The organism is Methylobacterium sp. AC433 (genome assembly GCF_979253015.1).
Map to the genome: position 1 here is coordinate 111,892 of NZ_CEEDBN010000003.1, position 54,773 is coordinate 166,664.

Here is a 54,773-nt window from a genome sequence, read left to right on the forward strand (position 1 = left end):
CGGTACCGCGCCGAGGAGGATCGCGCCGTAATTGAACAGCCGATAGGCCCAGGAGAACTTGAAGAAGGCGTAGACGAAGACGACCGCCAGGCCCGCGACCTTGATCTCCCAGGTCACCCGCGTTGCGACGGCGCCGAAGGGGAGCGCGCCGAACAGGGTCAGGACGTCATCGCCGGAGCGCGACAGGGTCAGTACGCCGCCCAGCGCGATCAGTGAGGTCGAGGCGAAGAACGCGGTCCCGTTCTGCAGGGAGGCGTTGATGGTCGTGTCGACCACCCGGTTGTCCCGCCCGATCAGCTGGAGCGTCCACTCCGCGCGCTGCGCGTTCATGATCTGGCTGAGGCTGGTCCGCCGACCGCGCATTCGCGCCACCGCGATGCCATAGCCGGCCCAGGCCGCCACGAAGTAGCAGAGGGCGGCGAGGTCGAGATAGGAGAAGTCGGCAGTCAGCATCGCGTCCGGTCTCTGGACGGCCGATCTGCGGGCGTCCCGTCCGGGCGCTAGCGCGGATGCCGACGCCCTGTCCAGCCGAAGCGGGGCCGGAACGTGTCACGGGGAGCGGGGCGTCAGCGGATCGCGAAGCCGGGTTGCGGAGGCGCCGCCTCGCTCTCGGTCACTGCGATCTCCGTGACGCGGGCTCCAGGAGGCCCGTGGCGGCAAGCCTCCAGCATCCGCGCCACGGCGTCGGGCGACCCCGACAAAATGGCCTCGACGGCTCCGTCCGACCGATTGCGGACGTGGCCTGCGAGGCCCCGGCGATCCGCCTCTTCGCGCACCCACATCCGGTAGCCGACGCCCTGGACCCGGCCGTGGATGACGACTGCGACGGTTCGGATCTCGGGGGTCACGGTGGCGTCCTTCCCAGGTTCGGCGGGCCGGCGGGGCTGTGCTGCGCCGAACGTTAGGGCACCCAGCCGGCGCGATGAAGTGCCCGACGCCGGCGAGCATGACAGGGGACTGGTTCCGGACCGGCACGGCTCGAAGACGGTCGGAGCCGAGCATTCCGCCGGCCGCGATCATGGGCCGGTTCACCACCGGATGGTTCAAGATCGCGCGTCAGCCGGCGCGTCCGCGCTGCCAGGTCTGCAGTTCCGTCCGATAGGCCGCCGGTAATTGCGCGGCGCCGGCTGCGGCCAGCACGGATTCGAGGTAGCCCGGTCGTGGAGCGCCCGTGGCGCTGGATCCGCCGAGGTAGATCAGCGCCCGCTTCGATCCGCCCGGCACCGAGACCGGCTGCACCGCCTTGGTATAGAGGCCCGAGGCGACGCCCTCGTAGCGGTCGAGGGCCGGCACGTCTCCCAGGGACAGATCCCACAGTGTACCGAACACGGTCGCGCGTGGGTCACGCACGACCGAGGCGTAGCCTTCGCGCATGATGATGAAACGGTGCCGGTTCAGACGGGCCTGCCCGATCAGGGTCGAGCGCGGGCAGCGCGCGGCCATGGCGCCGGCATCCATGTTCGCGCCATAGGCGAAGTAGAGGGGCATCGACCGGTCCTGGGCTTCCGGCCCGGAGCGCGTCCCGCAGGGGAGGCGCTCCGGAGCCGGGAGATCGTCAAGCGAATTCGAGGATGACCGCGTCGACCGCGAGACTGTCGCCTTCCTTGGCGGCGATCTTGGCGACGGTGGCGTCGCGCTCGGCGCGGAGCACGTTCTCCATCTTCATCGCCTCGACGATGGCCAGCGCCTCGCCGTTCTTCACCTCCTGGCCTTCCTTCACCAGGATCGCCTTGACGAGGCCGGGCATCGGGCAGAGCACCTGCTTGCCGGAGCCGGCATCTTCCTTCACCGGCATCAGGGCGGCCAGGGCCGCCTCGCGCTGGGTGTAGACGCGGGCCTCGGCGGCGGCGCCGGCGTGCTGGAGGGCGACGCCGTTGAGGAGGCCGCGGACCTGCATCGCCACGCGGGTGCCGTCGATCTCGCCCTGCCAGACCGGCTCGCCCGGGCGCCAGTCGGAGGAGACCGGCCAGGTGGCGCCGTCGGCGCCGGTGACGATGAGGGTACCGCCGACGGCGTCGACGGTGACGGGATAGGATTCGCCCGCCAGGACCACGACGCGGTCGCGCTCGAAATCCAGCAGCGCCGGATCGCGCATCTGGCCGGAGATGCCGCGCTTGCGCTGGTTCATCTTGTGGTCGATGGCCGCCGCCGCGGCTGCCATGCGCCGGGCGATCTCGCCCTGAGGCTCCGGGGCGACGAATCCGTCCGGGAACTCCTCCGCGATGAAGCCGGTGGAGAGGTTGCCCGAACGCCAGCGCGGATGCGCCATCAGGGCCGCCAGGAACGGGATGTTGTGGCGGATGCCCTCGATGGCGAAGGCGTCCAGCGCCTCGCCCTGCGATTCGATGGCCTCGGCCCGGGTCGGCGCCCAGGTGACGAGCTTGGCGATCATCGGATCGTAGTGGATCGCGATCTCGCCGCCCTCTTCCACGCCGGTGTCGTTGCGGACGATGGCGCCGCCGAATCGGCCCTCGGCCGGCGGCCGGTAGGTGGTGAGGCGCCCGATCGAGGGCAGGAAGTTGCGGGTCGGGTCCTCGGCGTAGACGCGGCTCTCGACCGCCCAGCCGTCGAGCTTCACGTCTCCCTGGCCCAGCGGCAGCGCCTCGCCGGCCGCGACCCGGATCATCAGCTCGACGAGGTCGAGGCCGGTGATCATCTCGGTGACCGGGTGCTCCACCTGAAGGCGGGTGTTCATCTCGAGGAAGTAGAAGGACTTGTCCTGGCCGGCCACGAACTCGACGGTGCCGGCCGAGTCGTAGTTCACGGCTTTCGCCAGGGCCACGGCCTGCTCGCCCATCTTGCGGCGGGTGGCCTCGTCGAGGAGCGGCGACGGCGCCTCCTCGATGACCTTCTGGTTGCGGCGCTGGATCGAGCACTCGCGCTCGCCGAGGTAGATCACGTTGCCGTGCTTGTCGCCGATCACCTGGATCTCGATGTGGCGCGGGTCGGTGATGAACTTCTCCACGAAGACGCGGTCGTCGCCGAAGGACGAGGCGGCCTCGGACTTGGCGCGGGCGAAGCCCTCCGCCACTTCGCCGGACGAGTGGGCGATGCGCATGCCCTTGCCGCCGCCGCCGGCGGAGGCCTTGATCATCACCGGGTAACCGATCTCGTCCGCGATGGTGACCGCGTGCTCGGGGCTCTCGATGACGCCGAGGAAGCCCGGCACGGTGGAGACCTTCGCCGCCGAGGCGGCCTTCTTGGATTCGATCTTGTCGCCCATCGCGGCGATCGCGCCGGGGTTCGGGCCGATGAAGACGATGCCGGCCGCCTCCAGGGCGCGGGGAAACGACTCGCGCTCGGACAGGAAGCCGTAGCCCGGATGCACGGCCTGGGCGCCGGTCCGCTTGCAGGCCTCGATGATCTTGTCGATCAGCAGGTAGGACTGCGCGGCCGGGGCCGGTCCGATATGCACGGCCTCGTCGGCCATGGCGACGTGCACCGCATCGCGGTCGGCATCCGAGTAGACCGCCACGGTCTTGATGCCCATGCGACGGGCGGTCTTGATGATGCGACAGGCGATCTCGCCACGGTTCGCAATCAGGATCTTGTCGAACATCTTTCCGCGCACTCTGGTCAGTCAGGGAACAGGCGGCGTCTCCAAACGCCCAAGCTCGTTCCCGTTAAAGCAGTTATGCGGCTTCGGGAAGCTGACTGATCCGGGGCGGCAGCCCGAATATGTAGGTGCGCTGCCGACATTCCGACGGTGCGATGCACCATCACATTTTGAATGCGAAATATCGGGGCTGCCGGCCCTCAGGCAGCCAGCAGTTCGCGGGTCCGATCGTGATCGGCGGTGGCGCGATTGGCCGCCAGCGCGAAGGCGATCAGGGCCTCGTCGCTGGCCTGGGCCTCGCGGATCACCTCGCGGGCGAGGCGGGCGGCGAGCCGGGTCGGGCCGCAGCCGGCGCGCAGGGAGCCGACGAGCCAGGTCGCGACCCCGGAGTCGATGTAGCCGGTGGGACGCTCGCCCCAGACCGCGAAATCCACCACGGCAGCGACGAGGTAGTCCCCGAAGGCCGGATCGGCGGTGGTGACGATGCGCTCCAGGGCGATCAGCATGTCGGCCTCGTCGCGGCAGACGAAGCCCTCGGGGAGAACCTCCCGGGCCAGGACCTGGACATCCTCGGCCGTGATGCGGTCGGCGGCGACGATACGGTTACAGAAAACCTGAAGCGAAAGGTTGATCATGTCTTGATGCCTCCCCGGCTTTGTCTTGGCCGGTCTGTGTCCCTGTCGATGGTTCGACTATGCAGGACGGCATCGTTCAAGCGGTTAACGGGCAAATCTGAATCAATGTTCAGGTTAAAGCCTGCTCACGAATGAGCCTTTCGAAATCATGACGGTCGCGGCACCGGGTCGTCCGCTCAGCCGGCGGTCCCGGGACCGAGGATCCGCATGTCGAGGCGTCCCGCCTCGTCGCGGAAGACGTCGTAGGTCACGCGGTCGCTGACCGTATTGCCCTCGCCGAAGATGAGCACCCGCGGCTTCTGCGCGATCACGTCGTCGATGGAGCCGTAGGTCGCGGAGGCGATGATGACCTCGTCGCCCACCTGGCAGGTGCGGGCGGCGGCGCCGTTGAGGATGCAGCAGCGCGATCCGGCTTCGCCGTAGAGGACGTAGGTGCTGATCCGGGCGCCCGACATCTTGTTCCAGATCTCGACGAATTCGAGGGGATCGAGGCCGACCTCCCGGCAGAACTCAGCGTCGAGCGTGATCGAGCCGTGATAGTTCAGGTCGGCACCGGTCACCCTGAGGCCGTGCAACTTGGCGCGGACGAAACTCTGCATCGATCTGGCCTTCCTTGGTGCGGCCGCGTTGTTAGTCGCCGCCCGCAGCCGACGCCAGTCCCAACCGTCGCAGCCGGATACCCCGGGTCGCGGATGCGGGAGAACGGAGCGGAGACCGGCCGCCTCGGACCGGACCGCCGGGCTCGGGAGAGCGATGGCGGGTCTCACCACTTTCGCTTGAGCACATCCTGCAGCATCGAGCGATCCAGCGTCAGGTCTGCGACCAACCGCTTGAGCTTGCCGTTCTCGTCCTCCAGCTGCTTCAGCCGCCGGATCTCAGGCACGCCCATGCCGACGAACTGCTTCTTCCAACGGTAAAACGTCGGCTCGGATACACCCATCTCGCCGCACAGACCTCGTCCACCGTCGCACCGTTCTCCGCCTGCCGCAGGGCAAAGGCGATCTGTTCGTTCGTGAAACGCTTGCGAGGCATGGCATCCTCCCTCCTTAAGGGTTCAGGATGCCCGAAAACTTGCGTTCAGCGCGGACCAGTTCGCTGGGTCAGGGTCAGGTGGCCTTTAACCGGGGGCGGTTCATGCTCACGAGGCTCAGGCGCCGGGAGCATCCTCGACGGCATACTTGAGCCAGACGGTGCCGCCTTCCAAAGTCTCGGTGTGGCGATGCCGAAGCGCCTTGCCGGCCGCCGGCCGCTCGTCGGGCTCGCCGTGGTACTCGAAGATGGTTGATACGCCCGCAAGGCCATCAAGGGCGGGCGAGACAAGCAGGCTGACCTCGTCGATCAGCCCGGCTTTCAGGAAAGCGCCATTGATGATGCCGCCGCCCTCCAGCAACAGGGTCCTTACGCCGAAAGTGTCGCCCAGGGTCGCCATCGCACCTACGAGGTCCCGGCCGTCCGGACCGGCGAAGATGTAGGAGACCCCGTCCTCGCGGAGCTCAGCCAGATAGTCATCCGTGACGCCCTCGCTGAGGACCGCCACGATATGGTCCCCGCCTGCGTCGTCCCGGCCATAATGCACCTTCCCGTGAGGGTCGATTGCGACGGCCAAGTCGCGGCCGTTTCGCTTGCCGACATGAGTCTGGCGGAGGTCACCAGGAACGGTCTCGGGTTTGCGCGGATGCCCCTTGGCGATCTCGGCCATTGTCGTGCGACCCACGATCCAGCCCTCCGCATCGAGGCGTGCCGCGGTCTCGTCATAGTACCGGTGAACCAAGCCCTGCTCGACGCCGGCGGCGGGAGGTGTCCAGCGACCGGGGTGCAGCCGGCCGTCGATGGAACTGCTCATGTGGCAGATGATCCTGGGGCGCATGATGAAGGTTCCGGTGGTTCGGGTCAGGCCACGTCGGGCATACGGTCGATGAGCTTGTCGAGCGTGATCGGGTAGTCACGCACCCGCACGCCGGTCGCGTTGTAGACCGCGTTCGCAATCGCCGGAGCGACGCCGACCAGCCCGAGCTCGCCGACGCCCTTGGCCTTGACCGGCGACATGGTCGGATCGACCTCGTCGATGAAGATCGCGTCGAGGTGTGGAATGTCGGCGTGGACCGGCACCTCGTAGCCGGCAAGGTCGTGGTTGACGAAGAAGCCGCGCTTCGTGTCGACCGCCATCTCCTCCATCAGCGCTGCCCCGACGCCCATCACCATGCCGCCGATGACTTGGCTGCGCGCCGTCTTCGGGTTGAGGATGCGGCCCGCCGCGCACACCGCCAGCATCCGGCGGATACGGATCTCGCCGGTGTAGGCATCGACGCCGACCTCGGCGAAGTGCGCCCCGAAGGTCTGCTGGGCGAACTTCTTGGAGAGGTCGCCGAACTCCATGGTGTCCTCGACGACAATGTCGCCATCCTTCGCGGCGTTGCCGAGCGGCACCACGCGATTGCCGGAGCGGACCTCGCCATCGGCGAAGGTGGCATCGGCGGAGTTAAACCCGAGCTTTTGGGCCACGGCCTCGCGCAACTTCACGCAGGCGGCATAGACGCCGGCGGTGACGGAGGGCGCGCCCTGCTGTCCGCCCGACCCTGGGGTCTCAGGAAAATCGGAATCCCCCAGTTTCGCGACGACGCAGTCGATGCCGACGCCCATCATCTCGGCGGCGGTCTGGGCTACGATGGTGTAGCTGCCGGTGCCAATGTCGGTCATGTCGGTCTCGACCGTGACGACACCGCGCCCGTCGAGCCGCACGCGGGCACCCGACTTGGCGATCTTGGCGGCGCGGATCGCACCCGCCATGCCGATACCGACAAGCCAGCGGCCCTCGCGTACGCCGGCGGGGGCGGCTTTGCGCCGATCCCATCCGAACCGCTCGGCGCCCATTCGCAAGCACTCCACGAACGGTCGGGTCGAGAACGGCATCTCGGGATGCTCCGGGTCGACCTGGGTGTCGTTGAGGGCCCGGAACGCGACCGGGTCCATCCCGAGTTTCTCCGCCATCTCGTCCATGGCGATCTCAAGCGCCATCAAGCCTGGCGCCTCGCCCGGAGCCCGCATAGCGTTACCCTCGGCGAGGTCGAGCACCGCCAACCTCTGGCGGGTCATCCGGTTGGCGCCGGCGTAGAATGACCGCGTCGCGGCCGTCGATGGCTCGGTCCGGCCACCCGCGAGGTTGCCGTTGAGGTTGTCGTGCCCGATGGCAGTGATCCGTCCGTCCTTGGTCGCCCCGATCCAGATGCGCTGGACCGTCGCCGGGCGGTGGATGGTGGTGTTGAACATCATCGGGCGCTGAAGCGCGAGCTTGACCGGCCGACCCGCCACCCGCGCGGCCACCGCGGCCAGGGCAAGGTCGGTCTGCACGGTTCCTTTTCCGCCGAAGCCGCCGCCGATGTAGGGCGAGACCAGACGGATCTTGTCCTTTGGAATGCCGAGGGTCTTGGCGAGATCGCGCACGCCCCAGTTCATCTGCTGGATCGCGGTGTGGCAGGTCAGGCGGTCACCGTCCCAGGAGGCGATGGTGGCGTGCGGCTCCATCATCGCATGCGCCTGGTCGGGGGTTGTGTAGGTCTCGTCCAGCTTGACCGGCGCGGCCGCGAACGCGGCCTCGAAGTCACCAACCTTGGTCTCGGGCTTACCCCCGAACTGGCCGGCCTCGGCGACCCGCGCCGTCGCCACCACCGCACCAAGATCGAACGAGCCTTGCTCCCGGGCATACTCGACCCCGACCAGGGCGGCAGCGGCGCGCGCCTGCTCGAAGGTCTCCGCGACGACGACGGCGACGGCCTGGTGGTAGTGGTCGATCTCGGGCGCGGCGAGGAAACGCTGGACGTAGAACTCGCCCTTGCCGAGCGTTCCCGCGTTCTCATGGGTGACGATGGCGACGACTCCCGGGGCGGCCTTGGCCGCGGCAAGGTCGATGGAGACGACATGTCCCTTGGCGATGCCGGAGCCGACGATGAAGCCGTAGGCCAGGTTCGCCTGCGGGTCGCGCCAGTCGGAGGCATATGGGGCGGTGCCGGTCACCTTGAGCGGACCGTCGACCCGGTCGAGGGGCTGCCCGACGACCTTGAGCCGGTCGATGGGATTGATGCCGGCGGGGGTATCGAACTTCATGATCTCACTCCTCGACCTTCGGTATCGGTGACACGCCTCTCGTCCGATGCGCTCATGCCGCGTCCGGCATGCGGTTCAGGAGCTTGTCGAGGGTGATCGGGTAGTCCCGCACCCGTAGGCCGGTGGCGTTGTAGACTGCGTTCGCCACCGCGGCGCCGACCCCGCAGATTCCGAGTTCGCCCACGCCTTTGGCCTTCATCGGCGAGGACATCGGATCCACCTCGTCGAGGAAGACGACCTCCTGATGCGGGATGTCGGCATGGACCGGCACCTCGTAGCCGGCGAGGTCGTGATTGACGAAGTACCCGCGCTTGGTGTCGACCGCGAGCTCCTCCATCAGGGCCGCGCCGACACCCATGGTCATCCCGCCGATGACCTGGCTGCGCGCCGTCTTCGGGTTGAGAATGCGGCCGCTGGCACAGACCGCAAGCATGCGGCGGACCCGGATCTCGGCCGTGGCCACGTCGACGCCGACCTCGACGAAGTGCGAGCCGAAGGTCGATTGCTGGTGGGTCTTGTCGAGGTCGCCGAACTCAATGGCGTCCTCGGCCACGGTGTCCCCGCCGGCCGCTGCCTGTGCCAGCGGTACGACGCGGTTGCCCGAGCGGACCTGACCGTCCTCGAAAACCGCGTCGGCCGAGTTGAACCCGAGCTTGCCGGCCACGGCCTCGCGCAGCTTCACGCAGGCGGCGTAGACGCCCGAGGTCGAGGAGTTGGCGCCGAACTGCCCGCCCGACCCGGAGGAGACCGGGAAATCGGAGTCCCCGAGGCGCACGATGACCTTGTCGAGGGTGACGCCCATCATCTCGGCCGCCGTCTGCCCGATGATCGTGTAGCTGCCGTTGCCGATGTCGGTCATGTCGGTCTCGACGATCACCATGCCCTTGCCGTCGAGGCGGATGCGGGCTGCCGACTTCAGCACCATGTTGTTTCGGAAGGCCGAGGCCATCCCCATCCCGACGAGCCAGCGCCCGTCACGGACCTGGCCGGGCCTACCGCGCTTGTCCCAGCCAAAGCGCTCCGCGCCCTGGCGCAGGCATTCGACGAGGCTGCGCTGCGAGAAGGCACGCTCGGGCTTCTCCGGGTCGACCTGGGTATCGTTGATCTCGCGGAACCGCACGGGGTCGAGCCCGAGCTTCTCCGCCATTTCGTCCATGGCGACCTCAAGTGCCATCAGGCCCGGCGCCTCGCCCGGCGCACGCATGGCGTTGCCCTCGGGAAGGTCGAGCACGGCGAGCCGCAACGCGGTCATGCGGTTGGGGGCGGCGTAAAGCAGGCGCGTCTGCAGGACCGCCGCCTCCGGCCCACCCTCCGGCAGGTCGCCCGACCAGCTCTCGTGACCGATGGCCGTGATCTTCCCGTCCGGGGTCGCACCGATGCGGATGCGCTGGATCGTGGCCGGCCGGTGCGTGGTGTTGTTAAACATCTGCGGACGCGTCAGCGCGACCTTCACCGCCCGGCCGGCCGCACGGGCGCCCAAGGCCGCGAGCAGGGCCTCGGATCGTAGGAACAGCTTGCCGCCGAAGCCGCCGCCGACGAAGGGCGACACCAGCCGAACCTTCTCCTGAGGGACGTCCAGGGTCAGCGCGAGGTCGCGTGTGCCCCAGGCGATCATCTGGTTCGAGGTCCAGACCGTGACCTTATCCCCGTCCCAGGACGCGACGGAGGCATGGGGCTCCATCATCGCGTGAGCGTGGTCCGGCGTCTCGTAGCTCTCGTCGAGCTTGACCGGCGCGGAGGCGAACGCGCCAGCGAAGTCGCCCACGGAGGAGGAGGATAGACTGCCCTGGACGTCGCCCGGGTCCTTCGCCCCGTCCTTCACCGAAGCAAGGTCGAAGGCGCCCTTCGTGGTGGTGTACTTCACCTTGACCAGGGCCGCGGCGGCACGGGCCTCTTCGAAGGTCTCGGCGACCACCAAGGCGATCGCCTGGTGGTAGTGCTCGATCTCGGGGCCGCCGAGGAGTTTTGCCGTGTTGAGCTTGCCCTTGCCGAGCTTGCCCGCATTCTCAGCGGTCACGATGGCGACGACGCCCGGGGCACCCTTGGCCGCCCCGAGGTCCATCGAGGCGATCCGGCCCTTGGCGATGGTGGCGCCGACGACGACCCCGTAGGCGAGCTTGGCCTGCGGGTCATGCCAGTCGTTCGCATAGGGGGCGGTGCCGGTGGTTTTGAACGGTCCGTCGATCCGGTCGGTGGCCTTGCCGACGACCTTGAGCCGGTCGATGGGGTTGGTGCCTGCGGGGGTGTCGAACTTCATGGTTCAGGCCCTCGCCTCGGTCAGGACGGCACCGAGCGTGCGCTCGGCGAGCTTCAGCTTGTAGGCGTTGTCCTCGGTCGGCTTGGCCCCAGCGAAGACCTTGTCGGTCACCGCCTTGGCGCCACGCGGCAGGTCGGCTTCGGCGGCCTCGACGCGCCAGGGACGCGGCGCCACCCCACCGAATGCCACGTGGCCGGTCCCGTCCTTGCCGATCACGGCGGCGACCGAAACGAGGGCGTAGGCGTAGGAAGCCCGGTCGCGGACCTTGCGATAGATGTGCGTCCCGGCGATGGGCTTCGGCAGCGTCACCGCGGTGATGAGCTCGCCGGCCTTGAGGATGGTGTCGAGTTCCGGCCTTTCGGCGGGCAGGCGATGGAAGTCAGCGACGGAGATCTTGCGCGTGGCACCCTTTGCATCGACGGTCTCGACGGTGGCGTCGAGGACCCGCATGGCCACTGCCATGTCGCCCGGATAGGTCGCGATGCAGGACTCGCTTGCGCCGATCACGGCAAGCTGCCGGCTGACCCCGTCGATGGCCGAGCAACCCGAGCCGGGCTGGCGTTTGTTGCAGGCCTGGGCGGTGTCGTAGAAGTACGGGCAGCGGGTACGCTGCAGGAGGTTTCCGGCGGTGGTCGCCTTGTTGCGCAACTGGCCCGACGCCCCGGCGACGATAGCGCGGCTGAGCACGCCGTAATCCTTGCGGACACGGGCGTCGGCAGCGAGATCGGTGTTGCGCACGAGGGCCCCGATCCGAAGGCCGCCGTCGGCCGTCGGCTCGACCGTGTCCAGGCCGAGCCCATTCACGTCCACGAGGTGGGTCGGGGTTTCGATCTGCAGCTTCATCAGGTCGAGGAGGTTGGTGCCGCCGGCGATGAACTTGGCGTTCGGGGTGCGTGCGACGGCGGCGGCAGCCTCGGCGGGCGTGCCCGGGCGCTCGTAGGTGAAGGACTTCATGCCTGCTTCCCCGCGACTTCGGTGATCGCCTCGACGATGTTGGAATAGGCGCCGCAGCGGCAGATGTTGCCGCTCATGCGCTCGCGGATCTCGGCGTCGGTGACCTCGTAGGTCCCGTTCAGGTCGGCGCTGACATGGCTCGGGATGCCGGACTTGATCTCGGCGATGACCGCCACGCTGGAGCAGATCTGGCCCGGCGTGCAGAAACCGCACTGGTAGCCGTCATGCTTCACGAAGGCCGCCTGCATCGGGTGGAGGTCACCCGGCTTGCCGAGTCCCTCGATGGTCATGACGCTGGCGTCCTGATGCATGACGGCCAGCGTCAGGCACGCGTTGATGCGCCGCCCGTCGACGATCATGGTGCAGGCGCCGCACTGGCCGTGGTCGCAGCCCTTCTTGGCGCCTGTCAGGTGAAGGTGCTCGCGGACCGCGTCGAGCAGGCTGGTCCGGGTGTCGAGTTCGAGCTCCCGGCGCTCGCCGTTCACCGTGAACCCTACCTTCGCCAGCACCGGCTTATCGGTTCCCGCAGGCGCGGCGCCCGCCGCCGAGGGGACGGCGGCCAGGGCCGCCGTGGCTGATGCAGCCACCATCAGATCTCTCCGGTTCAAATCGTAATCTCCAGGTCGTCCCATCTTGGTCTCCGAGCCTGCGTCAGGGGGCGATGGTGCGACGTCCGCCCATCGAAGGCGGGATGCCCATGGAAACACGCACACCTTGGATAAGCTCCAAGGTACGGCGCCGGATCTCGTTGATTAGTGCCTCCCCGCCACATAGGGTCATGAGCAAGGCTTATGGATCGCCCGAGAAACGGTCCCAGGCGATCCCGTCCACCCTTCGGAAAGCAGTGAGGAGCCGGTCTTTGGCACGAACCGATCTGACCGATCTGCTGTCCTTCGCGACGGTGTCGCAGGAGGGTAGCTTCACCCGTGCCGCGACGCGCCTGGGCGTCACGCAATCGGCCCTCAGCCACGCCCTGAAGGGTCTTGAGGCACGGCTTGGGGTGTCCTTGCTGACCCGGTCCACCCGCGGCGCCGTACCGACCGAGGCTGGGGAGCGCCTTCTGCGGATCGTAGGGCCCCAGTTCGAGCAGATCGATGTCGAGCTCGCAGCCTTGACGGAGATGCGGGACAAGCCCGCCGGCACCGTCCGCATCACGGCGCCCGAGGATGCGGCGGCGACCGTACTATGGCCGGCACTGGCGCGCCTGCTCCCGGACTACCCCGACATCAACGTCGAGATCGTCACCGAGCAGGCCCTGACCAACATCGTTGCCGAGCGCTTCGACGCCGGCGTGCGGATCGGCGAGCACGTCGAGAAGGACATGGTCGCGGTGCGCATCGGGCCGGACATGCGCATGGCCGTGGTCGGGGCGCCGGCCTACTTCAGAAAACGATTGAAACCCCGGCGTCCCGAGGATCTCACCGCCCATCGCTGCATCAACCTGCGGCGGCCGACCCGTGGTGGGTTCTACCCCTGGGAATTCGAGCGGAAGGGACAGGCCGTCGATGCCCGCGTCGAAGGCCAACTCGTATTCACCAGCCTGCCCCTGATCCGGGAGGGGGCGCTCGCCGGCCTCGGGCTCGCTTACCTCCCTGAAGACCACGTGGCGCAGGACGTGGCCGAGGGCCGGTTGGTGCGGGTCCTGAAGGACTGGTGCGAGCCGTTCCCGGGCTACCACCTGTACTATCCGAGCCGCCGCCAGCCCGCCCCGGCCTTCACGGTCCTATTGGACGCGCTCCGCCATCGTTGATGATGATACGAGACTATACTGACAGTCGAAATAATATTGCGGCCGGAGACTGGACTTTCGCCTCGATTTGGACGTCTCGCCTGCGACCCAATTTCGTTGGGCATCGGGCTGGGTTACGTGCCCATTAGTGGACATCTCCAAACAGAAATGAAATCCGAAAATACATCTCAGTGATAAATACAGATTACCCATGAGTTACGCTCAGACCATGGCGGATCGTCTGTCGCCTACATTGAGCATACCGGACAATTTACGCGCGCTGTTCGAGTGGATCGAGGCTAAAGCTTCTTCATAGCGAGTGCAGCCTATCCCGGCGACCAGATCGGCTTGTCGGGCACGCACCCAGGCCCGAAGGGTGCAGGCCGATCTGCCTATTCAACCCTTGGGCGTCCCGTAACCGCCTGTTTGGGTCCGATTTATACCCTTGAATGATCACTAGCTAATTGATAGTTAGCTATCAATACCGACGTCAGGGCGTCGATGCGCTCCGGCGCATTCGACCGCAGGGAGTGGGATGGTAGCTGAAACCCTACGCCAGCTTCGCTTGGCCTACACCCACACGCTGCTCCTCTCCGGACGCCAGTGGAGGCGCCTCGCCAACGCCACCACCGAGGCCTACGGCATATCCGAAGCCAAGGCCCTTCCGCTCGTGCTGATCGCCCGCATGGGCGGTGAGCCCCGCCAGAACACCCTGGCAGACGCGGTCGGCATCGAGGGCCCGTCGCTGGTGCGTCTCCTGGATCAACTGGAGAAGGCGGGCCTCGTCGCCCGCTGGGAGGACCCGACCGACCGGCGCGCGAAGGTACTGACTCTCACGCCCGTCGGACAAACTATCGTCACCCGTATCGAGGCGGACCTTGAGCGTCTGCGGAATGCGGCCTTCGCCAAGGTGAGCGCCGCCGACCTGGAGGCCGGCTGGCGCATGTTCCAGGCCCTGCAGGATCATATACGCAGCGACGCCGTGGGAGCCGACGCCGGGGCTCGACAAGGCGAGGCAACGGAATGACCCTTCCGGGCTGGCGCGACTGGGCCTTCTCGCTCAAGACCTTTGGGGCCGGCATGCTGGCCCTGCTCATGGCGTTCTGGATCGACTTGCCGAACCCCTACTGGGCACTCGGCACCGTCTACATCACGAGCCAGGTTCTCGCCGGCGCCACCCGCTCAAAGGCGCTCTACCGTGTACTCGGAACCTTGCTGGGCGCCGTGGTCACGGTCGCCCTCGTGCCAAACCTGGTGAACGCTCCGGAACTCCTGACGCTCGCCATCGCGACCTGGGTTGCGATGTGCTTGTACTTCTCCCTCCTCGACCGCACCCCGCGAAGCTACCTGATGATGCTCGCCGGCTACACGGCGGCGCTGATCGGGTTTCCATCCGTGAGCGATCCCGGAACCATGTTTGACACCGCCGTGGCGCGGTCCGAGGAGATCACCCTCGGCATCCTCTGCGCCGGCCTCGTAAATACGGTCGTGTTGCCGCAGTCGGTAGCGCCCGTGATCACCGGCCGGCTCGACCTGTGGCTGCGCGACGCCCGAGGCTGGGTCATCGACGTCCTCGGCCGCACCCGTACCGCGGCGGACTCGCAGGCGACCCGGTTGAAGCTGGCCTCGGACGCCGTCGCCTTCGACGCGCTGGCAACGCCCCTGCGCTACGACATGACCGGTGCGGAGCGCTCGGCCGATGCCATGGCTACCCTACGCCAGCACATGCTGATGTTCCTGCCCATTGCCTCTGCCATCTCGGACCGCATCGAGACGCTGGAGCGGGCGCGCGCCCTGCCACCACGCCTGCGGACCTTACTCGACGACATGGCTGCTTGGCTCGCCTCCGGGACCACCGAGCCGGCGGATGCCTATCGGCTGAAGGCCACCGCCGACGCCCTCGAACCCGGTCTCGGCGTCAAAGCATCGTGGGAGGACCTCGTGCTGGCGAGTCTGCTGGCACGGCTGCGCGACTTCATCGACCTGCGTCAGGACGCCCGCATCCTGCAGCGGCACATCGCGGACGGCACCCCGGTGACCGAGAACCTGACGTTCCGGTACACCGCCGCCGCCCGCTCGATCCGCCACCGCGACCATGGGATGGCGCTCCTCTCTGCGGTGGGCGTGTTCCTGACTATCCTCTTCACCTGCGCGATCTGGATCGCTACCGGGTGGCCGCATGGCTCCGCCGCCCCGATGATGGCGGCGGTTGGCTGCAGCTTCTTCGCCGCCCAGGACGACCCCGCACCGTTCATCGTCAGCTTCGCCAACTCGGCCATCGTCGGCGCCCTTGGAGCGGGTGCGTACCTCTTCGCGATCCTGCCACTTGCGACCACGTTCGAGATGCTGGTCCTGGCACTCGCCCCGGCCTTCCTGGTTTGCGGGGTCTTCATGGCCCAGCCGAAGACCGCGCCCCTGGCGATGGGTGCGGCGGTCAACGGCTCGGCCATGATCGCCCTCCAGGGCAGCTACAGCGCCGACTTCGCCGCCTTCACCAACTCCTCCGTCGCGGTCATCGTCGGGATGTGGGTGGCGGCCATTGTCACGCGCCTCGTCCGCTCGGTCGGCGCCGGCTGGTCGGCGCGGCGATTGCGGACCGTCAACCGCCGCAGCCTGGCCCGGGCCGCTGAACGCGAGGGCGCGCAGAACGGCCTTGAACTCGCGGCGCTCATGCTCGACCGGGTGGGCCTGATCGCACCCCGGCTTTCCGCGCTGCCGCCGGACGACGCGGAATGGACAGCCGATCTGCTCGCAGAAGTCCGGGTCGGCATCAACGTGGTCGAGTTGCGGCGCGACCGCCGGCAACTCCCGACGGAAGCGCGTAGAGCGGTCGAAGCGCTCCTCGGTGCGCTCTCGCAACACTTCGACGGCAGGGTCGAGGAGCCGCGAAGAGACCTGCTCGACAGCATCGACGGTGCGCTCGACGCCGTTGGCCGCGATGCGCCGCAAGCATCCGCGCAGGCCGCGCTGATGGGTCTCGTCGGCATCCGGCGGGCCCTCTTCCCGGAGGCGCCGCCCTACCGCTCTTCACATCCCACGAGCACGCATCCGGAGCTGGCGGCATGACCGGTGAACTCGACGTCTACGGCGTCTTCGTGCCGAGCCTTGCGGCCTGGATGCTGATCGCCTTCGCCATCAGCCTTCCCCTGCGGCGGTTACTGGCCTGGACCGGGTTGTACCGCCTCGTCTGGCACCGGCCGCTCTTCGATCTTGCCCTCTACGTCGTGCTCCTTGGCGTCGTCGTCTCAATCGCGGTGCCGCTTACCTCCTGACCGACGGGCTCCTCCGGCCGCCCCGCCTCGCCCCTGCCCAGACCATTCGGATCCACCCCATGCCTCGGGTTCTCACTCTCTCGTTCCGCCTCCTCGTCACCCTCGGGATGGTTGCCGCAGCCATTGTCGTCGGGCTGGCGCTTTGGGACTACTACATGGAGGCGCCCTGGACCCGGGACGGGCGGGTGCGCGCCGACGTGGTGCAAGTGGCGCCCGATGTATCCGGCCTCGTCACCGAGGTGCTAATCACGGACAACCAAGTGGTGAAGCGGGGTGACGTCCTCTTCCGCATCGATCCGGACCGGTTCACCCTGGCCCTGCGCCAGGCCGAGGCGATGGTCGAGGGCAAGAAGGCTACGGCCGTGCAGGCCGCCGCAGATTACGCCCGTTATTTGAAGCTGAGCGACGCGGCAGCGTCCCAGCAGAGGGTCGAGGCCGCACAGGCTACCGATCTGGAGGCCAAGGCCGCCTACGGGCAAGCGACGGCTGACCGCGACCTCGCCAAGTTGAACCTCGACCGCTCGGCCGTGAAGGCCTCGGTGAATGGACGCATCACCAACATGGGACTGCGACCCGGTACCTACGTCTCGACCGGCCACGGCGTGATGGCCTTGATCGACAGCGACACCCTGCGGGTAGAGGGTTACTTCGAGGAGACGAAGCTGCCGCGCATCCATGTCGGCGACCGCGCCAGCATCCGTCTGATGGGCGAGGCGGGGACGCTGACGGGCCACGTGGAGAGCTTTGCAGGCGGCATCGAGGATCGGGAGCGCACCGCCGGCTCCAGCCTGCTCGCCAGCGTCAACCCGACCTTCGCCTGGGTCCGGCTCGCCCAGCGCATTCCGGTGCGGATCAAGCTGGACGGCGTTCCGGACGAGACCCGGCTGGTCTCGGGCCGCACCGCCACGGTCGCGGTCGAGCCCAAGGACGAGACCCCGCACTTCAGCCTGTTCGGCGCCTGGCGCGGTGCGCCGGAACCCGTCTCGCGGGACGCGACCGCTCGTTGAGGTCCGCACCCTTGTTCGTTTGCTGGCGCCGACGAAGACAAGACCACCGCGCGTGGTGACGGCGCGGCCCGATACCGGCGTGCCAACCGTCGCTGGCCCTTCAGGTGGCGGTGTAGCCACCGTCGACGGGCAGGGCGACGCCGAGGACGAAGCTCGCCGCGTCGCTGCAGAGGAACAGTACCGCCGCGGCGACCTCCTCGGGCCGTCCCAGGCGCTTGTTGGGCTGCTTGCCCATGATGACGTCCATCGCCTCGGGCTGGTCCTTCAGCATCTTGGCGACCATCGGGGTGTCGATGGTCCCGGGGCAGACGGCGTTCAGCCGGATGCCGCGCGGGGCGTTCTCCAGGGCCGCGCTTTGGGTCATCCCGATCACGCCGTACTTGGTGCCGTGATAGGCGGCGAGACCGGGATTGCCGATGAGGCCCCCGATGGACGAACAGTTGACGATGGCGCCGCTGCCCTGGGCCTGCATCTGGCGCAGTTCGGCCTGCATGCAGTTCCAGACGCCGCGCAGGTTGACCGCCATCACCCGGTCGTAATCCGCGTCCGGCACGTCCACGACGTCGTTGGCCGGGATCTGGATGCCGGCGTTGTTGAAGGCGGCGTCCAGGCGGCCGAAGGTGTCGACCGTGCGGCGGACCATCGCTGCGACCTCGTCCGCCTTGCTGACGTCGCAGCGTACGCCGAGCACTCGATGACCAACGGCCTCCAGCCCCTCGGTGGCGGCCCGCAACGCCTCCTCGTTGTGGTCGGACAACACCACGGCGGCGCCGGCCTCGGCGAACATCCGGGCGGTCGCCAGACCCACGCCCATGGCGGCGCCGGTGACGAGGGCGACCTTGTTCTCGAAGGTGATCTGCACGGGGAGCTCCTGGGCGTCGGATTCAGGGATGTTCGAAGTTCAGGCGTGCGGCCGCTGGCGCCAGGCGAGCACGGCGACGAGGGCCGAGGCGCAGAGCGCGGCGGCGGCGACCGCGAAGGTGGACCGGTACCCGCTGGCGTCGTAGGCGAAGCCGCCGAGGGTGGCGCCGAGCGCGATGGCCAGTTGCACCACCGCGACCAGCAACCCGCCGCCGGCCTCGGCCTCGTCGGGCAGCGCCCGGCTCAGCCAGGTCCACCACGCCACGGGCGCCGCGGTGGCGATGAGCCCCCATCCGGCGAGCAGGAGCGCCGACGCGACCGTGGAACCGCCGACGACCGTCAGGGCGATGGCGATGGCCGCCATCAGGAGGGGCATGGCGATGAGGAGGCTGAACAGGCGCGTCTTCAGCAGGAAGCCGATGAGGTAGGAGCCGACCAGACCCGCCGCCCCGGTGCCGAACAGGATCAGGGAGAGCGTCGCCACCTCGACGTGCGGGACCGTTTCCAGGAACGGACGCAGGTAGGTGTAGAGCGCGAACTGCCCAAGGAAGAACAGCGCCACCGACAGCATCCCGAGGGGCACCTGGCGCCGACGCAGGACCCGGAACACCGTACCGCTCTGAGCAGCCCGGTCGGAGGGCATCGCGGGCAGGCTCACGAAGAGCCATACCAGCGTCACGGCGCCGAGCGGGACGACGCAGAAGAAGGCGCCGCGCCAGCCGATATAGGCGCCCAGGAAGCTGCCCAGCGGCGCCGACACCGTGGTCGCCAGGGCGTTGCCGCCGTTGAGCAGGCCCAGCGCCCGCGGAAGCTCCGCCGCCGGCACGAGGCGCATGACCGTCGCGGTCGACATCGACCAGAAGCCGCCGATGACGACGCCGACCAGGGCGCGCCCAGCCATGAACATCGCGGTGTTCGGCGCTAAGGCCACCATCAGGCCCGAGACGATCATCAGCCCGGTGAGCACGAGCAGGACGATGCGGCGATCGATTCCGCGCGTCGCCGTCGAGATGACGAGGCTGGTGAGGACCGCGAACAGGCCCGAGACCGCGATGGCCTGGCCGGCATGCCCCTCGGTCATGTGCAGGTCGGCCGCGAGCGGCGTCAGCAGGCTGACGGGCATGAACTCGGAGGCGATGAGCGTCGCGACGCAGAGGGTCATGGCGAACACCGCGCCCCATCCGCGGGCCGGCGTCTCGCGACCGAAGGCGACCTCGTCCGCGCAGGCTTGGTTCGGGTTCATGGGCAGGCCGCCCCTTCCTGGGTGTTCGAGGTCGAGGGCGGGGATCAGCCGCCGTACTGCTGGTCGGAGACCTTCTCCATCCAATCGACGGGGCTACCGTTCAGCGCCTCCTGGATGGCCATGTGGCTCATGGCGGTGGTCGGGCCGGCACCGTGCCAGTGCATCTCGCCCGGCGGGAACCAGACCACGTCCCCGGGACGGATCTCCTCGATGGGACCGCCCTCGCGCTGGACCCGGCCGCAACCCGCCGTGACGACCAGGGTCTGGCCGAGCGGATGTGTGTGCCAGGCCGTGCGGGCGCCGGGCTCGAACGTGACGAGGGCTCCGCTGGTGCGGGCCGGCTCGGTCGCGCCGAAGAGCGGATCGACGCGGACGGTGCCGGTGAACCACTCGTCCGGGGCCTTGCCTGAGGGCTGCGAGCCCGCGCGCTTGATGTCCATGGTCTCGCTCCGTCTTGATCGATGGACCGGACGCGCGAGGGCCCCGGCACTGCTGGACTGGAAATTAGCGCCTGGAAGCGAACTCGATTAGATGCTCAAATGAACATGGGGTCATGAGCGAGGCTTATGGGTGTTGCGCGAGAGCCTGAACGACCTGAGCGCGTTCGTCGCCGTGGCGCGAGCAGGCAGCTTCACGAAGGCGGCCGCGCAGCTCGGAGTATCCCAACCGGCCCTCAGCCAGACCGTTCGCGCCCTTGAGGTGCGTTTGGGGATACGGCTTCTCGCACGCACCACGCGAAACGTATCGACCACCGAGGCCGGCGAGCGCCTCCTCAAGGCCGTGGGGCCGCGCTTCGACGAGATCGAGGCGGGCCTCGTCGACCTGGCCGAGATACGCGGCAAGCCCGCCGGGACCATTCGGATCACCGCGGACGAGCATGCGGCGCGAACGGTTCTCTGGCCCGCCCTGCGCCAAGTCCTGCCGCACCACCCGGACATCAAGGTGGAGACCATCGTCGATTACGGCCTGACAGACATCGTCGCCGATGGCATCGACGCCGGCATCCGGCTGGGGGGGACGGTGGCGAAGGACATGGCCGCCGTTCGGATCGCTCCCGACATGCGCATGGCGGCCGTGGCGGCGCACGCCTACCTCGCGGATCGTCCGGTGCCACGGCGCCCCGAAGACCTCACGGACCATTCCTGCATCAACTTGCGCCTGCCCACGCTCGGAGGGCTCTATGCCTGGGAATTCGAGAAGGGCGGCCGGGACGTCCGCGTCTGGGTCGAGGGGCAACTCGTCTTCAACACGGTCACCCTCATCCTGGAGGCGGCGCTCGACGGGTTCGGGATCGCCTACCTGCCGCAGGACCAGATTCAGGCCGGCCTGGACGACGGTCGGCTCACTCGGGTGCTGGATGATTGGTGCCCGCCATTCTCAGGCTATCACCTCTACTACCCGACGCTGTGCCGGCCGTCGCCAGCGTTCGCCGTGCTGGTCGAGGCGCTGCGCTACCGGGAATAAGGTCGCCGTAGGGCCGCTCACGTTCCCGTAGCGACGAGAGGGCCTCGCAGCCGCAGGCCGTGCCTGTCCCGAAGCGCCCCCATCGCCTCGTCGGCAGCCCTTTGCCCGCTATCGTGGGCCCCGTGGGCGGTCGTGAAGTCGAAGGGGTGGGTCGCCTCGCCCGCGAAGAAAAGCCGGTCCTCGAAGGGGCGGGCCAGCTGTGCCCGCGCACCGGATCGGCCCGGCAGGGCGCAGCTATACGCTCCGCCGATGGAGGCCATCCGGCTCCACGACGTCGCCGCGAGCGGCCGGATCGCCGAGGCTACGTCGCTGCCGAACAGGGCGGCCAACTCCGCCGAAACGAAGGCGAAGCCGGCGGCTGGGCCTTCCTCCTCCATGATGCGGGCGCCATCGCCCCCGAGGAAGGCCTCGATCACCGGCCATCCGTTGGGTCGGATCGAGTACGCGGCAGCCCTTGAGTCGTGGAGGTTGCCGTAGGCATGCGAGTCCGGCTCGAAAGCGGCCTCGCGCCCGATCTCCAGGAAGACCTTTTCGTTGCGACCAAGCGGCAGGGCGGCGGCCGCCTCGCGCCACGGGTCGACCCCGGAGGGAAGGCGGATCGCGTCGCCCGCCAGGACCGCGGTCGAGACCGTGAGGATGGCGGCCCCGGCGCGGACGATGCCGGCGCGGGTGGTGACGGCGACGCCGTCCGCCGTCAGATTGATCCGCTCGGCGGGGGTGGCGAGGCGCAGCGTCGTCGAGGACGGCAGGCTGGCGGCGACCAGCGTGCCGTAGCCGAGCGGCAGACGCCAGTTCCGGCCGGTCGAGGCATCGTCGTAGGCCAGGTAGTCGGCTGCGGAGATCTGCTCGGGCGCGACGCCGCTCATGAAGCCGGCGATAGCCCGCACGTAGGCGTTCCATGTGCCGCCGGGCTCAAGCGCGTCGCTCGCCCGGTTCAAGCGCGTCGCTCGCCCGGTCGCTGCCCGCCGCGGCCGAACGGAGCCGCTCCTCCCAGTCGCCGAATGCCCGTTGCGCCGCCTCCTGGGCGTCCTCGTCCTGGGTGATGCCGGGATGGGCCTTCGTCCAAGGCGGCTCGCCGCGGTCGACCGGGAAGCCCGACGTTTCGGCGATGTCGACTCAGGTATTGCGGTCGCCCGAATGGAGCCATTCGCACCCGAGGTCGAGCGGGTATCCGTCGATGTCCTGCGTGTGTGCGCGGCCCCCAAGGCACGACGACGCCTCAAGCAGCAGGGCCGATGACCCGTGGGCCGCAAGTCGTCGGGCGGCGCCGATGCCGGCGGCGCCTCCCCCTATGATGATGACGTCGAACGTGTTGTCCATGGAGCCAAGGTGAGGTCTGCCGACACGGCTTCCAAGATTGATGCGCAAGTTGCACCGCAGGTCGTAGGAACACCACGCGGCTCGATGGGCTTCAAGCCGCGACCCCGCCGTCCTCCGGCCCGCGCTTCCGATAGCGCCCGGCGCCCTCGCCGACGAAAGACCGCCGGCGGTACATCCGCTCGTCGATGTGGCTTGCCCCCATGCGGTTGCCCAGGTTCGAAGTTAGTGCATCGTCGGTCTGGAGTTGACCCGGTTTGTGGTCCACGGCCTATGCAAGTTCTCGGGCTGTGACAGTTTGATTGGCGAAGGCTCGGGGCGTCAAGCCGCCCAGGGCCGTGTGGGGTCGATCTTCGTTGTAGTGGCACCTCCATTCCTCGATGCGCTCGCGGGCATCGGCCAGCGACAGGAACCACGAGGCGTTCAGGCACTCCGCCCGTAGACGACCGTTGAACGACTCGATTGTTGCCGTTGTCGGTCGGCTTGCCCGGTCGGGAGAAGTCGATCTCGACCCCATTCAGGTAGGCCCATTGGTCGAGCATGCGACCGGCAAACTCAGGTCCGTTGTCTACCCGTAGATTTTTCGGTCGACCTCGCAGCCTGACCAAAGCGTCGAGCGCCTCAGTTACCTGAAAGGCGCGGAAGTTGGCTCTCGGTGTGAGCGAGAGCGCCTCTCGCGTGTGGCAATCGACGACGGTCAAGATCCGGAACGGACGTCCGTCGAAGATGCGGTCGGACATGAAGTCCATGGCCCAGACCTCGTTGGGGCCGCCAATCGCCGGTCGCCCCTGGCGGTAGCGCCAGGCTCGCTTGCGCTTGGGCAGCTTGGACCGGATCGACAGCCCCTCGTCGCGGGTTGTTCCGGTAGGTGCGCTTGTGGTTCACCTTCCAGCCCTCCCGTCGCAGCAGGATGTGTAGACGCCGGTAGCCGTAGCGGACCCGTGCGGCAGCCAGCTCCTTCAACCGCATCCGCAGCGCGACCTGCGGATCAGAGCGCTTGGTATAGCGCTGGGACGAACGGCCGAAGCCGGTGGCCAGACGGGCCCGACGCTCGCTGATGTCGTAGGCCACCTGCAGGTGACCGGCGACCTCACGGCGAACGGCGGGCCTCACCACTGATCCTTGAGCACATCCTGCAGCATCGAGCGATCCAGCGTCAGGTCTGCGACCAACCGCTTGAGCTTGCCGTTCTCGTCCTCCAGCTGCTTCAGCCGCCGGATCTCAGGCACGCCCATGCCGACGAACTGCTTCTTCCAACGGTAAAACGTCGGCTCGGATACACCCATCTCGCCGCACAGACCTCGTCCACCGTCGCACCGTTCTCCGCCTGCCGCAGGGCAAAGGCGATCTGTTCGTTCGTGAAACGCTTGCGAGGCATGGCATCCTCCCTCCTTCAGGGTTCAGGATGCCCGAAAACTTGCGTTCAGCGCAGACCAGTTTGATCGGTCAGGGTCACTACCATGAGCTGCATCGGCTCGAATGGCGTGACGACGAAGTCGTGGCCCCAGGCGCCGATGAGGCTCGACAGGGAGGCGGTGGCCACACCCGTGCCGGCGAGGAGGGCGACGGCCGGTAGGATTGCGCGCATCATGATGGATCACTCCCGCTTCGATCGATGTGGCTTCGCAGGCATGGGCCGGGCGGTTACCGGGATCGTGCCGCGCGCGAACGCCCGCACCGTAACGGAGCGACGACCGCGAACGAAGGACCGGCAGGACGAAGGGAAATTGCCATGACGTCGTGCCCGATCCGACCGATGCGGCGACCGTCGGCTGCGATCCCGACCGGGGCGCCGTTACGATGAGCGATGGACAGGTGACGTCACGGGGAAGCCGGCGGAGCGCCCTGCGCCTCGCCGCGAGCGGAATCGTCAGGCTGAGACGTGGGACCCTGCACGCGCTGCGCACCGCTGCCCGGATCGCCGCCATGCTGGTGATGGCGGCCCTCGGCATCCTGTTCCTAAACTACGTCGTGCTCTCGACGGACAAGGCGCGCGCATACCGCGACCTCGACCCGGGCCTCGCCGAGTGCCGCGAAGGCCTCGCGCAGGGCTGGGCGATCCTGGCGGATACCGGTCGCGAAACTCTGCGGAAGGCGATGCCGTCCGACGGCGACGGATCGGTCGATACCAGCAACGACGAGGGTGCCGCCGTGGCGGCGGATGCGCGCTGGGCGATGCGCTTGCGCTGCGCCCTGCAGCGACACCTCGTCCCGGCCCGCGAGCCCAGCGGACGGGACCTCGCCTATCATCTCGGTTTTATCGAGTTCCAGGAGGACGGCGAACCCTATGCGCTGGTCTCCCGCGAAGGGGCGAGCGACACGGCCATCGACAGCGCGATGCTCCGGCACGCCATGGACGACGAGATGCGGGCCAAGGGCATGCCGGCTACGATGATCAAGCCGGTCATCACCCAGCTTGACGCCCTGAAGAAGCACCTGTCGACCGGTTCGCACTACGTGATTGCCTTCGTCCACGGCTGGCGGCACGACGCGCGGATCGGCGACGGCAACGTCGCGGACCTGCGCCTCTATGCAGCCCACGCTGCCCGGTTCCTGGCGCAGCGCTGTCCCAGCGACCCGAGCGTTTGCGACATGGACGTCACGGCGATCTATGTGGGGTGGCGTGGCGCCCGCGTCGACGAGCGCGGCCTGCGGCTTTGGTTCGGCGACGCGGTCGGCGGCTTTTTCGGAGGCCTGTCGGCCGGCGCCACCCTGTTCGACCGGAAGCCCGTGAGCGAAGCGATCGCCCCCGGGGCGATCTCGGCGCTCCGCACGATCGAGACGACGCTCAGCGCGCCGGGCGCGCACAACAAGCTGATCGTGGCCGGGCATAGCCTCGGCGGCAACATGCTCGCTACCGGGCTGAAGGACGAGGTCGTGAAGGCGGTGCGCCGCCACCGCTTCGGGGAGACGCTGCCGCCGGTGCTCGGCAACCTCGTGGTCCTGATCAACCCAGCCTCTGAGGCGAGCAAGTGGACAGCGATCCAGCACGAGGTCTGGACCCACCTCGCCGACCATGCCGACGCGCACACGTCGGCCTCCGAGGTCGTGCGCGGCGACGGTTACTTTCCCTCCGGCCAACGGCCCGTGCTAATGTCGGTGACGGCGGCCCTGGCCTTCCCTGCGGGCGGCTTGCGCCCCGGCGATTGCGCCTGGATCGGCCTCGATGTCGACGACGGCTTCGCCCCCGCCCGTAAGAGGATCCGGAGCCGGCTCGCAGCGACGGACGGCATGTTCGATGCTGGCGTCGACTACGATTGGGCGACCCACGATCTGTTCCCGACCTTTAAATTCGATTTCCGCCCGGCGGCGGGCTACCTCGACCGGGTGGCGGCGCGGTTCGAGGGCCGTCAGCCGCGAGGTGAGAGCTGCGCTCCGCCGCCGCCCGTCGGCCTCGCGGCCGGATTGCTCACGCTGCCGCTGCGTACCCTGTCGCTGCTGGCCGCGACTTTCCCATTCCAGAACGCCGCCCGGGAGGATTCGCACACCATCGGCAACCTCGACCCGCCGCGCCCGGCCGCCGGGGTGCTCGCCGATGCCCAGCCCTCGGCTGCGCCCTTCGGCACGACCCATGAACTCATGGGCCTCGACGCCCCAGGCCTCGAACGGCAGCATCCCTACGCGACGCTCGCCGACGCCGCCCTCGACTGCCCGCGCTCGGACCATTGGCTGACCCGCGCGCGGCTGGCGCGCGCTGACCGGCGCGGCAACTTCTGGGACAGTACGGACCTCGCGCCGAGCGGTTCCGGTGAGAACGGCCCGGCCGCGCGTTTCCTGCACGGCCTCCAGCTGACCGGCATCGCGCCGATCACCCGACCCAACGACCCGTTCTGGAACGTCCGCGCCTTCGACAACGCGCTGTCGCGCCACGACGGCTACCGGCTGTCCTCGTTCATCTGTGCTCTGAACCAACTCGTGATGGACGACATCACTGATGCGCCGTCGTCGATGAGTGATCACCGAGACACCCTGACCCCATAGAACCTGTCGTGAACGGCAGATTTCTCAAGAGTTCGCCCCATAGCGGACGGTCTCAAATCCACCCCAAGCGGTCCTACTGCTTCCGACCCATGCCGGCCGTTTAGACCAGCTGTCGGCTTTCCCCAAAAGGAGCCGTTTGTCGGCTTTCAGCCAGATTCCGTTTGGGTGGTGTGTTGAACCCTAACCATTCGCCCCGAGGCGGGCGTTTGGCCAGTCTTTCGCCCATCGCGACGAAACAATGGGCGAAACGCCTAAAGAGCTGGACTCAACCGGGACTGTAAGGCTGCCCGGGATATAGCCCGTGAGGCCGAAGCCTGCGCGGCCCATGTGTCGCCGACCTCGATGTTTCGCGAAGAGATTTCAGGCGATCGCCGCGGCCTGGGAAGCGAAGTCGCGGTAGGAACGCAGCGGGCGGCCCAACAGTGCGGTGAGACGGTCTACATCGCCGGCGTCGGGCAGCATTCCCACGCTGTGGAAGCGCTCGCACATCAGGCGCATGTCGTAAGCCATCCAGCCCGGCACGTGCTTCTGTCGGAGGTTCTGCTCGAAGGCAGCGGTGTCGTCGCCACCGTAGTTGATCGGGCGGCCCAGGACGTCGGACCAGATGGCGGCGACATCCGAACCGGTCAGCGTCTCGGGACCCACGACATTGATCCGCTCGAAGGGGAGCGGAGTTGCGGCCTGCTCGCGACGGATGAGTTCGAGGGCCGCGATCTCGCCAAGGTCGGCGGCGTCGACCATCGCGAGCCCCTTGCGCCCGATGGGCATCGGGTAGACGCCGTAATCGCGCACGACGTCCTTGATCATAAAATCGTTGTTCATGAAGTAGGCCGGGCGCAGGACGGTTGCGTTGAAGCCCATAGCCTCGATCATCCGCTCGACCGCGAATTTGCCCGCGAAGTGCGGCACGTTCACGTAGAGGTCGCTGTGAATCACCGACAGGTAGATGATCCGCTCGATCCCGGCCTCGCGGGCGAGATTGAGGGCGATCAGGGCCTGGGTGACCTCGTCGGGCACGACCGCGTTCAGAAGGAACAGGGTAGAGACACCCGACAGGGCGATCCGCATGGCGTTGACGTCGAGCAGGTCTCCCTGGACCGCAGTGATGCTCGGCGGCAACTTGGCCTTGGCGGTGTCACGAACCAGGGCGCGCACGTTGGCGCCGCGCTTCACGAGGTGTTCGACGACATGGCCGCCGACGGTGCCGGTCGCGCCGATAACGAGAATGGTCATGGGGGTAACTCTTGGTTTGCCTCTAGTGACATCCAGAAGATGCTCGATCCACTCGCGACCCGGAAGATGGTCGGTTAAGACAGTCCGTCTCGCTGGTGGAACACATGGATCTCCTCGCCCTCGTTGATTTTAACCTCGTCGCGCGTCATGGAGGCTTCGGACGGGCTGCCCGCGCCTCTGGACGCCCGAAGGCGACCCTGTCCCGCCGTGTCGCGGAACTGGAGGCCAGTCTCGCTCTGCGCCTTTTCGAACGCGGGGCACGCGTCCTGAAGCTGACCGAGGAAGGCCGGGCGCTCCACGAGCGGACGAGGGTGCTACTAACGGAGCTAGACGAGACGGCGGCGGTCATCGCTTCGGGCGGAGGCAAGCCACGGGGCCGGCTGCGCATCAGCGCGCCTGTGTTCTTCTCCCAGTCCGCGATGGGGAAGCTCGCCGCGGGGTTCGCCCTGAAGCACCCCGAGGTCCGGCTTGAGGTCACTACGGAGGACCGTGCCGTCGACATGGTGGAGGAAGGCTATGACCTCGCGATCCGGGTCAATCCCGATCCGGATGAGAGCCTGGTCGGACGCATCTTCCTGAGGGACCGTCTGGTCGTCGTGGCGGCTCCGAGCCTGCCTCGGTCAGAGAGCGATGCGGCCGTGCCCGCCGTCGTGCGCGGGTCGATGGGAGACTCCATGACTTGGCCCGTGCGATCACCAGCGGGCAAGTCGAACGTCATCGCCGAGCCCGTCCTCGGCCTTCCATCGCTGATGATGGTCCGCGATGCCGTCCTAGCTGGCGTCGGCGCCGGGCGCCTTCCCATCTCCCTCGTCAGCCATGACCTGGCTGCCGACAGGTTGGTGCTGTGGGGCGATCTCGACAGACCTGAGATCGCCCTTTGGACCCTCTACCCGTCACGGCGGCTGCTGAGCGCGCGGGTGTCCGCGTTCCTCGACCACCTCAAGGAGGCGTTTCCGATGGGAACGGCCGATGAACTGGCCGCCCATATCAGCGGATGACGGACCAGGCCGGATGAAGGTGGCCGGGTATTAGGCCAACTCCGCCTGTTTCTTGAGTTGCAGGTTCTCTCGGAAGAGCGATTGCATGCCCTTGTAGACCCCGTCGAGATAGGACCGGTAGGTCGGAAGGGCGTCGGGATCGACGCCGGGTAGCTTGGCGAAATGGGCAACGATGGCGTCGGACTCGGTCGTGAACCGGCCAGGCGTGAGTTCGGCCGTGGGGAAGGTGACCTTCTCGACGACGGGTGCGAGCAGCGCGCGGATCTTGGTCTCCTCATCGTCGCCGGGCACGAACTCCCGCAGGACGACTTGATCGAGTTGGCCGGTTTCCAGCAGGAACAGGCGGACCTTCAGGCAGAACGGGCAGCCGGCCTTGAGGTAGATCGTCGGCTTGAACGTGGCATCGGTCATGGTCGTACGTCCTTGGGGTTGGTGGGCTGGTCTTTCCGGCGGTCATCGGCCGGGCGGGTGATGTCAGGCCGCAGGGCCGGCCATGGCCGTAGGCGCCGTTGTGGGTCACGCGGTCTGAGCGAGTTGCGCCTTGACCCTTGGGATCACCTCTGTGCCCAGCAGCGTGATCGACCGCCGCATGGCGTCGAGCTCCTGCATCGCCGAACTCATCTGGAACGTCAGGCGGGAGATGCCCCCCAACCCTTCGCTGGCCGCAAGCGCCTTTGCCGCGACCGTTTCCGGGGAGCCGATGAGGTAGGCGCCGTAGGGACTGCACATTGCCTCGAACTGCTCGCGCATGTCCGTGCTCGGCCATCCCCGTTCCGCCCCGATCTTCCCAAACGATTGCGCCCATCCCGGAAAGAACGCCTCCTGGGCATCCCGGTCCGTATCGGCGACGAAACCGACCGCGTGCACGCCCACCTTCAGGGTCTCCGGGTCATGGCCAGCCTGACGTCCGGCCTCGCGGTAGAGGTCGACTAAGGGGCGGAAGCGCTGGAAGCTGCCGCCGATGATGGCGACCATCAGGGGCAAGCCAAGGGTGCCCGCGCGGGCGAAGGAGGCCGGGGTCCCGCCGACGCCGATCCAGATCGGGAGCTTGTCCTGGTGCGGGCGCGGGTAGACACCCTGGCCGGTCAGCGGCGGGCGGAAACGGCCGCGCCAGGTGACGTGGGTCCGGTCGCGCAGCGACAGGAGCAGGTCGAGCTTCTCGACGAACAGCGCATCGTAATCCTCGGGGGCGAAACCGAAGAGCGGGTAGGCCTCGCCGAAGGAACCGCGCCCGACCACGATCTCGGCCCGCCCCTTGGCGATTAGGTCGAGGGTGGCGAACTCCTGGAAGACGCGGACCGGGTCGGCGGCGCTGAGCACCGTGACGGCACTGGTCAGGCGGATGCGACTGGTGCGGGCTGCCGCGGCCGCGAGGATGATGGCGGGCGCAGAATCGAGGAATTCCGCCCGATGGTGCTCGCCGATGCCGAAGACGTCGAGCCCGGCGCGGTCGGCAACCTCGACCTCGTCGAGCAGCCGCTCCATCCGTTCCGTCGCCGTGAGGGTGCGACCCGTCTTCAGGTCGGGAAGCGTTACGGCGAAGCTGTCGATACCGATTTCCATGGTGGATGACTCGATGTCCGTGACTGAGGGGCCGAGGGGACGCCCTGGGGTCATCCATCCTCGTAGGCGGAGGCCGAGGCGGGCTGGCCGCGACCTCCCAGCCGGTAAGGGCTCAGGGGCGACCGAGAACCGCGAGTATCTGATCCCGGCGCAGCCAGGCCAAGGTCGCCGTCAGGGCGAGCAGCACGGCGGCCGGAGCGGCGGGCGTGGGTAGGACTGTAAGATGGGCCAGAATGGCGCCCGCCATGGTGCAGGCAAGCCAGAGCGCGGCGAAGGCTGCGTATCTGGGGATCAGCAGGGCGATGGCACCGGCGACTTCCACGAGGCCGGTGACGATGCGGAACCACTGACCGACGCCGATGAGGTCGTAGACCTGCACCATCATCGGCACGCCAGCGAGCTTGGCGCCGCCGGCGGCCAGGAAGACCAGGGCTAGGAGCACCTGCAGCGACCAGGCGACGATGTTGAGCTTGCGCGACGGGGCGGGGGAGGCCGTGAGGGTCTGGGACATGATGGACATCCGGTTCGAGGTGGCCGACCGCGGAAGCGGCTTGGCTGTGAGCAAAAGAGCTAAGCTCCTCGCATCCCCCATCGAAGCCTCTATCTTTCGATGAGTCCCATCACCTGGACAGATGGATACTCGATCAGCTCACCCTCGACCAGTTGCGAACCTTCGTCGCCGCCGTCGACACCGGTAGCTTCTCGGCGGCCGGGCGCAAGCTCGGGCGAGCGCAGTCTATCGTCAGCCAATCGATGGCCAACCTTGAGGCTCAGTCCGGCATCAAGCTGTTCGACCGGTCCAGCCGCTATCCGGTCCTGACCGAGGCCGGCGGCGTGTTGCTGGCCCATGCCCGTGCGACCGTGGCGGCCGCCGAGACCTTCAAGTCGCACGCCAGGGACCTCGCCGGCGGCCTGGAGCCGGAGGTGAGTATTGTCCTCGACGTCCTGTTCCCGATCCAGGTGTTGACGGCCGCCGTGGTCGCATTCCAGCCGGCCTTCCCCACGACCCCCTTGCGCATCCAGGTCGAGACCCTCGGTGCGGTGATCGCGCCGGTTCTCGACGGACGCTGCGCCTTCGCGGTCGCCGGCGCCACGCCCCTGCTGCCTCCCGAGCTCGCGCGCGAGGCGTTGTGCCAGATCGAGTTGGTGATGGTTGCCTCGCCCGCGCATCCGCTCGCCCGACGAACCGGGACTATCCCGACGTCCGATCTGGCCGAGCATGTCCAGTTGGTCCTGAGCGACCGGAGCGAGCTGACCAAGGGGCGCGAGTTCGGCGTATTCTCCCCGAGGACCTGGCGTTTGGCGGATCTCGGGGCCAAGCACGCCTTCCTGCGCTCGGGGCTTGGCTGGGGTGGGATGCCCCTCGACGTCGTCAAGGATGATCTAGCCAGCGGCCAACTCCTGCGGCTGGACATCGCCGCCCTACCCAAGGGCGGCCTGTTCCTACCGATGTGGGCCGTCTACCCCATCGAGCGCCCGCCCGGCCCAGCGGGTCGCTGGCTGATCGCACAACTGGCCTCGCGGTGAAGAAGGTCCCATCGCCAAGGCCGGAGGATCGATCCGGCTGAGGAGACGGCTGGAACACCAACGTCTCATTGATGAGACAGCCCATCCCAAATCGCCAGTCTGCCGAGGGGATCCCGGACACGTACCTTCCGAAGGGAAGGAGAATCCCATGTCCCAGTCAGACTATCTCGCGCGCAATGAATCCGATTTCGAACCGGCCGCCTTCGGTAGGGCCTTGCGGCTTCATGCCTACGGCGGTCGGGAAAGCCTCGTCATTGACCGCGTGCCTGCGCCCGTTCCGGGCCCCGGCAAGATCCTGGTCCAGGTCAAGGCCGCCGGAGTGAACGGCATCGACTGGAAGATCCGTGAGGGCTACGTCCGCAACAAGTTCGAGCTTTCGCTGCCGGCGACCATCGGCATCGAGATGGCCGGCGTCGTGTTGCGGCCCGGACCCGGCGTCGTAAACGTCAAGCCCGGAGACCGCGTCCTGGCCGCCCTTGGTGGCTGCGGCGCCTATGCCGACCATCTGGTCATCGACGCGGAGAAGTTCGTCGCGATGCCCCCGACCCTGACGGACGTCGAGGCTGCGGCCATCCCCGTCGCGGCGATGACGGCTTGGCATGTGATCCAGGCTGCGGATTTCGATCTCGCCGGGCGACGGGTGCTCATCCATGGGGCGGCCGGAGGTGTGGGCGGCTTCGCCGTCCAGTTCGCGAAGGCGGCCGGTGCATCGGTCTATGCCACGGCCTCGACGACGAGCCTCTCCCATGTACGGGCCCTCGGCGCGGACGCGGTGATCGACTATCGGCAGGAGGAATTCGAGGCGCACGTGCAGGACGTCGATCTGGTGATCGATCTCGTCGGCGGGGCGGTCGTGCACCGGTCCTGGGCGATCTTGTCGCCTGACGGCCTCCTCGTCAGCATCGCCGCGCCGGACGTCGTATCGCGTACGCCCCAAGGCCGGCGCGGCGTCTTCCTGTCGAATAGGCCCGACACCGCGCGTCTGGCGACAATCGTCCGGCAGGTGGCCGCTGGTACATTGCGGTCGACCATCGCCGAGGTGGTGGCCTTCGATGAATTGCCTTCCGCAATCGAGCGTAATCGGACCGGGCATGCGCCAGGTAAGATTGTTGCAGATCTCACCCGGTGAATTCCTATGCAAATAAGGTGTCCAAGCAGGGCCTAAAAGAGCCCGCAATGGCTGGTAGGCGTTCGCCGAGGCTAGGTCCGCTTCAATCCTTTTGTCATCCAGAAGCAGACGGGCAGGAAACCACCCGACCCGGACGTAGGTCATCCTCTACCAAGCTGCCGCGAAGCGGACGTTCCTAGGGTCTGCAAAAGGTCGACACCGGACAGTTGCCTACCTGCAAATGAATGTCGGCTGCCAGGCGGTGCGTTAATGTCCGCTCCTGGCGCAAGGCACCCATCGTCATCCGTGTCGGCATTGTTTTCCAGCAGTTCAACCTCTTCCCGCACAGGACGGTTCTGGAGAACATCGCCCTGCCTCCTGTGCTGGTCGATCAGGCAGCGTAGGACATCGCCGACCTCGATCGCGTCGAGACCCTCGGAGTAGGTGGAGAAGCTCGACAGGTCGCTGAACCAGACTCACCGCCGTCTTCTCCACCGGCGGGATACGCTCAGTGCCATTGAGGAAGGTTGCGGCCGTCGCTTGGACACCCTCAACGCGAACGAGATGCCTCGAACCCAATCATCGCCGGCATCATCCGGAAGGCCACCTGCCGACTTACGGGCCCCGTGACATCCATGCGACGGCGGGGTCCGATTACGGGGTGTTCTGTTACTGCGTCCTTACGGCTCTACGCCCTCGGAATGCACCTGGAGGAAGGCAGCAGCCGTCCGCTCGAAACTCGGTTCGATCGATGCGCCGAAGATGTCCCCGCACTGGCTGAACTTAGCAGATACGGCGAGGGCAAAGCCACATCCTGGTTGTCGAACCTCGTTCGAAACCTAGACGACTGGAGGGTCAGAAAACCTGAATGGCCATCCGTTTCTCGTACGGTCGCGCTCCTGCCCCGTTTGAGGCTTTTGATTGAACCGACGAACTTGGTAGATCGGTGCCGACAAACTACCCGCTCCCACCGACAAACTTCCCGCTCTCGCACAGGTCCCTAGCGCACCACCACCTTCGCGCCGATCGGAACCCGGTCGTAGAGGTCGACCACGTCGGCGTTGAGCATGCGGATGCAGCCCGAGGACACCGCCTGACCGATCTTCTCTGGCTCGTTGGTGCCGTGGATGCGGAACAGCGTGTCCTTCTTGCCTTCGGCGAGGTAGAGCGCCCGGGCGCCGATCGGGCTCGTCGGGCCGCCTTCGAGGCGCTTCGGCAGGTCGGGCCGGCGGGCCAGCATCTCCGGCGGCGGGTTCCAGTCCGGCCACTCGCCCTTGCGGTCGACCTCGGCCGTCCCGGCCCAGGCCATGCCGGCATGGCCGACGGCCACGGGATAGCGCACGGCCTTGCCGTCGGGCAGCACGTAGTAGAGCCGGCGCTCCTTGGTGACCACGATGACGGTGCCGGGCGCCTCCTTCGTCGGATAGTCGACGGTGGCGCGGGCGATCTTCGGATCGACGGGCGCGGTGGGCGCCAGCTTCATCCAGGCCTTGTCGCGCTCCGGTCCCGCCAGGGGTGCCTGGGCGGTCGCGGGAACCGGCGTCGCGGCGGCGACCTGCAGGGCCGCCGGGCCGGTGGCCTGACTCGCCGTCCGGGTGTTGCAGGCGCCGAGCGGCAGCAAGGTGCCGAGGAGCAGAAGAGTGGCGGGGGCGCGCATGGGTCAGGGCCTGTCTCGACCCGTCGCTGTTCCGACGCGGTCTGATCGATTCGTGTTCGAACAGGTCTTGCACAAGCCAAGCCGAGCGCGCATCCCAGCATCGTGATCACGCGCCAGATGTGATACATTGGCACCATCTGTTGCATAGAAGCGTCAGATTGGCGGCTCGGAGGGACGACCGTGACGACGCTGTACGTGAGCCATCCGTCCGCCCTCGATCACGCCATGCCGGAAGGGCACCCGGAGCGGGCCGACCGCATCCGGGCGGTGGAGCGGGCCCTCGAGAACGAGCGCTTCGCCGGGCTGGTGCGCGGCCAGGCCCCGAGGGCCGAGGCCTCCGTGCCGAGCCTCGTGCATCCGGTCCCCTACGTTCAGGCGATCATCGAGGCGGCGCCGACGGAGGGCTACGTCCAGATCGACGGCGACACCCTGCTCTCGCCGGGGACCATCGAGGCGGCCCTGCGCGGAGTCGGCGGTGCCGTGCACGCGGTCGATGCCGTGATGAGGGGCGAGTGCGCCAACGCCTTCGTGGCCATGCGGCCACCGGGCCACCATGCCGAGCGCATGACCGCGATGGGATTCTGCGTGTTCAACAACGCCGCCATCGCGGCGCGCCACGCCCGCGAGGCGCACGGCGCGAGCCGCGTCGCGATCGTCGACTGGGACGTCCATCATGGCAACGGCACGCAGGACATCTTCTGGGACGATCGAACGGTGATGTACGCCTCCACCCACGAGATGCCGCTGTTTCCCGGCACGGGCGCGGCCTCGGAGCGGGGCAACCACGACACCATCGTCAACGTGCCCCTGCGGGCGGGCGACGACGGCGAGATCTTCCGCGAGGCCTTCGAGGCCGGCATCCTGCGCCGCCTCGATGCCTTCGCGCCCGACCTCGTCATCATCTCGGCGGGCTTCGATGCCCACCACCTCGACCCCCTCGGCCATGTCGCGCTCACCGAGGGCGATTTCGGCTGGGCAACGCGGCGCCTGATGGCCGTGGCCGATCGTCATGCGGGCGGGCGCGTCGTCTCGGTGCTGGAGGGGGGCTACAGCCTCAAGGGGCTCGGCCTCTCCGTCGCCGCGCATGTCGATGCGCTGATGGGGCGCTGACCCGAGGACGCGCTCAGGCGACCGGCTCCAGGGCGAGGGAATGCCTGTCCGAAGGGTCCGCCAGGGCGACCGCGATCTCGAACAGCAGCAGGTCGATGAGCCGCCGCATCACCGGTGTCCCGGCCTCCTCGATGACGGCGCGCGCCGCGATGCAGTGGGCGGCGAGGACGTCGAGGGCTTCACCCTGCGGGGACGGGGTCGCGATGAGCATGGTGGGGTCCTTTGCGGCCGCGCGTCAGGCGGCGGGGTAGGGGTAGGTCGGGGCGAGGACGGTGCCGGTGCGCCCGGTGAGGCTGCGCAGCCGTGCCAGGGTCCGCTCGTCGAACTCGGCGGTCGCCGCGATGATGTCCTCGCCGCCGATCGACTGCGGCAGGCCCAGCGGACGGGCGCGGAATTGGAGCTGCACCACGTGCAGCAGGTAGAGGGTCGGCATCTGCAGCACGAGCTGGCGCACGCCGTTGGCGAGGCCCCACTCCACGATGCCGGAGAGCAGGGCGAGCGAGACCGGGTTGACCGCCTTGCCGCGACCGCGATGGGACCGCGCGACGGCCTGGCGGGTCCATTCCCAGGTGTCGGGGCCGCGCGGCAGCGTGCCCTCGCAGAGCTGGGGCAGCACGTCGGAGAGGAGGTGCGGCCGGGTGGTCGGCAGGAGGCGGCTGTAGCCGATCACGCGCCCAGCCTCGATGGCGAGGAAGTGCATCGCGTGGGCCGTGTCGAACTGGTCGATCTCCCGTCCGTCGGGTCGGGCAAGGTCGAGCCAGCGCTTCTCCTCGACGAAGATCTGGTGTCTCAGGCGCCAGACCTGTTCCATCTCCTCACGAAAGCAGTATTCGTTCACGGGTGTCACGATCTGGATCATGTCGATACCTCCGTCACCGAGGTCGTTTCTGACATGAACGTGACCGTCACAAACCTACGGGATTCCGTAGGGAGGCGCGGCCGGACGTGCGGGATCGGGCCGGCGCGAAAGCCCGGCGGGGCGTCGGCTCAGGTGATCAGGCCGCGCCGCAGCGCCACCGCGACCGCCTAGGTCCGGTTGGTGGTGCCGAGCTTCGTCCGGGCGGAGCGCAGGTGGAAATCGACCCCGTGGGTCGAGATGCCCATGACCTCGCCGATCTCCCAGTCGGTCTTGCCCTCCGCCGCCCATTGCAGGGCCTCGCGCTCGCGCGGCGCGAGCTTGGCCGCCCGCGCGGCGGCCGCCGGCCCGCGCAGGCGCAGGAGATGGCCGAAGGCGTAGATGGCGATGAGGTGCAGCATCGGGCGGTCGCCCGGGTTCATCGCCAGGCGCTCGCCCGAGAGGCTGAACCCGGCGATCTCGCCGTCGAGCGTCATGAGCGGGACGGTGACGCCGTCGCGCAGGCGGAAGTCGCCCGCCTCCTCCATGACGCGGCGGGCGCCGGCATCGTCGCCGGAGCGCTCGCGCAGGTCACTCCAGGCGAAGGGCACCGTGCTGTCGGCGAGGTGCCGCACGGTGGGGTCGTGGAAGGCGTAGCCGCGGGCGAGGTAGCGCCGGCTCCACGCCTCGGGGAAGGTGTTGACCAGGACGTGCCCGTGCTGCTGCCGGGACGGCGTGCCCTTGCGCGGGACCGTGCCGGCCATGGCGTGGGACACGCCGAAGGCCGCGAATTCGTCCACCAGCAGCCGTCCCACATCGTCGGCGCTCGCGGTGCGGTCGAGGGCCCGGAGGAAGCCCAACGTCTGATCCAGCGCTCGGCGCGTCATGGCATGTCCGGCATCGTCGCCCCACTCGAATGAAAGTCGGTTAACTCTAGATTGTCAACGCGGACGCGATCGGGAATCGGGCGGGTGGTCCGGCTCGCGGCGCGTCAGCCGAACAGGTCCAATGCGGTGAAGCCGCGCGCCGCCATCCGCTCGGCGAGCACCCGCCGGTGGCAGCGCTCCGGCTCCCGCTCGAAGCACAGGAGGCAGATCGGGGTGCGGTCCGCCAGGGCGCAGAGTTCGTCGAGGGCGAGGCCGCCATCGGCGGTGTCGAGCACCTCCTCGCAATAGATCCGGCGCATCAGCGCGGCATCGTCCGCGCGGGCCGCCTGCCGCCCGGCCTTCGGCGTGCCGAGGGAGCGGGCATGGGCGTAGCCGATGCCGGCTCCCTCCAGGCTGGTTCGCAGGGCGTTCTTCGAGAAACCCCGCTTGCGGGAATTCGCCACGGCGCGGACATCCGCCAGGGTCCCCACCCGGGCGTCCCGCAGGGCCGCGATCAGGCGCTCGGAATCGAGCCCTTCGTACCCGATGGTGAACAGAACCTTCACGGCACCCTCCCCTGCCCCAAACGCCGAGGCCCAGCCTGCACTTAGGGAGTGGAGGCCATGGGGGCCAGCGTGGACGTCTACCGCTCATGTGGCTCGTTCGACACGGCTTCCGGAAATCCGCCGCATTGCCGTCAAAGGTCTGTTAACCGCGCCCGGGTCATCCCTTAGCCATTGGTAGCGCGTAGAAGCTGGTGGGTCGGGCAACGATGCGGCTGTGGAACGGGACTGCCCCGGCACGTCAGAACCAGCGTGCGCCGCTTGCGGCCCTCCGGACCGGCCTGCGCCGGGGCGCGGCCCTGGCCGTGCTCTCGGCCCTGGCGGCCTGCTCGGGCAGCACGGATTTCTACCCCACCAAGGGTGACGCCAAGCCCCATCCTGGCGTGGCGCGGGCCAAGCAGCACCCGGTGCAGGGCATCGACATCTCCAAGTGGCAGGGTCCCGTCGACTGGATGTCGGTGCGCGCGGCCGGCACCCAGTTCGCCTTCATCAAGGCGACCGAGGGCGGCGACCACGTCGACGAGCGCTTCCGGACGAACTGGGAAGGCGCGGCCCAGGCCGGCGTGCCCCGCGGCGCCTACCACTTCGTGTTCTGGTGCCGCTCGCCTCAGGACCAGATGGCCTGGTTCAAGAAGAACGTCCCCAATGACCCGACCGCCCTCCCCCCAGTCCTCGACGTGGAGTGGAACGGCCATTCGCAGCTCTGCCCGAAGAAGCTGCCGAAGGCCCAGGCCCTGTCGATGATCCGCTACATGCTCGACGAGATGGAGCGCTACACCGGCAAGCGCCCGATCATCTACACCGACATCACCTTCCACAAGGACGTGCTCGAGGACGAGCTGCCGGACTACCCGCACTGGGTCCGTTCCACGGCGGCCGAGCCGGAGCAGCGCTACGCCAAGCGCAAGTGGATGCTGTGGCAGTTCACCTCCACCGGCCGGGTGCCCGGCGTGCGCGGGGACGTCGACCGCAACGCGTTCTACGGGACGCCGGCCGAATGGGCCTCGTTCCTGTCGACGGATTGCGATCCGCGCGAGCACCGCAACCTCGCCGATCGCGGCCTCTGCACCGGCAAGTGATCCTGAGCACCTGATCTCCGGGCGAAGTCATCCCTAGCGTGTGATCCCGGGCGCCCGACCGCAATCAGCGGTCAGCGCATCCCGGCGGCGACATGCCGGGATGCGCGTTTGCGGCTCGCGTCAGGCGCCCGCGCCCATCACGGTCGCCATCACGGTCCCGTAATGGCAGGCGGTGGCGGCGAGCACGAAGGCGTGCCAGATCGCGTTCTGGTAGGGCAGGCTCCGCCAGACGTGGAAGATCACCCCCAGCGAATAGAGCACGCCACCCAGGGCGAGCATCCAGAGGGCGTCGTTGCTGAGCCGCCCGATCACCGCGTCGTAGGCGACGACGCCGCTCCAGCCGAGGGTGAGATAGAGCCCGATCGAGGCCCGGTCGTAGCGGCCGGGCAGGAGCAGCTTCAGGGCGATCCCGATCGCCGCCACCAGCCAGACCGTGCCGAGGAGGCTCCAGGCGGGCAGGCCGTCGCCGACGAGGGCGACCAGGGGCGTGTAGGTGCCGGCGATCATGAGGTAGATCAGGGCGTGGTCGGCGCGCCGCAGCAGCCACTTGCGCCGGGAGACGGGCCACATGTTGTAGGTGGCCGAGACGCCGAGCATCGAGACGAGGCCGGCCGCGTAGACCGTGACCCCTGCGCGCTCCAGGAACGAGAGCGGCGAGAGGGCGGCGATCACCACGATGGCGATGGCGCCGGCGACGCCAAGGGCGACGCCCACGACGTGCACGGCGCCATCCGCCAGGATTTCTTTCCGAGTGTAGTTCCAAGTCACTCCCGTTGGGCGTCCGTCGTCCGCTAAAAGCATCGCCGACCTCCGGTATTTCCGTAGAGGCTACGCTTCAACCTGTTGCCGCGTTCCCAGCGACAACTACCGAGTTGGAGCCATCAACAGGAATCTCTTCGGGTAAGGACTAACCCGGAAGGATGTTGGGGTACCGGCTCGCGATGGCCATGGCCCAGACGGCGCCCAGGAGCCCCGTCAGGCCGAGCGCCAACCAGGCATGCTTGCCGTGACCTTGCTTCCCGTGACGGTGCGCGGCGGACGGCCGGGTCGGAGCGGCGGTGGGCGCCGTCCGGGCCTCGGGGCGGGTCGGCTCGAATGCGGGCGGGCGCCGAGTCTCGGTGTCCTGCATGCAGGGATCGTCCTTTCGCGGTTCAGAGGCGTCGGGAAGCGGACGTCGGACGCCCGGGCTTCGCTGTGACGGGGTTCGAACGTACGAGGACGATCGTGGTTCGTTGCAGTGCGGTCGCGATGTGGCGATCCGCACATGCCGGGCTGGGGGGGCAGGTCCGTCAGGCCGCCTTGCCGGTGAGGGCCTCGTAGCCGAACGGCGTCGACGGGCGTCCGAGGGGCGTCGCGACGACGGCTCGTCCGGTCCGGCGGGCATGGACCGTCGCCATGGTGAGGACCGCCATGGCGAAGACCTGATGGGAGAGCGCCGCCCAGAGCGGCACGGCCAGCAGCAGGGTGGTGATGCCGAGAACGCCCTGGGCGAGCACGAGACCGGCGATGCCGGTCGCACGGCGGGCCATCCCGGTGCCTGGCCGGGCCCGACGGGCATCGAGGGCATGGACCAGCGCGATGGCCAGGAGCAGGTAGGCGGTCAGGCGGTGGTTGAGCTGCACCAGGGCGAGGTTGTCGACGAAGTTCTCGATCCACGGCGTCCCGGCGAAGAGTTCCGCCGCGGGCGGCACGAGATGCCCGTCCATGCTCGGCCAGGTGTTGTACAGGAGGCCGGCCTTCGATCCGGCGACGAGACCGCCGAGGAAGATTTGGACGACGACGAGGGCCATGATGGCGAACGCCGTCCACTGCAGGCGCGGCGGTCCGGCCTCGGCGGCGGCGTCCGACGGGCGCAGGCCGGCGGCGAGCCAGACGAGACCGGCCAGGATCAGGCTGGCGGTGGTGAGGTGGAGGGCGAGCTTCAACGGTGCCACGGCCGTCATGCCGGGCTGGAGGCCGGAGGCGACCATGATCCAGCCGATCGCGCCCTGGAGGCCGCCGAGGATCCCGAGCCCGAGCAGGCCGAGGCCGAGGCTGCGGGTCAGGGCGCCGCGCCACCAGAACCAGAGCAGGGGCAGGAAGAAGACCAGGCCGACGATGCGCCCGAGGAGGCGATGGCCCCATTCCCAGGCATACAGCACCTTGAAGTCGGACAGGCCCATGCCCTGGTTCAGGATGCGGTATTGCGGCGTGTCGCGATACTTCTCGAACTCCGCCGCCCAGGCCTCGGCCGAGACGGGCGGGATCGCCCCCGTGACGGGCCGCCACTCCGTGATCGAGAGACCGGAGCCGGTGAGGCGCGTGGCGCCGCCGACGGCGACCATGCCGACCACGAGGGCGGCCAGCAGATAGAGCCAGATTCGCACGCCCCGCTGTCCGGAGGCCCTGCCGGTCGCCTGTTCGCCTGCTCGCACCGCGTCGTTCCTCGCATCCCGCGCGGGCGCCGACCGGCGCCCGCGGATGGATGCGGGTTAAGCGAGGTAGGCGCTGTGGGCAACGCTCAGCGACGACGCACCGCCGGGCTCCAGGCCCGCGGCATCCAGGTCGCGCTGGCGGTTGAGCGACAGCATCTCGAGCACGGCGATGACGATCCAGGGTCCCGCGATCCCGATGAAGAACGTCATGCCTGCCAATCCTCCTGTGCGCCGCGCGCGACAGCGAGAATAGGTGACGCACCGGGTTCGGCAAGCCGGAAAGACGGTGTCAGAAGGCGGTTCGGGCCAACTTCCAGACCAGGAAGGCCAGGACGCCGGCGCCGAGGCACCGCCGCCAGGGATTCACCCCGCGCACGACCTCGTCGACGGCCCACCACGCGAGGGCCGCCGCGCCGAGGACGCGGAGATAGGGGCCGATCCGGCCGCCCGGTCCATCGAGCCATCCGACCACCGCGCAGCCGATGAAGATCAGCAGCGGGGCGTTCGGCCATTGTCCGATGGTGATCGCACCCGTCTGACGGTTGCGAAAGAACCAGTCGATCGCGTTCAGGTCGGGACTCCGGTGTCGGCCTTGCGGGCCGGGGCGCAGATCTGCGGCGACACCTTGTCGAGATGCTCGCAGGCATTGCGAAGGTACCAGGCCCGCAGCTCGGGCTGGCCGGGGGCCACGTACATGCCGACGAGCACGAAGGCGACCGCGCCGACGATGATGAGGGTGAGAAGACTACGCATCGGGGCAACTCCCAGGACCGGTCAGGCGCCCCTTCTCACCACCCGGGTCTCGGGGAGACCCCATATCCGGGGGGAGTCCCGGACAAAGAAACAGCCCGCGCGCCGATCTCGGCATGCAGGCTGTATGAGCTTGGGAGGATCGAGAGGCTGTTGAGACCTGCCTGACAACGGCGCCGTCCGGCAACGGTTCCCGCGCCGGATCGCGGAATCGCCTCAGGCGGCTTCGAACAGGGGTACGATGCGCATGCCCGGCACCAGGACGAGGCCCTTGTCGGTGATGCGGATCTCCGGAATCACCGAGAGCGGGATCAGATTGAAGCCCATGTAGGGGATGGTGCAGCCGGCCCGCTCCCACGCTGCCTTGAGCACCCGCACGTCCTCGGCCACCGCCGTGACGCGCTTGTCCGACAGGAGCCCGGCCACCGGCAGCGGCACCAGGGCGACCACCGCTCCCTCCTCGACGACGCAGACACCGCCCTGGATCGCGCTCAGGGCGTCGAGGGCGACGCGCATGTCCGCCTCGTCGAGGCCCGCGACGATGACGTTGTGGGAGTCGTGGCCCACGCTGCTCGCCACCGCGCCGCGCTTCAGCCCGAAGGCGCGCAGCAGGCCGTGGGCGAGGTTTCCGGCCCTGCCGTGGCGCTCGATCACGGTGACGAAGCAGAGGTCGTTGGCCGCCAGCGTCGCGGGCCAGTCCGGCCCGGGCACGAGGTCGACGATCTCGTGGGTGAGCTCGATGCCCGGGAGCGTCGTGCGGATCGCGTTGATCCGGCACGGTCCCGCCGGCAGGTCCGGGACGAGGGACGGCAGCGGATCGGTCAGGTGCATGGTGGCGTAGGCCGGCGCCGGGTAGCGGTAGGGGCGCGACAGGGCGGCGTCGAGGATCGGCGTGATCCGGCGGTTCTCGACGACCAACTCGCCGCCATACCAGGTGGAATGGGGCACGAGGTCGTCGTCGAGGAGCACGAGATCGGCCCGGCGGCCGCCGCCGAAGCCGCCGATCTCGCCGTCGAGGCCGTAGCGGGTGGCGGGGTGCAGCGACCCCATCGACCAGGCCTGCACCTTCGGGATGCCCATGCGCACCGCCTCGCGCACCACCCAGTCGAGGCCGAAGGCGAGAAGGTCCTGCGCGTCGCGGTCGTCGGTGCAGACGCAGATCCGCTTGGCGGCGGCGCCGTAATCCAGGATGGTGCCGATGGCTTTCGGCAGGCTGTGCCAGGGCGTGGTCGGCGGGCCGCCGCGCAGGTAGATCCAGAAGCCCGCCTCCAGGAGGTCGTCGGCGATGTCGCGGTCGATGGCCTCGTGGGTGTCGGTGACGCCGCTGGCCGCATAGGCCGCCACGAAGCCGCGGCCGTAGATGTGGCCCGAGACCGGGCGCCCGCGCTCCAGGGCGGCCTGGATGATGGCGTGGGCGCGGGGATCGCCCTCGCAGACCGCCACGAAATCCATCTTCTCGCCGAGGCCGATCGCCTCCGGCCAGGCATCGAACAGGGCCGCGATCTTGGCCGCATCGAGGTCGCCGCCCGCGGTCTCCAGTTCGGGCGAGGTCGCCGGCACCGTGCTGGGCACCGTGAGGTAGATGTTCAGGGGCGCCGCGCGGGCATCCTCCAGCATCCAGGCGATGCCGTCCGTATCGAGCACGTTGCCGATCTCGTGGCTGTCGCAGACGATGCTGGTGGTGCCGTTGAGGAGCGCGGCCTCGGCATAGGCGCAGGCCGTGACCATGCTGCTCTCGATGTGGAGGTGCGGGTCGACGAGGCCCGGTGCGAGCAGGCCGCCGCCGAGGTCGTGGCGCGGCGCGGCGCCCCGATGGGTTCCCGCCGGCCTCACCGCCGCGATCCGCCCGCCGGCGATCCAGACCTCGCGGTCGGGCAGGATGCGCTCGGAATAGGTCGAGAGCAGCCGGGCGCCGGTGAGGACGCGATCGGGCTCGGCCCGGCCCGAGGCCACGGCCGCGAGGTGTCGTGTCATCCGGCTCAAGGGTTCGACGGAGAAGCGCGTCAGCGGTCGCGTGTCGGTCATGCGGTTTCCCGATCCTCGAAGGGTCGGCATCGCCGCCCCGGCCACCCCCGCGGCGCACGCATCGTGCCAGACCGCGGACCCGCGCGACAGGCGCGGCGACCCGGAAGCCGGGTTGCCAAGCCGGCGCCGCGGCACCATTTAGGCGCCATGCCGGTCGCGACCCCGCGTCGCTCGATCGGAGACGGCCACGATGACGGGCCTGGGTGACGCCGGATGTACGCGCACCCGCCCCGTCCCATCCGTGGCCGTCGGCATTTCCCCCAGCCCCTGCAGTTCGAGCATCGTCCCGTCATGGCCAAGCGTACCAAGTCGAAACCGCAGGAGCGCGGCTCCGTCCTGTTCGACGTCGTCTACGACGACGAGTCCCGCGCCTCGAACCGGCGCGTGCCCATGGAAATCCTCGGCGGCCTCGACGGCGACGAGCCGGCCCGCCAGCTCATCGAGGACCAGGATCGCGCCATCTCGGAGAAGTCCGGCCGCCCCCTTCGGGCGATCCGCAGCCTGACCCGCTCGCCCGCCCGCGTCTCCACGGCCTCGGACGAGTAGGCCGCTCCCGTCCCCGCCGCCCGGACCAGCCCCGGGCCGGCGGTTCCGCATTCAGGCCTTCTTGAGGAACGCCGCCTTCAGGACGAGGCCCTTCACCTTCTCGGCGTTGCACTCGATCTCGGCCGGATCGTCGGTCAGCCGGATGTTCCGGATCAGCGTGCCGCGCTTCAGGGTCGTCGAGGTCCCCTTCACCTTCAGGTCCTTGATCAGCGTCACCGCGTCGCCATCGGCGAGCTTGGTGCCGTTCGCATCCCGGGTCTCGTCCATGATCCCGGTCTCAGGCCTCGGGCCGCGTGTAGGGCCGGCCGGCATCGACGAGGGCGCGGTCGACCGCCTCGATGGCGAGCAGGATCCGGGTCAGGTCCTCGGCGGCCGAGGGAGCGGCGACCTCGCTGCTGCCGATGCGACGGGCGAGCGCGCCGCGCTGACGGGCGAGGCTGTCCCGTGCCCGGTTCATCTGCTCGATCTCTTCCGACGTCATGCCATTTTCCCTCTGAACCGGCCCGGCAGGGCCGCAGGAGCGATGCGGCCTTTGCGGGCCGAACGCAAGGCGGCCTTCCGCCGGATCGGAGCCCGTCTCAGAACAGGGCGCCCTGCTCGTCCTCGTCGCTGGAGCGCGGCTGCGCGGCGGGCGGCGCGCCCCGTCCGGCCTCGCCGCGGTGCGGCCTGGCGAGCGGTTCGATGAGGTCCGGTTCGTCGATGCGGGCGTTGTTCACGCGGGCGCCGACGGGATCGAGGGTGAGCCAGTCGTTCGGACAGGGCCGGCACAAGGCCACCGCCGCATCCGGTTCGGTGCCGCGGGTGTCGAGCCAAGACTCGATGGTCTCCGGCGCGAGGATCACCGGCATGCGGTCGTGGACGGCCGCCATCGCGCCGTTGGCGTCCGTGGTGACGATGGCCGCGGTGTCGACCTCCGAGCCGTCGGCCCCGAGCCAGTTCTCCCACAGGCCGGCCAGGGCCATCGGCGCCCGGTCGGCGCGGCGGATCATGAACGGGGTCCTGGTCGCGGCCCTGCCCGTTCCCTCCCGGCGCCACTCGTAGAAGCCGTCCGCCAGGAAGACGCAGCGGCGATGGCGCAGGGCGCCGCGGAAGGTGGGTTTTTCCCGCAGCGTCTCGGACCGGGCGTTGATGACGAGGGGGAAATCCTTGGGGTCCTTGACCCAGCTCGGCCACAGGCCCCAGCGCACCAGGCGGAACTGGCGCCGGCCGCCCTCCGACAGCACCACGGGCACCGGCTGGGTCGGCGCCACGTTGTAGCGGGGCGGGAAGTTCGGAACCTCCGGATAGCCGTAGAAGGCCCGGAAGATCTCCGGGGCCTGGGCGATGAAGAAGCGTCCACACATGGGCGGACGATCCGCAAATCCGACGCGATGGGCAAGGCCCGATGGACTTGGATCGGTCTTTGCCTGGCGGCGCCCGCCATGTCGGCGGCGTTGCGGACGATCGCCTGCTTCGGCCCGTCCGGCGCCTCAGCGACCGTTCGGGTCCGGCGCGCTACAGCCAGCGCTTCCAGCGGAAGAACACGTATGGGAGCACGGCCGCGACGACCATCATGACCACCGCCATCGGGTAGCCGAACCCCCAGTCCAGCTCCGGCATGGCCTTGAAGTTCATGCCGTAGATCGACGCGATCAGGGTCGGCGGCATGAAGACCACCGCCATGACCGAGAACAGCTTGATGATGTTGTTCTGTTCCAGGTTCACCAGCCCGAGGGTGGCGTCGAGGAGGAACTGGATCTTCGAGGACAGGAAGGTGGCGTGCTCCTCCAGGGACTGGAGATCGCGCAGGGTGGAGCGCACGTCCTCGCGCAACTCGCGCGGGGCCTTGGCGGTGCGGTAGGTCGCCGAGAGCGAGAGCAGGATGCGCTCCATCGAGACCAGGCTCTCGCGCTGCTTCGAGATGAGGTCGCCGTGGCGCCCCAGCGCCCGGAGCGTGTCCTGCAGGGCGGTGTTGCGGGCGCTCGGGTCCTCCTTCTCCTCGAAGATCTTGCCCGAGAGCCGGTCGATGCGCTCGCCCTGGAGCTGGAGCACGTCCGCCGCCCGGTCGATCACCGTCTCGATCAGCCCGGCCAGGATGGTCTCGCCGGAGGGAACCGCCGAGGGACCGTTGCCCGTGGAGCGGCCGGCCCGCTGCGTGTACATCCGGAAGGCCTGCGGCTCCTCGTAGCGCACGGTCACGAGCCGGTTGCCGCGCAGGATGAAGGTGATGCCGGCCAGCCCCGGCTCCTCGGATTCGCTGACCTTGCTCAGCACGCGCCCGGTCATGTAGCGGGCGCCGTCCTCGACGTAGAGGAGCTCGGAGGGCTCGATGTCCTTCATCTCCTCGCGGGTCGGCACCGAGATGCCCATGAAGACCTCGACCTTGAGGTCCTCCTCCCGGCTCGGCCGCACCATGTCGAGCCAGACGGTGTCGTCCGGGATCGGCTCCTGCAATTCGAGGGAACGGCGCTCGAGCAGGGTCTGCCCGGCACCGGCGACCGGCTGGTGGATGAAGATCACGCGGGATGTCTCAGGCGAAGGCCCCGGGAGGCGGTGTGCTCGCATCCGGCACGAAGAAGTCCGGCGCAAGAGGGATGCCGGGTGTGACGCGGTATTTTGAAAAGTCCGTGACACCCTGCTCGGCCAGGAAGCTGTCGTCGATGAGGAAGCGGCCGGTCACCTCCCGGGCCGGCAGGCCGAACAGCGCGTGGGCGGCGTCGGCCAGGATCTCGGGCGTGCGGCTCGCCTGCATCAGGGCCTCGCCGCCCAGCAGGTTCTTCACCGCCGCGGTGGCGATGGTGGTGCGCGGCCACAGGGCGTTCACCGCGATGCCCCGGCGCCGCAGCTCGCCGGAAAGACCGAGGACGCAGAGCGACATGCCGTACTTGGCGATGGAATAGGCCAGGTGCGGTGCGAACCACTTCTCGGACAGGTCGAGGGGCGGCGACAGCATCACGATGTGCGGGTTCTCCGCCTTGGCGAGGTGCGGGATCGCGTATTTGCTGACCATGTAGGTGCCGCGCGTATTGATGCCGTGCATCAGGTCGAAGCGCTTCATCTCGGTCTCGGGCGTCCGGGTCAGCGAGATCGCGCTGGCGTTGTTCACCACGATGTCGATGCCGCCGAAGGTCGTCGCCGTGGTCTCGATGGCGGTCGCCACGCTGTCCTCGTCGCGGACGTCGACGAGGAGCGGCAGGGCCCGCCCGCCCGCCGCCTCGATGGCCGCGGCCGCGGTGTGGATCGTGCCCTCCAGCTTCGGGTGCGGCGTATCGGTCTTGGCCGCGATCGCGATGTTGGCGCCGTCGCGGGCCGCGCGCAGGGCGATGGCGAGGCCGATCCCGCGGGAGGCCCCGGTGATGAACAGGGTTTTGCCCTGAAGCGATCCGCTCATGTCTCAGGTTTCCTCGGCGTTGATCTGGAACCGGGACGGCCGGGTGCCGTCCGCATCGGTGAAGCCGTACAGGGCGGCGAGATCCCCGGCATGGAGGACCTGCCCGGCCCGGGTCGCGACGCCCGGGTCGGCCGCCAGGGCGGCGAGGGCGCGACCCGCATAGAGCGGGCTCTCCGTCGCCCGGTCGGCGTGGCCGATGTCGACGGCGCGCTCGGTGCGCACGAAGCCGGGGGAGAGCGCGAGAGCGGTGACCCCGTGCGGCGCCAGTTCCTGGGCACAGGCGAAGGCCAGCCGGTTCGTGGTGGCCTTGGTCAGGTCGTAGAAGATGTCGCCGAGATAGCCCGGGGCGGTGTCGAACGAGACGAAGGCGAGGAGGCCGGATTTCGCCGAGACCATCGCGGGGGCGACCGCACGGGCGAGGAGCAGGGCCGGATAGGGGCCGCTCCCGAAGAAGTCTGAGAACGGTTCGGCCGAGCGGCGCCAGAACGGCGTGCCCCAGGCGGCGCCGTCGGCGTAGCGCTCGCCGTCATAGCCCTCGTTGCCGCCCCAGACGCTGGAGACGGCGAGATCGATGCGCCCGAACCGGCGCAGGACCCAGTGGACCAGCGTGTCGACCGCCCGCTCGCTGGTATGGTCGCAGAGGTAGTGGTGGCCGTCGCCGCCGGCGGCATCGACGGCCCGGGCGGCGTCCTCGACGACCTCCGGCCGTCCTTCCGTGCGCGGCCCCGTCTCGCTGGAGCGGGCGGTAACGATGACGGTGGCGCCCGCCTCGCCGAGTCCCCGGGCGATGCCCCGGCCGACGCCGCGCGAGCCACCGGCCACGAGGCAGATCCTTCCCCGCAGGTCGGGTGTCGGGCGGGCGTCGGGGCCGGCGCTCACGCCGGTTTGGCCCGGCCGAGGAAGCGCGCGAAGGCGGCCTGGGCTTCCGGCGCCCACAGGCGCTCCTCGAAGGCGACGGCTTCGGCCTCGAGGGCGGCTTCCATGGCGGCCTGGTCGCCGCGGATCAGGGTCCGCGTCGCCTGCACCGCGCCGCGGGGCAGCCCGGCGAGGCGCGTGCCCTGGGCCTGGGCATGCTCCAGCAGCAGGCCGGCCGGCATCACCGCGTTGACGAGACCGAGGCCGAGTGCCTCGTCCGCGTCGAAACCCTGGCTCAGGAGCAGCATCTCGGTGGCCTTCAGGAGCCCGACCCGGCGCGGCAGCAGGTAGCTCGAGGCCGCCTCCGGCACGAGGCCGAGCTCCACGAAGGGCATGCGGAAGCGCGCGGCCGGGCTGGCATAGACGAGGTCGCAATGCAGGGTCAGCGTCGTGCCGATCCCCACCGCGATCCCGTCCACGGCGGCGATCATCGGCGTGCGGGTGCGGGCGAGCTGGCGGATGAACTGCAGGGCCGGAGCCTCACGGAACGGCTTGCCCGCGCCCGCCACGAAGTCTGCGAGATCGTTGCCGGCGCTGAACGCGCCCGGCGCCCCGGCGAACACCACGGCGCCGATCGCATCCTGCGCATCGGCGTCCGCGAGGGCGGCGCGCATGGCGTCGTACATGGCGCCGGTCAGCGCGTTCTTCTTCTCGGGCCGGTCGATGCGGATGAGGCGGACGCCGTCGGCCGTATCCGCGATCGCGATGTGCTCGCTCATGGTGCCCTGCCCCTGGATGATGGTCGATTCTCCGGCCGGCCCATTCCCGGCCTGGCCCGTCAGCTCGCCAGGGCGAGTTCCGCATCGTCGGTGAAGTGTCCGCCGGCGACGATGCTCGCCTCCAGCCCCTCGGCCGCGGTGAGGAGGTTGTCGGCAAAGAAGCGCGCGAGCGCGATCCGGCCGGCATGGGCCGGGTCGGTCTCGCCGGCCTTCAGGGCCGCGTCGGCGGCGAGCGCCTGGCGCCCGAGGCAGGCTCCGCCCTGGACGAGCCCGAACAGGCGCAGGTAGGGCGTCGCCCCGGCCAGGGCCGCCTCGGGCCGGTTCGAGGCCAGCGCCTTGAGCTGGAAGCTCGTCGCCCGGTCCAGGCTCGCGATGCCGGCGCGCAGCCGGGCGCCGATGTTACCGAAGGCCGGGTCGGGGTCTTTGAGAAAGCCCTCGGCGATCCGGCGCAGGCCGGCGATCTGCGCCCGCACCGTGGCGCCGCCGTTCAGGGGCAGCTTGCGGGCGACGAGATCGATGGCCTGGATGCCGTTGGTGCCCTCGTAGATGCCGAGGATGCGGGCATCGCGCATGTGCTGCGCGGCGCCCGTCTCCTCGACGAAGCCCATGCCGCCATGGATCTGGACGCCCAGCGAGGTCACCTCGTTGGCGATGTCGGTGGAGAACGCCTTGGCGACGGGGGTCAGCAGGGAGGCCCGGTCGTGGGCCGCCTGCCCCTCAGGACCTTCCGCCGCATCGAGGGCGGCGGCGGTGAGGTAGCAGATGCCGCGGGAGGCCTGGGTGAAGGCCTTCATGGTGAGCAGCATGCGCTGCACGTCGGCATGGGCGACGATGGGGCTCGCCTCGGCGGCCCCCGGCGCCTTGCCCTGGCGCCGGTCGCGGGCATAGCCGAGCGCCTGCTGGTAGGCCCGCTCGGCGATGCCGACGCCCTGCAGGCCGACATTGAGCCGGGCCGAGTTCATCATCGTGAACATGCAGGCGAGGCCGCGATTCTCCTCTCCGATGAGCCAGCCGATGGCGCCGCCATTGTCCCCGAAGGCCATCGAGCAGGTGGGCGAGCCGTGGATGCCGAGCTTGTGCTCGATGCCGGAGCAGCGCAGGTCGTTGCGGCTGCCGTCCGGCAGCACCTTCGGCACCAGGAACAGCGAGATGCCGCGGGTGCCGGCCGGTGCGTCCTTCAGCCGGGCCAGCACGAGGTGGACGATGTTGTCGGTGAGGTCGTGCTCGCCGTAGGTGATGTAGATCTTGGCGCCGACGATGCTGTAGCGGCCGTCGCCGAGGGGCTCGGCCCGGCTGCGCAGCAGCGCGAGGTCCGAACCCGCCTGCGGCTCGGTCAGGTTCATGGTCGCGGTCCATTCACCGGAGACGAGCTTGTCGAGGTATCGGGTCTTGAGGTCGTCCGAGCCGTGCCGGGCCAGCGCCTCGATGCCGCCCGCCGTGAGGAGCGGGCACAGGCCGAAGGCGATGCTCGCCGCGTTCCACATCTCGTTGCAGGCGGCGTTGAGGACGACGGGCAGGCCCTGGCCGCCATGGTCGGGGTCGGCGCTGAGACCGTTCCAGCCGCCGGCGATCCAGGTCCGGTAGGCTTCGCGCCAGCCCGGCGGCGTGGTGATGACCCCGTCCTCGAGCGGCGTGCCGTGACGGTCGCCCACCCGGTTGAGCGGCGCGATGACCGATTCGGCGACCTTCCCGGCCTCGGCCAGGATCGCCTCGGCATCCTCCGCCGCGAGGTCGCCGTGCAGGCCCGCGGCAAGGGCGCCGTCGAGCCCGGCCACGTGGCGCAGGGCGAACAGCATGTCGGCCACCGGTGCGCGATAGGTCATGATGCTTCCTCCCGCGCCTTGATTGAATCGACGCGTGTCGCCCCGTGTTTGACGCATGGCCCGGCCGGGCGCTAGGCCCGGGCTCTTCCCCGCGAAGGGGTGCCAGCGAAGATAGTTTAGATATGAACGATCTTGGGTCAATCCCCGGCGATGCGATCCCGCCCGTGGCGACCCGGCGCTTGGCCGAAGACGAAGGGGGGATCGCGGCCGCGGCGGCCCTCCTCCGTGACGGACAGGCCGTGGCCTTCGCCACCGAGACGGTCTACGGCCTCGGCGCCGATGCCACCGATCCGTCGGCGGTCGCGCGGATCTTCGCGGCCAAGGCGCGCCCGCGCTTCAACCCGCTGATCGCCCATCTCGCCGACGCGCAATCCGCCTTCGCCGAGGGCGTGTTCGACGCCGCGGCCCGCAGCCTCGCCGAGGCGTTCTGGCCCGGTCCCCTCACCCTCGTGGTCCCGGCCGCGCCCGGCTGCCGGGTCTGCGACCTCGCCCGGGCCGGTCTGCCGAGCGTCGCGCTGCGGGTTCCGGCCCCTCGGAGCGCTCGGACGCTGCTGGCGCAAGTCGGCAGGCCGGTCGCCGCGCCCTCCGCCAACCGCTCGGGCCGGGTCAGCCCGACCAGCGCCGACCATGTCCTCGCCGATCTCGACGGCCGGATCGCCGCCGTGCTGGATGGCGGCGAGACGCCGGTCGGCGTCGAATCGACGGTGATCGCCTGTCTCGGCGGGCCACCGCGCCTGCTGCGGCCGGGCGGCCTCACGCGGGAAGCCCTGGAAACGCGGCTCGGCTCCGCCCTCGCGGGTCCGGAGAGTGACGATATGGCCCATCCGGTCGGCCCGGGATTGCTGGCCTCGCACTACGCGCCGCGGGCGCAAGTCCGACTCGACGCAACATCCGTGTCGAAGGAGGAGGTCGTTCTGCTGTTCGGCCCGGAATCCCCGCCCGGGGCCGAGGCGGCGCGGGCGCGCCTCAACCTCAGCCCATCAGGCGATCTCGCCGAGGCGGCGGCCCGGTTGTTCTCCGCCCTGCGACAGCTCGACGGCGTCGCCGCATCGGTGATCGCGGTTGCACCGATCCCGGAACGGGGGCTCGGCGAGGCGATCAACGACCGGCTTCGCAGAGCTGCGGCCCCACGCTGAGATTTTTCCGGAATTCTTTGGAACCCAACGCGTGGGAGCACGTTTCAACCCTACGAAGGCCAGTTCAGCCCCCAATGGCCTTTTCCCTTCCAGGGCTCGGAGCAATCCGAGCCTTTTTTCTTGGGCGCCGTCTTGAAAGCCATCGCGGGATCAACCGATCTCCGCGATCTCGCTTTCGTGTCCGTTCACCTCGACGACGTCGCCCACGACCTTGCCGGTCAGCGCGCGCGCCATGGGCGAAACGTAGGAGATCGTGCCCTGCGCCGGATCGGCCTCGTCCTCGCCGACGATGCGGTAGGTCCGGCGGCTGTCGTCCTCGGCCAGGATTGTCACGGTGGAGCCGAAGCGGACGACGTCGCCGGGCTCGGCCTCGACCAGTTGCGCGGAGCTGCGCCGCGCCGTCCAGTAGGCGAGGTCGCGGTTGACCCGGGCGACGTCCGCCTGCGCGTCGGGCGTCAGGGCGGAGAATTCCGCCTGCAGGCGCGCAACCTCGGCCTCGATCTGGGCCAGACCCTCGGGGGTCACGAAGTTGGGATGGGACGAGATCTGGCGTTCGGGAAGATCCTCGAACACCGCGTCCCCGTCACGCTCACGAACGAATGCTTGGCTCATGGAGCCGAAAACGCCCCGCCGGTGCCCGGCGTTCCATCCTGCTCACGCGACCTCGACCACCGTGCGTCCGCGGACCCGTCCGTCCAGGATCGCCTCCGCCACGGTGTCGACCCCGGGCAGCGGCACTGTCTGGGTCATCGCCGCGAGCTTGTCGTGGTCGAGCTCCCTGGCGAGGCGTCCCCAGGCCGCCCGTCGCTTCGCCTGGGGCGTGGTCACGCTGTTGACGCCGAGGAGCGAGACGCCGCGCAGGATGAAGGGGGCGACCGAGGTCGGCAGGTCCATGCCTTGCGCCAGCCCGCAGGCCGCGACCGCGCCATCCGCCTTCGTTCCGGCCAGGACGTTGGCGAGGGTCACCGAGCCGACGGCGTCGATCGCCGCCGCCCAGCGCTCCTTGGCCAAGGGCTTGCCGGGCTGGCTCAGCTCCGCGCGGTCGAGGATCTCGGCGGCGCCGAGACCGCGCAGGTAGTCGGCCTCCGAATCGCGGCCGGTGGAGGCGATGACGTGCCAGCCGGCCCGGGCCAGCAGGGCCACCGCCACCGAGCCCACGCCGCCGGAGGCGCCGGTGACGAGGACCGGCCCCTGCGCCGGATTCACGCCGTGATGGTCGAGGGCCATCAGGCAGAGCATCGCGGTGTAGCCGGCGGTGCCGATCGCCATGGCCTGGGCGGCGCTCAGGCCCTCCGGCAGCGGGACCAGCCAATCGCCCTTGACCCGGGCGCGCTGGGCATAGGCCCCGAGATGGGTCTCGCCGACACCCCAGCCGGTGAGCACGACGGTGTCGCCGGGCTTGTACTCGGCGTGGTCCGAGGTTTCGACGATGCCCGCGAAATCGATGCCGGGGATCATGGGGAAGCGGCGCACGACCGGCGACCTGCCGGTCATCGCCAGCCCGTCCTTGTAGTTCACCGTGGAGTGGGTCACCCGGACGGTGACGTCGCCCGCCATCAGGTCGGCATCGTCGAAATCCCTGAAGGCGAGGGACTGCCCCGTCTCGGTCTTCTCGACGACCCAAGCCTTGAACTGACCCATGGCATACCTCCCGCTCACGGGTCTGAGGTGTGGCACGGGCGGTCCGAATCAAGCGGCCCCGAGCGCGGTGGCGTCCGAGGCGCGTGATCGATTGCGGCCGACGGCTCAGTAGCCGTCGTAGATGCTGCCCGACGAGAAGCCGAGGCCGACGCCGACATCGGCCGAGCTGGCGCCGGTGATGCCGAAGGCATCCGGGAGCGAGCCGACGGCGAGGCTGGGACCGAAGGCGCCCGGGTAGCCGCCCTGGCCGTAATTCGCCGGGACCCAGCCCGACCGGGCGGGCTGGACGAGGACGCGGCGGCGGACGCTGGCATATTCCGCCGGGATCGTCTCGGGGATCGCCTGCGCCGGCTGGACCAGGACGCGGCGGCGGCGGACGGCGTATTGCGGCGGCACGTCGACCCAGCAGCCGATCAGCTCGCCATAGGCGTCGCGGCGTGTCTGCCAGACCCGGCCGCCCGGCGCCACGAGCACCCGCTCCGAGACGGTCTCGTAGACGGGGGGAACCGTGCGGTAGA

The 54,773-nt window shown here is 68.9% G+C and carries 56 protein-coding genes and 3 pseudogenes (2 of these 59 only partly in view); 14 read left to right on the plus strand and 45 right to left on the minus strand.

Annotation, left to right across the window (positions count from 1 at the left end; genetic code table 11):
• The 12 genes and pseudogenes from AC0IWM_RS06455 to paoA form a co-directional block, all read right to left on the minus strand.
• On the minus strand, positions 1-453 hold the 5' portion of the coding sequence (locus AC0IWM_RS06455) for a DUF599 domain-containing protein (RefSeq protein ID WP_471753611.1). 270 nt of this gene lie to the left of the window's left edge; the window shows 453 of its 723 coding nt (coding positions 1-453); the start codon lies at positions 451-453; the stop codon falls past the left edge of the window.
• 113 nt (positions 454-566) lie between these two features.
• Positions 567-848 carry an acylphosphatase gene (locus AC0IWM_RS06460; protein ID WP_471753612.1) on the minus strand — a complete coding sequence of 94 codons (282 nt, stop codon included), beginning with the start codon at positions 846-848 and terminating at the stop codon, positions 567-569.
• Between the two features lie 208 nt (positions 849-1,056).
• The gene (locus AC0IWM_RS06465) at positions 1,057-1,488 is read right to left on the minus strand and encodes a gamma-glutamylcyclotransferase family protein (protein ID WP_471753613.1); all 432 of its coding nucleotides are present in this window, start codon (positions 1,486-1,488) and stop codon (positions 1,057-1,059) included.
• Between the two features lie 67 nt (positions 1,489-1,555).
• A complete protein-coding gene (locus AC0IWM_RS06470; protein WP_471753614.1) occupies positions 1,556-3,559 on the minus strand; it encodes an acetyl-CoA carboxylase biotin carboxylase subunit in 2,004 nt (667 codons plus the stop codon).
• Between the two features lie 197 nt (positions 3,560-3,756).
• A complete protein-coding gene (locus AC0IWM_RS06475) occupies positions 3,757-4,191 on the minus strand; it encodes a hypothetical protein (protein ID WP_471753615.1) in 435 nt (144 codons plus the stop codon).
• Between the two features lie 176 nt (positions 4,192-4,367).
• Positions 4,368-4,790 carry an aspartate 1-decarboxylase gene (locus AC0IWM_RS06480; protein WP_471753616.1) on the minus strand — a complete coding sequence of 141 codons (423 nt, stop codon included), beginning with the start codon at positions 4,788-4,790 and terminating at the stop codon, positions 4,368-4,370.
• 170 nt (positions 4,791-4,960) lie between these two features.
• Positions 4,961-5,223: pseudogene (locus AC0IWM_RS06485) on the minus strand (transposase); the annotation flags it as partial.
• A gap of 115 nt (positions 5,224-5,338) precedes the next feature.
• Positions 5,339-6,058, minus strand: coding sequence for a RibD family protein (locus AC0IWM_RS06490; protein ID WP_471753617.1), 720 nt, complete (start codon positions 6,056-6,058; stop codon positions 5,339-5,341).
• A gap of 23 nt (positions 6,059-6,081) precedes the next feature.
• Positions 6,082-8,292, minus strand: coding sequence for an aldehyde oxidoreductase molybdenum-binding subunit PaoC (paoC, locus tag AC0IWM_RS06495; RefSeq protein WP_471753618.1), 2,211 nt, complete (start codon positions 8,290-8,292; stop codon positions 6,082-6,084).
• A 52-nt stretch (positions 8,293-8,344) separates the two neighbouring features.
• Entirely contained in the window at positions 8,345-10,549 is a 2,205-nt protein-coding gene (paoC, locus tag AC0IWM_RS06500; RefSeq protein WP_471753619.1) for an aldehyde oxidoreductase molybdenum-binding subunit PaoC, read from the minus strand.
• Positions 10,550-10,552: 3 nt separating this feature from the next.
• Positions 10,553-11,503 (minus strand): FAD binding domain-containing protein, encoded by a 951-nt coding sequence (locus AC0IWM_RS06505; protein WP_471753620.1) that lies wholly within the window; start codon positions 11,501-11,503, stop codon positions 10,553-10,555.
• Positions 11,500-12,093 carry an aldehyde dehydrogenase iron-sulfur subunit PaoA gene (paoA, locus tag AC0IWM_RS06510; protein WP_471753621.1) on the minus strand — a complete coding sequence of 198 codons (594 nt, stop codon included), beginning with the start codon at positions 12,091-12,093 and terminating at the stop codon, positions 11,500-11,502. Before paoA ends, AC0IWM_RS06505 begins: the two co-directional genes overlap by 4 nt.
• A 269-nt stretch (positions 12,094-12,362) precedes the next feature.
• Here paoA and AC0IWM_RS06515 point away from each other — a divergent pair, with 269 nt between their 5' ends.
• The 5 genes from AC0IWM_RS06515 (at position 12,363) to AC0IWM_RS06535 (ending at position 17,511) form a co-directional block, all read left to right on the plus strand.
• Complete coding sequence (locus tag AC0IWM_RS06515; protein WP_471753622.1) at positions 12,363-13,253, plus strand: LysR family transcriptional regulator; 891 nt, start codon at positions 12,363-12,365, stop codon at positions 13,251-13,253.
• 514 nt (positions 13,254-13,767) lie between these two features.
• Positions 13,768-14,259: a MarR family winged helix-turn-helix transcriptional regulator gene (locus AC0IWM_RS06520; protein ID WP_471753623.1), complete on the plus strand. Its 492-nt coding sequence runs from the start codon at positions 13,768-13,770 to the stop codon at positions 14,257-14,259.
• Positions 14,256-16,298 (plus strand): FUSC family protein, encoded by a 2,043-nt coding sequence (locus AC0IWM_RS06525; protein WP_471753624.1) that lies wholly within the window; start codon positions 14,256-14,258, stop codon positions 16,296-16,298. The genes AC0IWM_RS06520 and AC0IWM_RS06525 overlap by 4 nt, the downstream gene beginning before the upstream one ends.
• On the plus strand, positions 16,295-16,504 hold the full coding sequence (locus AC0IWM_RS06530) for a DUF1656 domain-containing protein (protein ID WP_471753625.1): 210 nt from the start codon (positions 16,295-16,297) through the stop codon (positions 16,502-16,504). Before AC0IWM_RS06525 ends, AC0IWM_RS06530 begins: the two co-directional genes overlap by 4 nt.
• A gap of 59 nt (positions 16,505-16,563) precedes the next feature.
• Complete coding sequence (locus tag AC0IWM_RS06535; RefSeq protein WP_471753626.1) at positions 16,564-17,511, plus strand: efflux RND transporter periplasmic adaptor subunit; 948 nt, start codon at positions 16,564-16,566, stop codon at positions 17,509-17,511.
• Between the two features lie 100 nt (positions 17,512-17,611).
• Here the strand turns inward: AC0IWM_RS06535 and AC0IWM_RS06540 are convergent, their stop codons facing one another.
• From AC0IWM_RS06540 to AC0IWM_RS06550, 3 genes are read right to left on the minus strand one after another with little or no spacing between them, the layout of a single operon-like run.
• Entirely contained in the window at positions 17,612-18,373 is a 762-nt protein-coding gene (locus AC0IWM_RS06540; protein WP_471753627.1) for an SDR family NAD(P)-dependent oxidoreductase, read from the minus strand.
• A 39-nt stretch (positions 18,374-18,412) separates the two neighbouring features.
• Positions 18,413-19,615 (minus strand): MFS transporter, encoded by a 1,203-nt coding sequence (locus tag AC0IWM_RS06545; RefSeq protein ID WP_471753628.1) that lies wholly within the window; start codon positions 19,613-19,615, stop codon positions 18,413-18,415.
• Positions 19,616-19,659: 44 nt separating this feature from the next.
• On the minus strand, positions 19,660-20,055 hold the full coding sequence (locus tag AC0IWM_RS06550; RefSeq protein WP_471753629.1) for a (R)-mandelonitrile lyase: 396 nt from the start codon (positions 20,053-20,055) through the stop codon (positions 19,660-19,662).
• Between the two features lie 130 nt (positions 20,056-20,185).
• On the opposite strand from AC0IWM_RS06550, the gene AC0IWM_RS06555 reads away from it, so the two are divergent.
• Positions 20,186-21,079 carry a LysR family transcriptional regulator gene (locus tag AC0IWM_RS06555; protein WP_471753630.1) on the plus strand — a complete coding sequence of 298 codons (894 nt, stop codon included), beginning with the start codon at positions 20,186-20,188 and terminating at the stop codon, positions 21,077-21,079.
• Between the two features lie 17 nt (positions 21,080-21,096).
• On the opposite strand, the pseudogene AC0IWM_RS06560 reads toward AC0IWM_RS06555, so the two are convergent.
• From AC0IWM_RS06560 to AC0IWM_RS06570, 3 genes and pseudogenes are all read right to left on the minus strand, one after another.
• A pseudogene (locus tag AC0IWM_RS06560) lies at positions 21,097-22,399 on the minus strand (flavin monoamine oxidase family protein).
• A 268-nt stretch (positions 22,400-22,667) separates the two neighbouring features.
• Positions 22,668-23,774 (minus strand): annotated as a pseudogene (locus AC0IWM_RS06565) (IS3 family transposase).
• Positions 23,775-23,819: 45 nt separating this feature from the next.
• The gene (locus AC0IWM_RS06570; protein ID WP_471753631.1) at positions 23,820-23,987 is read right to left on the minus strand and encodes a hypothetical protein; all 168 of its coding nucleotides are present in this window, start codon (positions 23,985-23,987) and stop codon (positions 23,820-23,822) included.
• Positions 23,988-24,196: 209 nt separating this feature from the next.
• Here AC0IWM_RS06570 and AC0IWM_RS06575 point away from each other — a divergent pair, with 209 nt between their 5' ends.
• Positions 24,197-26,377, plus strand: coding sequence for a hypothetical protein (locus tag AC0IWM_RS06575; RefSeq protein WP_471753632.1), 2,181 nt, complete (start codon positions 24,197-24,199; stop codon positions 26,375-26,377).
• Between the two features lie 360 nt (positions 26,378-26,737).
• On the opposite strand, the gene AC0IWM_RS06580 is transcribed toward AC0IWM_RS06575, so the two are convergent.
• Positions 26,738-27,610, minus strand: coding sequence for an NmrA/HSCARG family protein (locus tag AC0IWM_RS06580; RefSeq protein ID WP_471753633.1), 873 nt, complete (start codon positions 27,608-27,610; stop codon positions 26,738-26,740).
• A 104-nt stretch (positions 27,611-27,714) separates the two neighbouring features.
• Between AC0IWM_RS06580 and AC0IWM_RS06585 the strand changes: the two genes are divergently transcribed.
• The gene (locus AC0IWM_RS06585) at positions 27,715-28,608 is read left to right on the plus strand and encodes a LysR family transcriptional regulator (protein ID WP_471753634.1); all 894 of its coding nucleotides are present in this window, start codon (positions 27,715-27,717) and stop codon (positions 28,606-28,608) included.
• A gap of 30 nt (positions 28,609-28,638) precedes the next feature.
• On the opposite strand, the gene AC0IWM_RS06590 is transcribed toward AC0IWM_RS06585, so the two are convergent.
• From AC0IWM_RS06590 to AC0IWM_RS06600, 3 genes are all read right to left on the minus strand, one after another.
• Complete coding sequence (locus AC0IWM_RS06590; protein ID WP_471753635.1) at positions 28,639-29,019, minus strand: glutathione S-transferase N-terminal domain-containing protein; 381 nt, start codon at positions 29,017-29,019, stop codon at positions 28,639-28,641.
• 105 nt (positions 29,020-29,124) lie between these two features.
• Positions 29,125-30,171, minus strand: coding sequence for an LLM class flavin-dependent oxidoreductase (locus tag AC0IWM_RS06595; protein ID WP_471753636.1), 1,047 nt, complete (start codon positions 30,169-30,171; stop codon positions 29,125-29,127).
• A 112-nt stretch (positions 30,172-30,283) separates the two neighbouring features.
• Positions 30,284-30,682 (minus strand): DoxX family protein, encoded by a 399-nt coding sequence (locus AC0IWM_RS06600; RefSeq protein ID WP_471753637.1) that lies wholly within the window; start codon positions 30,680-30,682, stop codon positions 30,284-30,286.
• A 125-nt stretch (positions 30,683-30,807) separates the two neighbouring features.
• On the opposite strand from AC0IWM_RS06600, the gene AC0IWM_RS06605 reads away from it, so the two are divergent.
• Positions 30,808-31,698, plus strand: coding sequence for a LysR family transcriptional regulator (locus AC0IWM_RS06605; RefSeq protein ID WP_471754114.1), 891 nt, complete (start codon positions 30,808-30,810; stop codon positions 31,696-31,698).
• Positions 31,699-31,846: 148 nt separating this feature from the next.
• Positions 31,847-32,827 carry an NADP-dependent oxidoreductase gene (locus AC0IWM_RS06610; protein ID WP_471753638.1) on the plus strand — a complete coding sequence of 327 codons (981 nt, stop codon included), beginning with the start codon at positions 31,847-31,849 and terminating at the stop codon, positions 32,825-32,827.
• Between the two features lie 979 nt (positions 32,828-33,806).
• Here AC0IWM_RS06610 and AC0IWM_RS06615 read toward each other — a convergent pair.
• A complete protein-coding gene (locus AC0IWM_RS06615; RefSeq protein WP_471753639.1) occupies positions 33,807-34,463 on the minus strand; it encodes a L,D-transpeptidase in 657 nt (218 codons plus the stop codon).
• 180 nt (positions 34,464-34,643) lie between these two features.
• Here AC0IWM_RS06615 and AC0IWM_RS06620 point away from each other — a divergent pair, with 180 nt between their 5' ends.
• Entirely contained in the window at positions 34,644-35,573 is a 930-nt protein-coding gene (locus AC0IWM_RS06620) for a histone deacetylase family protein (protein ID WP_471753640.1), read from the plus strand.
• A gap of 13 nt (positions 35,574-35,586) precedes the next feature.
• Here AC0IWM_RS06620 and AC0IWM_RS06625 read toward each other — a convergent pair whose 3' ends face one another.
• The 4 genes from AC0IWM_RS06625 to AC0IWM_RS06640 form a co-directional block, all read right to left on the minus strand.
• Complete coding sequence (locus tag AC0IWM_RS06625) at positions 35,587-35,784, minus strand: hypothetical protein (protein ID WP_471753641.1); 198 nt, start codon at positions 35,782-35,784, stop codon at positions 35,587-35,589.
• Between the two features lie 24 nt (positions 35,785-35,808).
• On the minus strand, positions 35,809-36,432 hold the full coding sequence (locus AC0IWM_RS06630; RefSeq protein WP_471753642.1) for an acyl-homoserine-lactone synthase: 624 nt from the start codon (positions 36,430-36,432) through the stop codon (positions 35,809-35,811).
• A gap of 167 nt (positions 36,433-36,599) precedes the next feature.
• Positions 36,600-37,295, minus strand: coding sequence for a LuxR family transcriptional regulator (locus AC0IWM_RS06635; protein WP_471753644.1), 696 nt, complete (start codon positions 37,293-37,295; stop codon positions 36,600-36,602).
• Positions 37,296-37,399: 104 nt separating this feature from the next.
• Positions 37,400-37,831, minus strand: coding sequence for a DUF488 domain-containing protein (locus AC0IWM_RS06640; RefSeq protein ID WP_471754117.1), 432 nt, complete (start codon positions 37,829-37,831; stop codon positions 37,400-37,402).
• Between the two features lie 215 nt (positions 37,832-38,046).
• Here AC0IWM_RS06640 and AC0IWM_RS06645 point away from each other — a divergent pair, with 215 nt between their 5' ends.
• Positions 38,047-38,916, plus strand: coding sequence for a glycoside hydrolase family 25 protein (locus tag AC0IWM_RS06645; RefSeq protein WP_471753646.1), 870 nt, complete (start codon positions 38,047-38,049; stop codon positions 38,914-38,916).
• A gap of 120 nt (positions 38,917-39,036) precedes the next feature.
• On the opposite strand, the gene trhA is transcribed toward AC0IWM_RS06645, so the two are convergent.
• The 7 genes from trhA to AC0IWM_RS06680 all read right to left on the minus strand — a co-directional run bounded on the left by trhA (position 39,037) and on the right by AC0IWM_RS06680 (position 44,105).
• Complete coding sequence (gene trhA, locus AC0IWM_RS06650; RefSeq protein ID WP_471753648.1) at positions 39,037-39,717, minus strand: PAQR family membrane homeostasis protein TrhA; 681 nt, start codon at positions 39,715-39,717, stop codon at positions 39,037-39,039.
• Positions 39,718-39,823: 106 nt separating this feature from the next.
• Positions 39,824-40,045 (minus strand): hypothetical protein, encoded by a 222-nt coding sequence (locus AC0IWM_RS06655; protein ID WP_471753650.1) that lies wholly within the window; start codon positions 40,043-40,045, stop codon positions 39,824-39,826.
• Positions 40,046-40,205: 160 nt separating this feature from the next.
• The gene (locus AC0IWM_RS06660; protein ID WP_471753652.1) at positions 40,206-41,330 is read right to left on the minus strand and encodes a COX15/CtaA family protein; all 1,125 of its coding nucleotides are present in this window, start codon (positions 41,328-41,330) and stop codon (positions 40,206-40,208) included.
• A 57-nt stretch (positions 41,331-41,387) separates the two neighbouring features.
• On the minus strand, positions 41,388-41,540 hold the full coding sequence (locus tag AC0IWM_RS06665) for a hypothetical protein (protein ID WP_471753654.1): 153 nt from the start codon (positions 41,538-41,540) through the stop codon (positions 41,388-41,390).
• A gap of 79 nt (positions 41,541-41,619) precedes the next feature.
• Positions 41,620-41,901, minus strand: a complete 282-nt coding sequence (locus tag AC0IWM_RS06670) for a hypothetical protein (protein ID WP_056474601.1) — start codon at positions 41,899-41,901, stop codon at positions 41,620-41,622.
• Positions 41,898-42,083 carry a hypothetical protein gene (locus tag AC0IWM_RS06675; protein ID WP_056474605.1) on the minus strand — a complete coding sequence of 62 codons (186 nt, stop codon included), beginning with the start codon at positions 42,081-42,083 and terminating at the stop codon, positions 41,898-41,900. Before AC0IWM_RS06675 ends, AC0IWM_RS06670 begins: the two co-directional genes overlap by 4 nt.
• A gap of 213 nt (positions 42,084-42,296) precedes the next feature.
• The gene (locus AC0IWM_RS06680; protein ID WP_471753656.1) at positions 42,297-44,105 is read right to left on the minus strand and encodes an adenine deaminase C-terminal domain-containing protein; all 1,809 of its coding nucleotides are present in this window, start codon (positions 44,103-44,105) and stop codon (positions 42,297-42,299) included.
• A 291-nt stretch (positions 44,106-44,396) separates the two neighbouring features.
• Between AC0IWM_RS06680 and AC0IWM_RS06685 the strand changes: the two genes are divergently transcribed.
• Complete coding sequence (locus AC0IWM_RS06685; protein WP_056211374.1) at positions 44,397-44,651, plus strand: hypothetical protein; 255 nt, start codon at positions 44,397-44,399, stop codon at positions 44,649-44,651.
• 51 nt (positions 44,652-44,702) lie between these two features.
• On the opposite strand, the gene AC0IWM_RS06690 is transcribed toward AC0IWM_RS06685, so the two are convergent.
• From AC0IWM_RS06690 to AC0IWM_RS06725, 8 genes are all read right to left on the minus strand, one after another.
• On the minus strand, positions 44,703-44,918 hold the full coding sequence (locus tag AC0IWM_RS06690) for an alkylphosphonate utilization protein (RefSeq protein WP_056474610.1): 216 nt from the start codon (positions 44,916-44,918) through the stop codon (positions 44,703-44,705).
• A 10-nt stretch (positions 44,919-44,928) separates the two neighbouring features.
• The gene (locus AC0IWM_RS06695; protein ID WP_056474615.1) at positions 44,929-45,132 is read right to left on the minus strand and encodes a hypothetical protein; all 204 of its coding nucleotides are present in this window, start codon (positions 45,130-45,132) and stop codon (positions 44,929-44,931) included.
• Between the two features lie 97 nt (positions 45,133-45,229).
• Positions 45,230-45,994 carry an SOS response-associated peptidase gene (locus tag AC0IWM_RS06700; RefSeq protein ID WP_471753658.1) on the minus strand — a complete coding sequence of 255 codons (765 nt, stop codon included), beginning with the start codon at positions 45,992-45,994 and terminating at the stop codon, positions 45,230-45,232.
• 151 nt (positions 45,995-46,145) lie between these two features.
• A complete protein-coding gene (locus tag AC0IWM_RS06705) occupies positions 46,146-47,150 on the minus strand; it encodes a magnesium transporter CorA family protein (protein WP_055953169.1) in 1,005 nt (334 codons plus the stop codon).
• A 10-nt stretch (positions 47,151-47,160) separates the two neighbouring features.
• Positions 47,161-48,021 carry an SDR family oxidoreductase gene (locus AC0IWM_RS06710; protein ID WP_471753660.1) on the minus strand — a complete coding sequence of 287 codons (861 nt, stop codon included), beginning with the start codon at positions 48,019-48,021 and terminating at the stop codon, positions 47,161-47,163.
• Positions 48,022-48,024: 3 nt separating this feature from the next.
• Positions 48,025-48,843 (minus strand): SDR family NAD(P)-dependent oxidoreductase, encoded by an 819-nt coding sequence (locus AC0IWM_RS06715; RefSeq protein ID WP_471753662.1) that lies wholly within the window; start codon positions 48,841-48,843, stop codon positions 48,025-48,027.
• A 53-nt stretch (positions 48,844-48,896) separates the two neighbouring features.
• The gene (locus tag AC0IWM_RS06720; protein ID WP_471753664.1) at positions 48,897-49,655 is read right to left on the minus strand and encodes an enoyl-CoA hydratase-related protein; all 759 of its coding nucleotides are present in this window, start codon (positions 49,653-49,655) and stop codon (positions 48,897-48,899) included.
• A gap of 59 nt (positions 49,656-49,714) precedes the next feature.
• Entirely contained in the window at positions 49,715-51,478 is a 1,764-nt protein-coding gene (locus AC0IWM_RS06725) for an acyl-CoA dehydrogenase (RefSeq protein WP_471753666.1), read from the minus strand.
• Positions 51,479-51,600: 122 nt separating this feature from the next.
• Between AC0IWM_RS06725 and AC0IWM_RS06730 the strand changes: the two genes are divergently transcribed.
• Positions 51,601-52,614 (plus strand): L-threonylcarbamoyladenylate synthase, encoded by a 1,014-nt coding sequence (locus tag AC0IWM_RS06730; RefSeq protein ID WP_471753668.1) that lies wholly within the window; start codon positions 51,601-51,603, stop codon positions 52,612-52,614.
• 150 nt (positions 52,615-52,764) lie between these two features.
• Here the strand turns inward: AC0IWM_RS06730 and greA are convergent, their stop codons facing one another.
• The 3 genes from greA to AC0IWM_RS06745 form a co-directional block, all read right to left on the minus strand.
• Positions 52,765-53,226 carry a transcription elongation factor GreA gene (gene greA, locus AC0IWM_RS06735; protein ID WP_056474637.1) on the minus strand — a complete coding sequence of 154 codons (462 nt, stop codon included), beginning with the start codon at positions 53,224-53,226 and terminating at the stop codon, positions 52,765-52,767.
• Between the two features lie 42 nt (positions 53,227-53,268).
• Entirely contained in the window at positions 53,269-54,255 is a 987-nt protein-coding gene (gene acuI, locus AC0IWM_RS06740; RefSeq protein WP_471753670.1) for an acrylyl-CoA reductase (NADPH), read from the minus strand.
• A gap of 105 nt (positions 54,256-54,360) precedes the next feature.
• Positions 54,361-54,773, minus strand: partial view of a hypothetical protein gene (locus AC0IWM_RS06745; RefSeq protein ID WP_447675546.1) — the 3' portion only. Its footprint extends 190 nt past the window's final position; the window shows 413 of its 603 coding nt (coding positions 191-603); the start codon falls outside the window, past its right edge; its stop codon occupies positions 54,361-54,363.

Coding starts and splice junctions, on each gene's coding strand:
- AC0IWM_RS06570 (WP_471753631.1), bottom strand. CDS start 23,987: ATGATGCGCGCAATCCTACCGGCCGTCGCCCTCCTCGCCGGCACGGGT.
- AC0IWM_RS06730 (WP_471753668.1), top strand. CDS start 51,601: ATGAACGATCTTGGGTCAATCCCCGGCGATGCGATCCCGCCCGTGGCG.
- AC0IWM_RS06545 (WP_471753628.1), bottom strand. CDS start 19,615: ATGAACCCGAACCAAGCCTGCGCGGACGAGGTCGCCTTCGGTCGCGAG.
- AC0IWM_RS06630 (WP_471753642.1), bottom strand. CDS start 36,432: ATGATCCAGATCGTGACACCCGTGAACGAATACTGCTTTCGTGAGGAG.
- paoC (WP_471753618.1), bottom strand. CDS start 8,292: ATGAAGTTCGATACCCCCGCCGGCATCAATCCCATCGACCGGCTCAAG.
- AC0IWM_RS06490 (WP_471753617.1), bottom strand. CDS start 6,058: ATGCGCCCCAGGATCATCTGCCACATGAGCAGTTCCATCGACGGCCGG.
- AC0IWM_RS06700 (WP_471753658.1), bottom strand. CDS start 45,994: ATGTGTGGACGCTTCTTCATCGCCCAGGCCCCGGAGATCTTCCGGGCC.
- AC0IWM_RS06720 (WP_471753664.1), bottom strand. CDS start 49,655: ATGAGCGAGCACATCGCGATCGCGGATACGGCCGACGGCGTCCGCCTC.
- AC0IWM_RS06480 (WP_471753616.1), bottom strand. CDS start 4,790: ATGCAGAGTTTCGTCCGCGCCAAGTTGCACGGCCTCAGGGTGACCGGT.
- acuI (WP_471753670.1), bottom strand. CDS start 54,255: ATGGGTCAGTTCAAGGCTTGGGTCGTCGAGAAGACCGAGACGGGGCAG.
- AC0IWM_RS06600 (WP_471753637.1), bottom strand. CDS start 30,682: ATGTCCCAGACCCTCACGGCCTCCCCCGCCCCGTCGCGCAAGCTCAAC.
- AC0IWM_RS06610 (WP_471753638.1), top strand. CDS start 31,847: ATGTCCCAGTCAGACTATCTCGCGCGCAATGAATCCGATTTCGAACCG.
- AC0IWM_RS06465 (WP_471753613.1), bottom strand. CDS start 1,488: ATGCCCCTCTACTTCGCCTATGGCGCGAACATGGATGCCGGCGCCATG.
- AC0IWM_RS06690 (WP_056474610.1), bottom strand. CDS start 44,918: ATGGACGAGACCCGGGATGCGAACGGCACCAAGCTCGCCGATGGCGAC.
- AC0IWM_RS06580 (WP_471753633.1), bottom strand. CDS start 27,610: ATGACCATTCTCGTTATCGGCGCGACCGGCACCGTCGGCGGCCATGTC.
- AC0IWM_RS06530 (WP_471753625.1), top strand. CDS start 16,295: ATGACCGGTGAACTCGACGTCTACGGCGTCTTCGTGCCGAGCCTTGCG.
- AC0IWM_RS06550 (WP_471753629.1), bottom strand. CDS start 20,055: ATGGACATCAAGCGCGCGGGCTCGCAGCCCTCAGGCAAGGCCCCGGAC.
- AC0IWM_RS06520 (WP_471753623.1), top strand. CDS start 13,768: ATGGTAGCTGAAACCCTACGCCAGCTTCGCTTGGCCTACACCCACACG.
- AC0IWM_RS06470 (WP_471753614.1), bottom strand. CDS start 3,559: ATGTTCGACAAGATCCTGATTGCGAACCGTGGCGAGATCGCCTGTCGC.
- paoC (WP_471753619.1), bottom strand. CDS start 10,549: ATGAAGTTCGACACCCCCGCAGGCACCAACCCCATCGACCGGCTCAAG.
- AC0IWM_RS06725 (WP_471753666.1), bottom strand. CDS start 51,478: ATGACCTATCGCGCACCGGTGGCCGACATGCTGTTCGCCCTGCGCCAC.
- greA (WP_056474637.1), bottom strand. CDS start 53,226: ATGAGCCAAGCATTCGTTCGTGAGCGTGACGGGGACGCGGTGTTCGAG.
- AC0IWM_RS06575 (WP_471753632.1), top strand. CDS start 24,197: ATGAGCGATGGACAGGTGACGTCACGGGGAAGCCGGCGGAGCGCCCTG.
- AC0IWM_RS06505 (WP_471753620.1), bottom strand. CDS start 11,503: ATGAAGTCCTTCACCTACGAGCGCCCGGGCACGCCCGCCGAGGCTGCC.
- AC0IWM_RS06680 (WP_471753656.1), bottom strand. CDS start 44,105: ATGACCGACACGCGACCGCTGACGCGCTTCTCCGTCGAACCCTTGAGC.
- AC0IWM_RS06625 (WP_471753641.1), bottom strand. CDS start 35,784: ATGCTCATCGCGACCCCGTCCCCGCAGGGTGAAGCCCTCGACGTCCTC.
- AC0IWM_RS06645 (WP_471753646.1), top strand. CDS start 38,047: ATGCGGCTGTGGAACGGGACTGCCCCGGCACGTCAGAACCAGCGTGCG.
- AC0IWM_RS06665 (WP_471753654.1), bottom strand. CDS start 41,540: ATGACGTTCTTCATCGGGATCGCGGGACCCTGGATCGTCATCGCCGTG.
- AC0IWM_RS06695 (WP_056474615.1), bottom strand. CDS start 45,132: ATGACGTCGGAAGAGATCGAGCAGATGAACCGGGCACGGGACAGCCTC.
- AC0IWM_RS06535 (WP_471753626.1), top strand. CDS start 16,564: ATGCCTCGGGTTCTCACTCTCTCGTTCCGCCTCCTCGTCACCCTCGGG.
- AC0IWM_RS06595 (WP_471753636.1), bottom strand. CDS start 30,171: ATGGAAATCGGTATCGACAGCTTCGCCGTAACGCTTCCCGACCTGAAG.
- AC0IWM_RS06710 (WP_471753660.1), bottom strand. CDS start 48,021: ATGAGCGGATCGCTTCAGGGCAAAACCCTGTTCATCACCGGGGCCTCC.
- paoA (WP_471753621.1), bottom strand. CDS start 12,093: ATGGTGGCTGCATCAGCCACGGCGGCCCTGGCCGCCGTCCCCTCGGCG.
- AC0IWM_RS06585 (WP_471753634.1), top strand. CDS start 27,715: ATGGATCTCCTCGCCCTCGTTGATTTTAACCTCGTCGCGCGTCATGGA.
- AC0IWM_RS06655 (WP_471753650.1), bottom strand. CDS start 40,045: ATGCAGGACACCGAGACTCGGCGCCCGCCCGCATTCGAGCCGACCCGC.
- AC0IWM_RS06685 (WP_056211374.1), top strand. CDS start 44,397: ATGGCCAAGCGTACCAAGTCGAAACCGCAGGAGCGCGGCTCCGTCCTG.
- AC0IWM_RS06675 (WP_056474605.1), bottom strand. CDS start 42,083: ATGCGTAGTCTTCTCACCCTCATCATCGTCGGCGCGGTCGCCTTCGTG.
- trhA (WP_471753648.1), bottom strand. CDS start 39,717: ATGCTTTTAGCGGACGACGGACGCCCAACGGGAGTGACTTGGAACTAC.
- AC0IWM_RS06525 (WP_471753624.1), top strand. CDS start 14,256: ATGACCCTTCCGGGCTGGCGCGACTGGGCCTTCTCGCTCAAGACCTTT.
- AC0IWM_RS06590 (WP_471753635.1), bottom strand. CDS start 29,019: ATGACCGATGCCACGTTCAAGCCGACGATCTACCTCAAGGCCGGCTGC.
- AC0IWM_RS06615 (WP_471753639.1), bottom strand. CDS start 34,463: ATGCGCGCCCCCGCCACTCTTCTGCTCCTCGGCACCTTGCTGCCGCTC.
- AC0IWM_RS06475 (WP_471753615.1), bottom strand. CDS start 4,191: ATGATCAACCTTTCGCTTCAGGTTTTCTGTAACCGTATCGTCGCCGCC.
- AC0IWM_RS06635 (WP_471753644.1), bottom strand. CDS start 37,295: ATGACGCGCCGAGCGCTGGATCAGACGTTGGGCTTCCTCCGGGCCCTC.